We start from the raw sequence: 57,671 nt of genomic DNA on the forward strand, positions 1-57,671 counted from the left end.
CAAAATTACCGCTCCACCAGCCGCATCCTGCGCGTGGCCAACCATCTGATCGCCAACAACCCGCATGAATTCGACAAGGCGCTGTGGAGCGAGATGGGCTTGGGCGATCCGATCCGGGTAATCCGCTGCAAAAACGAAGAGGCTGAGGCCGAGCGCGTAGCTACCGAGATCATCACCCAACGCTTGCAGAAGCAATACAAATTCCGTGACTTTGCGGTGCTCTATCGCGGCAACCACCAAGCGCGCCTGCTGGAGATGAAACTGCAACATCACCAGATTCCCTACAAGATGAGCGGCGGCTCCTCATTTTTTGCTAAAACCGAAATCAAGGATGTAATGGCCTACTTGCGCTTGATCGTCAACCCAGACGACGACAACGCTTTTTTGCGCATCATCAACACCCCACGCCGCCAGATTGGCACCAGCACGCTGGAAGCTTTGGGCGGCTATGCGAGCGAACGCGAAATCAGTTTATTTGCCGCACTGGATGAGCTGGGCTTACAGAGTCGCATTCCCGAAAAAAACCTTGAACGTTTGCAACGTTTTGCGCACTGGGTCAAACAAGTTACCCAAAATTCTCGCGGCGAAAAACCGGTTGATGCGATCCGCGAGATGTTAAGCGACATAGATTACGAAGGTTGGCTACATCAGAACTCCGCCAGCAGTAAAGCGGCGGAAAAACGGCTGGAAAACGTGTTTTACCTGATCGAGTCGCTGCAAAAGAGCCTCGACAAAACCGCCAATGACGATGAAGACGAAGAGTCGCGTATTGAAGACGCTATCGCCAAATTGGTATTGCGCGATTTAATGGAGCGGCAGGAAGAGGAAGATTTGAGTGATCAGGTGCAGTTGATGACACTGCACGCCTCCAAAGGTCTGGAATTCCCCCACGTATTTATGGTGGGCATGGAAGAGGACCTGCTACCCCATCGCAACAGTATTGAAGACAATAATATTGAAGAAGAAAGGCGCCTGACTTACGTGGGCATCACCCGTGCGCAACGGACGCTATCGATGACACTCGCGGGCAAGCGCAAGCAATTTGGCGAGATGAGTGAGACCACCCCCAGCCGCTTTTTGGATGAGCTGCCGAAAGAAGATGTGGAATGGGAAGGCTTTGGCGAGCAGAGTGCGGAGAAAAATCTGGCCAAGGGTGAGGAGACCTTATCCAGTTTGCTCAACTTGTTCGATTGAGATTGGCTTCAACTGCACTGGCATCCAAAAACAACAAAGGCGACCCAAGGTCGCCTTTGTCACATCGAAGAAGCTAATTACTTGCTGCCATCCAACATGTAATCCACTGCACCTTTGATTTCATCATCGCTGCAAGCCGCACACATACCCTTGGGTGGCATGGCATTGAAGCCGCCAATTGCATGGGTATAAAGCGTGTCTTTGCCTTTGGCAACGCGCGGAGCCCAATCGGCGGCAGTACCGAACTTAGGCGCGCCCATCACGCCGGCACCGTGGCAGGTGGTACAAAAACCGGTGTACACATCCTTACCAGATTTTGGACCCGCTGCAGCGGCAGGTGCCGGAGCGGCAGCACATTCTTCACCCTGCATGCAGGTGCTGCCCACGGGAGCGATGCGCGCCTGGACTTCATCGTCATTGGCAATGGCAGTACCGCTCACCATGGCAGTCATTAACAGGATTCCGAACAATTTTTTCATGTGGCTCACGGCTTTTTCCTCGTTGGTATAAGGCCGCTGAAACTCTGTTCCAGCTTGCCCGTTGTAAATTCAGGGAGATATGGCGATCTTTGGGCGCGCATTATAGCGGCAAATACCCACACAGGCGATGGCAGTATTTAATAGTCGTTACAAGAATCTTATGGCGATTTGATCTGCCACAACCAACTGTTATGCTTATTGCCACGACTTATACCTCCGCATAGGATTCTGGCCGGTATGGAATATAACAGCGTCACCTTTGTTGCCTACTTTAGCGCTGCAGTCGTTTCTGCCCTGCTGACAGCTACCTATTTGTTCCAACTGGTGCGCAAACAAAAAACCTGGTTGTTCGCCGGGGCTGCCGCTGTGCATACGCTGCATCTCGGCGCTATCGCCCTGTCCTTTTCCGAACAATCTATCCCACTTTATCTACTGATTATTTTTGAATATTTGCATTTTAATGCCTGGGTTTTCTGCATTGGGCTGAGCCTCAAACACAATACCCAACGCAGACAACTACCCGCCAGCCTGCAATTGCTGTTTAGCGGTGGCTGGCCGATTACCGCGCTGGCGATTGCAATGCTATTCATTCCCAATATGAACCAGGCGGGATTATCCGTGTGGTTCGCGCTGGGATTGGCGGTTATCGCACTGGTCAGCGTTGAGCAACTCTATCGCTACGCTGCCGAGAATGATCGCCAGATCAAATTGCTGTGTATGAACCTGGCGGCGATTTTCCTCTACGACATCTATCTATTTACCCACGCACTCATCTTCAAAGGGCTCGACCCCATGCTCTGGCAGTCGCGCGCTGCGGTCTCCATCGCCACCTGCCTGTTTATGGCGCTGGGCGGCATGCTGTTATTGCAGCGCAATGACCGCCCAGCGAACTTCAACCTCTCGCGCCCGATCGCCTTTTACACTACCTCACTGGTCGGCGTGGGCGTATTAATTACCGTACTTTCGCTCGGCGGTTACTACGTGCGCCTTTACGGCGGCAACTGGGGCACCGTCTTTTATAGCCTGTTATTGGTCGGCGCTGTATTGCTGATTGCGACTGTGTTCATTTCCAGCCGTATACGTATGAAGTTATCGGTCCTGATCAATAAACACCTGTTCCGCTATAAATACGATTATCGCAACGAATGGTTGCGCCTGATCAACTATCTTGCCCAACCGGCTGAGACTAGTGAGGTCAACCAACGTGCCTTTTTTGCCGTTGCCTCTACTACCAAGGCTCCTAGTGGAGCCATCTGGCTGCGCAAACAGGGATTTTATGAGCCGGTCTATCGTGCCAATCTACCCAATTTTGTCGATCTGCAGGAAGAGCCGGTTGATAGCCCCTTCTGCCGCGCTTTTATTGAATCCGAGTGGGTGTTCATCCCCGATAGCGGCGACAACGAAGCGCTCAGCCAGCACAATGAATTGCTACCCCACTGGGCGCACAATATTCCCGACCTCTGGCTGATGTTCCCCTTGATTGTCGGCGAGGAGCTGGTAGGTTTTATGGCACTGACCAAACCCGGCGGCGATGAAACGCTCACCTGGGAAGATCTGGACTTGCTCAAAACCATGGGGCGCCAGATCGCGAGCTACCTCAAGCGCCATCAACAGGCGGAGCAATTGGTGGAAGGCCGCCAGTTTGATACTTACAACAAGCTGGTCGCGTTTATTATCCACGACCTAAACAATTTGATTGCGCAGCAGGCACTGGTCGTGCGCAACGCCGAAAAACACAAAGGTAATCCAGCCTTCTTTGAAGATGCGATAAAAACCATCAGCAACTCAGTGGATCGCATGAACAACCTGCTCAGAAAGCTGCGCCGCGATGACTCGGATCTGGTGAAACGCCTGTCGATTACCGAGGTAGTGCAGCAGGCCATCAACGAATGCCAGCGCAGCAGCCCAACACTCACGGCGGATATACAACCCAACTATCGCACCATTAATGCCGATCAAGTGCGATTAGTGATGACCATCACCAACTTCATCAAAAATGCGCAGGAAGCCACGCCTGACAGCGGAAAAGTTCATGTTACACTGCAAATCAATAACAACTCGGCCGTCATCATCATTGCAGATACCGGCTCGGGTATGGATTGGGATTTCATCCACAACCGCTTATTCAAACCCTTTGAGACCACCAAATCCGGCAAAGGCATGGGCATTGGCGTCTACCTGTCGCGCGAATATATTAGCGAGCTGAGCGGCACATTGAATGTCGCCAGCGAGCCGGGCGAAGGCACCACTATTACCATTACCCTCCCGCTGAACAAGGATTAGCGCAAACGCATGAGTAAATCGACCGTTTCCAAACCTATCTTATTAATTGTCGAAGATGACACTGGCTTGCAAAGCCAATTGCGCTGGCATTTTGACCAATACGAAACCGTCGTCGCCGACAACCGCCAGGACGCCATTGCCGCCCTGCGCCTACATGAAGCCGCTGTAATTATCCAGGATTTGGGGCTGCCGCCCGATGAGGACGGCGTCGATGAAGGCTTTAAATGCATCCAGGATATTTTGCGCATCTCACCTAACAGCAAAGTTATCGTGATGACCGGCAAAACCGACCGCGACAACGCCCTGCGCGCAGTGGCTATGGGCGCCTACGATTTCTACCAAAAACCGGTTGATCCCAATACGCTCGATTTAATTGTGCAGCGCGCCTTTCATATCCACGAACTGGAAGACTACAACCGCCGCATCAGTTTGTCGCAGCAGGAGCCGCTGGAAGGCCTAATTACCAATGATCCGCAACTGCTGAAAATTTGCCGTCAGCTCGAAAAAATCTCGCCTACTACCGTCACCTGCACCCTGCTCGGGGAAAGTGGCACCGGCAAAGAAGTGATGGCACGCGCCATCCATCAACTAAGCCCACGCAAGGCCAAACGCTTTGTCGCCATTAACTGCGCGGCGGTGCCCGAGAACCTGATCGAGAGCGAACTTTTCGGTTACGAAAAAGGCGCATTTACTGGTGCCAACAAAACCACCATCGGCAAAGTAGAAACAGCCAATGAGGGAACCCTGTTTCTCGATGAAATTGGTGACATGCCTCTCAATTTGCAAGCAAAGCTTTTGCGCTTTTTGCAAGAACGGGTTATTGAACGCGTGGGCGGACGCTCCGAAATTCCTGTCGATGTGCGCGTGATCTGCGCCACCAACAAAAACCTTGAAGAGATGGTCAAAGTCGGCAGCTTTCGCGAAGACTTGTTCTATCGTATTTGTGAAATGACAGTAATGATTCCGCCGCTGCGCAATCGCCTCGGTGACAAGGTTTTACTCGCGCGCCATTTCAAACTTAAATTTGCCAAGGAACACGGCCAGAATGTCACCGGCTTTACCCCCGACGCCATAGCCGCAATAGAAAATTATTCCTGGCCAGGCAACATTCGCGAGATGGAAAACAAAATAAAACGCGCTGTGATTATGGCCGATGGCAAGCACATCACGCGTGAAGATTTGGGCTTGGCCGAAGCCGGAGAGTTGTCGCTTAACTTACGTCATGTACGTCAGGAAGCAGAACGAGGTGCCATTTTACGCGCACTCAGCATGACCGATAACAATATTTCAGCCGCAGCCAAATTGCTCGGTGTAACGCGGCCAACGTTTTATGACTTGATCAAAAAATACGATATGAATCAGGAATATCTGGTTAACAACGGCGACTCGGGCAATGCAGATAAAGAAGATTAACCAACGCTAGCCTGGCAAGGTCTCCATCAGTCTCCGGACAGAGAGTTGCATTGTTGGTATCGCGCTCAGAAACAATCGATATATACAATTACCTTTAATCGCGCATTGTTTGTCACAAAAACTGGATACTTAATCGCGAAATCTAAAAAAAAAGATGGAACTGGCAACCGACCAATTCATAAGTGCTAATACTGGTTTGTTGCAAATTTGAATCATTGAAGAGCTAATTTAAACATCGCAGGTGTAAATAGATGTGCAAGTGCGCTAATAAATTGTTATGTATCCTTCCTTTAGTGTGGCTTGCCGCTACCCTTACCGCCTGTGGTGGCGCTGCATCCGGTGATGGAGACAGCACTACCAGCACAATAAATAAACCAACGATCAGTTCAATTGCTGCCAGCAGCATCATGGAACAGAGTTCATCTTCAAGCCAGTCTTCCAATGCTGAACCCACTTCTACTTCAAGCATCAGTCAATCGTCCAGCTCTGTTTACTCACGTATACCGCGGTCAAGTAGCGCATCTGTCTCATCGCAAAGCAATGGATACGATACCACTCCACCGACTGTAACAGAGTTGCACCTCTACCGACTGTCAGAGCGAAGCATTACCCTGATATGGGATGACGCAATGGATAATGTGGGAATCAGCCACTACACCATTAAACGCGATAATAAACTCATCGCGATTGTTGATTATCCTGCACAAATGTTCGCCGACCAAAACCTGCTACCCGCCACCGATTACACCTACGCTATTGCCGCTTTTGACACAGCGGGTAATGATTCAGGTGATTCTATGGCATTCAGCATACGCACACTCGCTTTGGCAAATAGCAGCACCGCCAGCACTAATTCAAGCGCAAGTGCAAAATCCAGCAGCTCCCTGCACTCGAGCTTAAAATCCAGTAGCAGCTCCCTGCGTTCAAGCTCAAGCTCAAAGTCCAGCACGAGCATGTCTAGCAGCAGTAGGCCAAACTCAAGTGCAAGCTCACAATCCAGCAGCGCATTCTCCAGTGCGAGTTCCAAATCAAGCAGCGCTTCCTCAACAGCCAGCAGTGCTGCAATAGAAACTATCACCATCACCTGGGGACATCCAAACCAACGGGAGGATGGCTCTTATCTGGAGCTCGAAGACATAGGCGGTTACGAAATTCGCTATCGTAAACCTACAGGCGCACGCTACACCTACATTAACTTGAACGGTAATCGCACAACGGAGTATATATTTACTGGCCCGGTGCGGGATCTGGAGTTTGAAATTGCAGTGTTTGATACAACGGGTTTGTACAGCCGTTACATTAAAATCACTCGTTAGTACACCAATATAGAGCTAGGCTTTTTTTGTTTGGTCGCGTTATTATGAACTGCCTCACACTTTATCGGACTCAATAGCGCGCCTTACTATGGATTTAAGCAATAAACTCCTCCGGCTTCGCACGGCCATGCCTATTTTTGTAGCGATTCTGTCGGTGGCCTTATGCTATTTGCCAAGTTTGACTACCCTTTGGAAAAAATGGGTGTTGTGGGACCAGGATTTAGCACACGCACTGCCAACCCTTGTAGTGATGTTTACACTCCTCATCTATCGCAATTATCAGCAAACCGGCATCCACATTGCAAAAACCCCATGGTACTGGTTGCAACTAATCGCCATCGGCAGCTGTTCGTTGCTCTGGTATCTATTTGAAAGCCTCAGCATAAGTTTACCTGCTTACGCCCTTATCATTGCACTGATAGCATTGACCATCAGTGCAAGCCTTTCATTTCAGGTATTGCGCGCAGTACTTCCCTATTTAGGATTGCTAATTTTTACTATCCCCATTTGGGGAGAACTCAATCGCACATTAGTAGAACTCAGTAGTCTTATGGTTGGCGAGGCAGTTAAGCTCAGTCGCATGACTGCACTTATCGACGGCAGCAATATTTTCCTCCCAAGCGGAACTATTTTTATTGCAGATGGCTGCTCTGGATTGCGCTATCTGACAGTTGCCCTGTTAATTGGCTACATTCTCGCGTTAGTCAATAATTACCGGGTGCCGCAAGCGCTAACCACCATATTGTTAGCGCTATTACTTGGGCTGTTTGCCAATTGGTTGCGCATTTATTTACTGGTATTGATCGGTTACGTTACTGAAATGCAAAGCAGCTTGATGCGCGACCACGAAACATTTGGTTGGGTTGTATTTGCGATGATTTTGATTCCCAGCATCTACTTTGCCCCTATCGCGAAACAGCAGTCAGTCACTATCGCAATTCCTCGATCATCATTGTTGCCTCTGTTGCCGTTATTGATCGGGCCTCTATTGCTCCATTTTAGCCCCGAACCAAAAACAGGTACCCAGCCACTCAGCCTACAGCACCTCGCCCACTATCAAATACCCGCAACTAGCGTTATAGGGGCGCGACTGAGCACAGATTTCCCTGGCACCAAAGTACAACAACAATTTGGCATTGATGGCACCTCACTGCAGGTCGATTTATTTACCCATATCACCAGTAGCAAAAAAGAAGAAATAGTGCCCTACATCGGCAGGCTGATTAACAGTTCCCAGTGGAATAATGAGCAGCAACTGAACCTGACAACTGCAGGAGGACAATCGTTTGATACGAGAGTTTTCCGGAGAGTGGGGAGCCAAATACGCATATTGGTTGCCAGACAATATGTAGTTGGCCGCTACCAGACGGCTAACTATTTCTATGCCAAATTAATCCAAATTTTTGCCAAGGCAGCGGGCGATAATTATTTTGGATTACTGGTAGTACAGGTGAATTGTGCTGCCGATTGCAACGAGGAAATTGTCAGGATTCAACCTGCGCTAGATAAAATTGCCGCAATACAATAGCTCATCCACTGCGTAGGATGAACTATTTTCCAGATGCAGTTGACGTGCGGTCTCAGGCCGTGCGCAATAGCGCCACTATTTTCTCACGGTGATATTCAGTTACCCCATCATGAGTGGGCAGACTAATGAAGCGCTGCGCAAAATCGCACGCATTATCCAGTGCCGCAGGCACAGTCACACGACCATCCACACCACTGATTGCATCGATTGCCGTTTGATACATCGCTGTTGCACCTAGCCCTTCCCGCTGCAGACGCACAAGCAATTTATCCCTGCGTGCAACACTGGCACACAATAAAGGGTAACGCAGCAAACGCCGCGCGCGCGCGCTTTCCAGCGGCATCATTTGCTGCAGCCCACCAACCGCAGCTGCCGAGCTGTAATGCTCACCTATATTCGTAAATCGCTCACTGTAGCGATGAAAATTTTCTTTTAATAACGAAGCACGAAAATGATCCAAAGCCAGGATTTCTTCCAAAGCGATATACACTGTCCGACCCAAATGCAGTAAAGGATTACGGTTCAACAGCAAATACAATTGTGGTGTTAACAACCAATTATAAGCGCGCATTTTTAACGGCAGGAGCGCAGACACAGAATGCGATGGCTCAATCTGCTTACTCACACGCGATGCCAAAGGTGTAGATGCTAACAACAAACCACCACCTAACAAACTGAGCGGTTTACCGCGCCCAAATGAAAATACGACATAATCCGATTCAAAAATGGCTTCGCTTTTTTGTGCTGGGAACCATTGTGCATTATCTTCGATCAGACGGGCACGCAAGCCCAAACCTTCAATTAACTGTCGCAGATCTGCAAGCCGCTCAGCAATACCCAAAAAATTGACCGCAATAATCGCCACAACTCGATCATCCAGATGCGCGCGCAATTGCTCGCAATCATAAGTGGGATCATTAACGCTAATATCAATTGCAACCGGCTCAATACCCGCATACACACAAGCAGCCACCAAATCCGGGCAACAATAACCGGGAATAATGGCGCGCGGCTGTTGCACACCAGGAAATTGCTCTCTTGCATCCATTAGTGCCAACGCCAGTGCCGAGGTACCCGAATCAACCCAATAAGAATGCATAGTAAAAAAATCTTGCACAGGATTTTCCTGATACTTGCGCAAACTAATTTTATTTCCTGCTGGAGGAAGGTCGCCGTGGATAATCATCGCGCGGAGGGTTTCCAGGTTGTCATGCGCTGGCCAGCAACAAATTTAATGGCTGCATCGAGCAGGGCAACATTGACTTGCACAAAGAAGTACACCAGCTTGACGATAGCAATAGTGCGCAGGTTTGGTAAAAAATGAGCCACTACAGCGAGGCCGTAGAATGCTAGTTGCGCGGAAAATAATAAAAAGTAGAACACACTGTTATCAGCGATAAATGCATTTAATAAAAAGGCCGCCAATAAAAACCAAGGGGTTAGCCAGCGCATCAATTTATGTGAAATCACCTGAAAGGCAAACAAACCAAACTTACCAATATTCAGCACTTCTGCGTGGCGCGCAAGCCCGGTCATACCGCGAATTACCGTGCGAATTTTGCGTTGATACTCTTTAGAGGGATCTTTTAGATCCTGATAAAAACCCAACACATCAGGCGCGGTTACGGCCCGCAATCCTGCTTTCGCGGTGTTGAGTGCGGTATTAAAATCGCTCGGTGAATGAATATCCCACTCATTGCACAGGGATTTACGCACCGCAAAAAAAGAACCGCTCAAACCCACCAGCCCAGCCAATTTTGATTCCTGCTGACGCAACCACATTTCATATTTTACATAGGCACCCTCACCGGCAACCGAACCATCCTGACTAATGAAACGGTCCTCGCTCGACACAGCGCCCACATGTGGATCGGTAAAATAGGCCACTAATTTTTGAATGGCATCGGAAGGTATTTCAGTGGCGACATCACTAAAAACCACAATATCTCCATTAGCAAGATTAATTGCACACTGTTGCGCATGCTCTTTACCCAGCCGCTCAGGAGCGCGCACCAAACGCACTTTGCGCTCAGCATATTCGCGCACTATGTCATCGGTTTTATCTTCCGAACAATCGGACGCGATAATAATTTCAAACGCAAAATCACCAGCGAGTAATTGCAGACTGTTTTCGATTTTTGCGCGAATTCGATGCTCTTCGTTATAGGCAGTCACGATCAATGACACGCTGTTTACCGCTGCCATTTGTTGCGTTGAGGTGCCGCCTCTTTTTATACTCTTTTTGGCAAGCAAAACTCGCAGCACCAAGGGATAAATAAAATAACTATAAACAGCAGCAATACCAAATAACCAAAATAAAAATGTTAACATTCCAACCCCTTGACCTGTCCTTAACTTTTCCAGTGAATATTCGACATCATGCACCTGCCTATGACGAACCCTGACACAAACCTTGAGACTCAATTGCCGATTTTAACCTCTCACCCGAGGGTTTTGCACATCATTTCTGGCGATCTCTGGGCGGGCGCAGAGGTGCAAGCCTATACCTTGCTCACATCAATGAAGGATCAATGCGAATTATTGGCAGTATTGATGAATCACGGTGAACTGGCCGATCGATTGATACAAGCAGGGATAAGCGTAGAAATTATCGATGAGCGCCAGATCAGCAGCCTGAAAATTTTTACCCGCCTTTGCGCAATCATCCGCCGTTTTGACCCAGACCTCATTCACACCCATCGCCAAAAAGAAAATATCCTCGGATCGCTTGCCAATACACTTGCCAGCCGATGCTTACGCCCGCATTTTTGGCAGCGCAGCGCCTCCGTGCGAACAACTCATGGAGCCCCCGAGCACAGCGCATCCGGCATCAAGAAAATACAAGTATGGCTAGACCATTTCTGTGGCAACTATTTGCAAGATGCCATCATTTCAGTCTCTGCCGATCTGGCAACAAAATTGTGCAATATATTTCCCAAGCGCAAAATCCATATTATTAAAAACGGAATAGATGTAGACAGATTACAACAAGCGGTTCCCGCTACCGATATACGCACAGCACAGCCCAATGCTATCCATATAGGCATTGTTGGACGCCTGGAACCCGTCAAACGGGTCGATATTTTTCTTCGAGCCGCACAACTCCTACTCAAACAAACATCTACAGCAATACACTTCCATGTTATTGGCGATGGCAAACTCGCCGCAGAACTTCAGTTGCTTGGCCACGAGCTCGCACTGGGGCATTCAGTGAGCTTTCACGGCCACCGCACTGACCCCGCGCAAGTTATAGCTGCGCTCGATATGGTAGTCATCTGCTCTGACCACGAGGGCACACCCATGACCGCATTGGAAACACTCGCACTCGGCAAACCCTTGATTGCGCACAGTGTTGGCGGCCTGGTTGAAATACTGGCGGATTATCCGGATCTGCTCGTAACAGACCACAGCCCTGCAGGTTATAGCAATAAAATATTGCAGGTTATGCACACCAAGCCCCGTGTGCAGCTGAAAAAGGCTTACACCAGCCATACCAATGCCGCTGCGACTCTCGCGCTCTACCAAAAATTGATACGGCATTAATGTCGGATAGTTTTACACTACTGAAAAGTATCTGGATGTATGGCGCCCACGCGTCGCCAGCAACAATTTCTTAGCATGGTGTGTGATAGAATTCCGCACCGGTAAACCGCTGCACCCAGCAATTTACCACCAGCCAGGGAAATGATAGAGACAACATCGCCGTAGATGCGCTTGTTATCTATCGCCACGTTGAGATAAAAGGTTTTTGATACATGTATATCCTGAATATTATCCGCAGCATTTACGCCGTGCTCAGCAGAGAGCAAAAACTGCGGATGCTATTGATGCAATTTTTCTTTCTTTTCTCTGCAGCCGTGCAGGTGGTTGGCATCGCCAGTATCGCCCCCTTTATTGGCATCATATCCAATCCGGAATCCATTCAAACCAATCGCGCCCTTGCCGCGCTCTATGAGTATGGCGGCTTCCAATCTAACCAGGAATTCATTACCGGTTTTGCCTTACTGTCAATTGCGATGATTTTTATTTCCAATTTTGTCAGCGCATTGACCATCTGGCTGCAATTTAAATTTTCGATTTATCTCGGCAGCAATTTGCAATGCCAGTTGTTTGAAAAATCCATTCGACGGGATTATTTATTTCACAAAACCACGAACTACAACAAGCTGATATCCACAATTTCCGCCGATGCACCGCGCTTTATCTACATGGTGCTACAACCTTATTTGTTAATGTGCAGTCAATTATTTATTGCACTCATTATTCTGGTGGGCCTGTTATTTCTCGATCCTGTAGTCGCGGTTGGTTCGGCTCTGGTGGTAGGTGGCGCTTACTTGTGTACTTACTGGCTGATAAAAACATCCCTGCGTGCCCACGGTGACATTATTACCAAACGCAACAAAGTGGTTCAATCAATCATGTCGGAATCCTTTATCGGAATCAAAGACATCAAATTAAATGCACTTGAAGCAAAATACACCCAACAATATCTCGCCGCCAATAAACAAGGGCTGGATTCCAGCGCTTACATTGCACTCTCGGGTGACTTACCACGCTTTGCTATTGAAACAGTTTCATTCAGCGCCATACTCTTATTTGCCGTATGGCTTCTCAGTGGGAGCAATGAAAGTACCAACGTCGTATCGCTCTTGAGTGTTTATGCGCTTGCAGGATACAAACTCTTGCCCACTATGCAGCAAATTTACAAATCGGTTTCCAGCATGAGTGCAAATGGTGGCGTTGCCATTTTTTTGCGTAAGCAACTGGATTTTGATACACCAAACGACGAAAAAACTGATGTTCCGGCCATCGCCGATGTGACTGAGATTGAACTGAAAAACATCAGTTATCACTATCCCAAAGCCAATAAACCTGCACTGGATGATGTCACCGTCAAATTTACCAAAGGCCAGCTCAACACTATTGCCGGGCCTTCGGGCTCAGGAAAGTCCACACTAGCCGACATTATCCTCGGCCTCTTGCCACCAGCTAGCGGCCAACTTTTTACTAACCACAAGCCAACTGCTGGCAAAGATTTAATCGCTTACCAACGCACGATCGGCTACGTACCCCAACATATTTTTATTCTCGATGGTGACGTGATTACCAATGTCGCTTTTGGTGTAAATCGTGAAGACGTCGATATTGCGCGAGTTAAAACTGCCTTGCAGCAAGCCAATGCCATGGAGTTTGTCGAAAAACTTCCCAAGGGTTTGGAAAATGATCTGGGGCAAGATGGAAAGTTACTCAGTGGCGGCCAGCGCCAGCGCATAGGCATCGCGCGCGCACTCTACCGGAATAATAAAATTCTGGTTCTGGATGAGCCTACTAGTGCATTGGATATAGATTCAGAACACGAATTGATGCAGCTGCTAAACGAATTAAAACATGACCGGTTGATTATTGTTATTTCCCATCGCCCTGCCGCGATAAAATTATCGGATAAGATCACTGTTATTGCCGATGGAAAATTGATTGCCAATGATAGCTACTCTGCCCTCTATGAAAGCGATAGTTACTTTCGCAATATGATTGAAAAAGGTTCGATCAATACAGGCTCGCAAAATGAGTGAGCCATCATTAATGCCACTGGTTAGCGTAATAATACCTACGTTTAATCGTGCGCATATGATTGGAGATGCATTGGAGTCTGTATTCCAGCAAACTTACAAAAATATCGAAGTACTAGTTATTGATGACGGCTCGACCGACAGCACACAAGATGTCATAGCAAATCTTAATGCTTCTTGCGTACGCTATATCAAACAGAAAAATGCCGGGGCATCGGCAGCAAGGAATCACGGCATAACACTCAGCAAAGGCGATTATGTTGCTTTTTTGGATTCAGATGATATTTATGAAAGCAAATGTATAGAGGCGAAAGTGGCCATCGCCCTGGCAGATGACGACTGTGTGTTGGTAGGTGGTGGCTGCAGCTACTTCGATGAACATTCAAAAAACTGTATTGCAGATACTCCAGCACGAACCTTAGTAACTTATGAGGATCTTTGCATTTTTACTGCATTCCCTGGCGCCACATCCAATATATTTGCAAAGCGTACAGCGATAATTGCGGCGGGCCCATTTGTTACATCGCTATCGAATTCTGAGGATCGTGACTTTCTACGCAGGCTAGTAAAACAGGGAAATACAAAAAGTTGTAACTTTAATACCATATCAATGCGCATTCATTCAGGGCTGCGCCCCAACAGACACAAACAAAAACAGTATGCTGACCGAGAGTGGATCAGTGCGCAAATACCTGAAAAAAACTTGCGCCAAAGATCAAGAGCTTGGAACGCCATGGTGATGGCGAACTTGTACTGGAGTGAAAATCAAAAATTGTCGGCAATCGCATGGTGGATAAAGTCGTTTCTGATATATCCAGGCAGCGTACATCCCGAACGCCCGAGATTAAAAGCGATATTAAGGAACTATTCACCAAATAGTTATTACCCGGAAACTGTCACAAGCTTAAACACTAAATGAATCAAAAATGCACGCACTGATTATAGCCACCAAATTTCCCAACACCATCCAACCCTGGCTGGCCAATAGTACTGCCCAGGTTGTAAAGCATGGTGGTAGTGTCACCATCTTCTCGATGACGCAGGGAGATCAAAACTATTCTTCCGTTGTTGATGAATTCCACTTAACTCAAGCAACAGAATATTTAAACTTTGATGGCAAGAACAAATTATTCGCCATCGCCAATAATTTTTTAAATCCATTTAATATAGTAAAAAGCCTGCGCGGATTATTTTCTGCGCCGCATTATTTTTCAAAACATAAATCCCTGGCCAGCAATTTTATTGGCGCACTGGTATTAGCCCCGCATTTCATCAAACGCGATATAGACATCATTCATTCGCATTTTGAAATCACCGGACACCTACTACTGCCAGTTATCAGAGCACAAAAAGCACCCTTTGTAATTACTTTTCACGGCCTGCCCCCACCCGGGGTCTCGACGATTCCAGCGGTGATGCGCAGTGAGTATGTCGAAGCCGCTGATATTATTTTGGTCAACACTGAATTTGCCAAGAAGCAGTATATGAGCTTGGGAGCACCGGCCGAAAAGATTGCGATTATTCCACAGGGAATAGTAACCAGTGAGTTTGTTTTTAGTGCTAAACCAAAACCCGCTAATGCTCCGGTAGAACTCCTTACAGTCGGCAGGTTTCATACGGACAAGGGGCAGCAATATGTTCTACAAGCACTGCCAAAGCTTATTGAGCTTGGCTACAATCTTCATTACACCATGGTGGGTGCAGGCCCAGAGCGTGACAATCTGGAGAAAATGATTGTTACGTTAAACTTACAAAAACATGTGACGCTTTACACCAGCATCAGCGAACAAAAGCTCAAAGAGATTTATTCCCGCGCGCATATTTTTGTCTTCCCAAGCCTCACCGACAAAACGGGATTTCATGAAGAAACCCAAGGCGTCGCGATTCAAGAAGCACAAGCCTCCGGATTGATTGTCATTGCCACTAAAACCGGAGGCATACCTGAGTGTGTTGAGGACGGTCAATCTGCATTTTTAGTAGAAGACCGCAATCCCACAGTAATGGCTGACAAGATCCAATGGATAATTGACAATCCACAACAGTGGAATGAATGGCAACACAATGCCCGCCAGTATGTCGAAACCCATTTTGATATTGATGTGATTGGCAAACGGTTAATGAAAATATATGCCGACACCATCACCCGACATCAACAACATCAAGGATAATTGCTATGAACAACGATGAAAAAAGTCCTTACGAAATAAAATCCACTGAACTGGCTTCTGCAGCAGTGTGGCACAACATGAAAATTACACCGGCTCAACGTGCAGCACTCTTGCAACAAAAGCCCTGCTGTATTTGGTTGACAGGATTGTCCGGTGCAGGCAAATCAACAATCGCCAATGCGCTGGATGCACTTCTACACAATCAAGGCAAAAAATCCTTTTTGCTGGATGGCGACAATTTACGTCATGGACTGAATAAAGATTTGGGTATGAGTGAAAGCGATCGCGCCGAAAATATTCGCCGCGTCGGTGAAGTCGCCAAATTATTGGTCGATGCAGGTCTGATTGTGGTTTGCGCATTTATCAGCCCATACCGCCGCGACCGTCAAATGGTTCGCTCTATTTTCGGCCATGGCAACTTTATTGAAGTGTTTGTTGATACACCGCTCGATGTCTGCGAATCGCGCGACCCTAAAGGGTTGTACAAAAAGGCGCGCCAGGGGATTTTGAAAAACTTCACTGGCGTTAGCGATCCTTACGAAGCGCCTCAATCGCCTGAGCTCACTATCGATACCTCCCGTTATAGTGTCGAGGAATGCACCACCCAAATTTTTAAAATTCTCAGCCTCTAATCTCACTGGGCACAGGAAATAGCAATGCTTAATGCAATTAATTTTGATGATGTTATCAAGCTCGCCAAACAGGCCGGCGCCGCCATAATGGAAATTTATAACAGGGATTTTTCAGTGGATATGAAAGCCGATGAGTCGCCGCTGACGGAAGCAGATCTGGCATCACATCATTGCATTGTCGATGGCCTGAAAAAAATAACACCGCACATTCCTGTGCTCTCTGAAGAGAGCACAACCATTGCATGGCAGGAACGCAGCCAATGGCAAAGCTACTGGCTAATTGATCCGCTGGACGGCACCAAGGAGTTTATTAAACGTAATGGTGAATTCACGGTAAATATTGCACTGATTGTTGAACAGCAACCCGTTTGGGGCGTAGTTTATGCACCGGCCAAAGCATTGCTCTACTACGGTGGTCAACTGCACGCAGGCAGCGTAAAAGAAAGCGCAGAAGATAAAACAGCAATCCATGTAAAATTACTGCCAGAATCGGCGCGGGGATGGAAAATTGTTGGCAGCAAATCACACCAAAGCGATGAGTTTGCACAGTTGGTAAAACGTTTTGACCAACCCGATATTGTCAATCTTGGCAGCTCACTTAAAATCTGCATGGTGGCCGAAGGCAGTGCTGATTTATATCCACGCCTTGGCCTAACTTCAGAGTGGGACACAGCAGCAGCACACGCGGTCCTGCAGGGTGCTGGTGGTGAAATTTACCAAGCCGATAATCTCACTCCGCTGCGCTACAACACTAAAGAAAATTTACTCAACCCATTTTTTCATGCACTGGGTAAAACGAATGATTTTAATCGTTTGGTAAAAGAGTATTTGGCTTAGAAGGCACCCCGCTCACAACTTATCGAAGCCCAAGACAGAGAATCACAATGCAATTGCTGCGCAATTTATATGGAAAATTAATTCCCAAGGAAACACGCTTCTGGTTTTACAAGTTGCGTAACCTAAGGGACTTTGAATCATTAAAAACAGCGATATTCCCTTCGGATAAGGGCGATTTTTCCCTGCGCCATTACTATCAAAATAAATGTGTTTTTGTGCACATCACCAAAGCCGCCGGTACCTCTCTGGCGCTCAGCCTGTTCGGCGAATTACCCTATCATTACACGGCGCAGGAATACCGGGTGATTTATGGCCGCCGCGACTATAACCAGTTTTTTAAATTCACCTTCGTGCGCAATCCCTGGGACAGACTTTATTCCGCTTACTCTTATTTAAAAGGTGGCGGCTGGAATGCCAAGGACGCCGAATGGGCGAAGCAAAATTTGGCAGACATTCATTCGTTCGATGATTTTGTGCTGAATTGGCTCACCCCCGAGCGTCTGCATGCGCACATACATTTGTGGCCACAATGCGATTTTATTTGCGATAGGCATGGCAATCCGATCATTGACCATCTGGGCTATTTTGAAACCATTCAGCAGGATTTTGACGCGATTTGTGCGCGTTTGAAGTTGCCACAAACGGATTTGAAACACACCAACGCGTCTAAACGCGCTGGCTACAAAGAGGTTTACTCTCCCGCCGCAATCCAAAAAGTGGCCGAGCTATACAAACAAGACATTGCCAATTTTGGCTATAGCTTTGATGATGTGAACAGAATGAAAGTCGCGGGTGGTCAATTTGTCAGAGCCCAATAGCAAACCCACCTTACTGTGCGTCGCAAATTGGGACTCCAATGTTGGCTATGCCTGGTGGTTGATGGAAAGTTTCTGGGTAAAAATTCACGCTGAATTCTCTACTGATTATGAAGTGGTGATTACCTACCCCAGTATTTCAATACTGCCCGCCGCAATTCACGATGCACAAATTCGCACAACTGCTTTTGATTTCGGCGTAAACAAATTAGCGAATCTCGCGCAACATTTACGTTTTATAAAACAGCACAATGTTACTGCTATTTATTTCAGTGACCGCCCCACCAGCCATTGGAGCTATTTGTTTTTCAAGCTCGCAGGGGTAAAAAAAATTATCGTCCACGACCATACACCAGGAATTCGCACGCGTCCTACTGGACTGCGTAAATTTCTTAAATCCTGTCGCGCGCGAATTCCTTTGTTAGCAGTCGATGCCGCAATCGGCGCAACAGAATACGTCAAAGACCGGTTGATCAATATCAGCTGCCTGCCCGCCAAAAAATGCTTCGCAGCACCTAATGGCATTCCGATAACAGAAGCAACGCAAAACCCGCCACTGGATTTGCGCGCGCAATTAGGTGTAGCTGCTGAGACTTTGTTAATTGTCAGTACCGGCAGAGCAAATCTTTATAAAGGTGTAGATTTTGCGTTAGATGTTTTTGCCCAATTGGTTCACCAACAAAAATGCCATGGATTTCATTTTATTTATTGTGGTGATGGCCCCGATCTGGAATTTTTAAAAACCATGGCACACTCACTCGCCATCGGCAATCACGTCACTTTTCTTGGGCGCGTTAATAATATCGATCAGATCCTCAATAGCTGCGATATTGCGTTTCACCCAAGCAGGGGCGAAGTGGGTTACTCCCTCGCCATTCTCGAATATATGCGCGCAGGGCTTCCAGTACTTGTCTCCAGCAACCCTTCCGTCTGTGAAGCTACACAGCATCTAAAGGATGGTTTGATATATCAGGAAGGGAATCTACAAGATGCCTGCCAAAAAATGACCCAGCTCTTGAGCGATGGCCAATTGCGACAGTCACTTGGCAACCAGGGTAAACGCGCGATCGTTGAAAAATATTCTCTTGCAGCAACCCACAAAGCACTGATAGCCGCCTTACAGAAAACCTTGGCCGAATAAGCAGAGGCAACAGGCAAGTTATGCAAACAACCCAAAGCACAACTATCGCCCTGATGCATTTTGGTGGCAAGATCTTGCGCGGTACCGAAGTCTGCGCTATCCACACAATTGACGCGTTACAGGAAGCCGGCTACCGGGTGCTATTGATTGCCAATAATCCCGATGTCATTGCGTCCCGCACAAGGCGACCGCCTGATAAAATATTGCAATCCGCATTTCCCGAAATTATGTTCGATGAAAATTTTTCGTTTCCACTGTGGCAATGGTTGAAAAAAATTATCGAACTCAAAACGTTTTTAATTACCGAGCACGCAGCATTGCTGTTCAGTAGCGGTGGGCTTCCATGCCAAATGGGCAAGCCTATTAGCAAATGGTTAAATATTCCCATCCTGGTTCATTTGCATCATCCAGCACCCAAACGCTATTTTTATTTTTGGATGCTACCCTGGGCTGACTTGATTATTGCGCCCAGCCGACACACGCAGGCAGTAATTCAAAAAAAATGCAATGCTACCGCCCAGGTTGTCTACAATGGTATAGATGTTGAAAAAACGTTTTTCCCGGCGCAACGCACACCTGAATTACGCAATTCGCTCGGCATCAGCGACAATGCTGTTGTTATTGCAAGTATTGCGGCACTGGTACCACATAAGCGTATCGATTTATTTTTGCGTGCACTGGCCATAGCCAGCACCAAATCTTCACTACCGCTCCACGCCGTCATTATCGGCACTGGGGCAGATGCGCAGCGACTGGAACAACTTAGCTACGAGCTGGGAATTAACACATCGGTGACCTTTATCGCGCAAGTGCCGGACATTTCGCTTTATTTGCAACAGGTGGCTGATATCCATCTATTAGCGTCCAGTGAGGAAGGTTTTGGCTTGTCAGTAGTAGAAGCAGCAGCTTGTGGCCTACCCAATATAGTCGCTGCGGCAGGTGCACTGACTGAAGTTGTACAAAATGGGATTGATGGCATTCATGTGCAAGGTGCACAACCTGAAGCATTTGCAGAGGCACTCCTACGCCTGAGTGAAAACGCCGACTTGCGTTTACAAATGGGGCAGGCAGGCAGGCAGCATGCCGTGACAACATTTTCAGTCGCTGCGTATAAAAATAATATAGTGCAACAAATTCAGCGCTTGTTGACAAGCAATTAGTGACGCCAGCCGGTAACCGGTGAAGAGATACGGTGAGAGATATATAACAACACCATGAGCCAACAACAAAAGCCATCAATTCTTATTATTGAGCAAGGTCAAAGTTTTGGCGGGGCTATTATCAGCCTATCGCAAACCATTGCTTGCTTTAAAAAAATTGATCCGTTGTTAATTACATTTATGCCACTAGAAGCGTCCGCACCCTGGGTAAAAAATTTTAGCCATGTCAGATTAACGGATCACTTCAATTACAAAGCAAGAAATAGTTTTACCGATGTATGTAAAAGCAGAATACCGACACGGCTGTTAAAAAAATTGTTTTTCAAAGGCTATGCATTAGCCAGTGTAATTGGCGAGATTTTACTAGCACATAAAATTGCGCGCATCGGCCGCAAGCATCAGGTTCGTTTGGTACATTGTAATAATGGTGTCACCAATCTCTCCTGGCGCGTAGCAAAAATAATGCAGCTGCCTCTGGTCTATCATTTTCGCGGCGCTGACTCTGCCAATACTTACACCGATGAAATATGTCATGCTGCTGCAAAATATATCGCCATAACCCATTTTTTAGCTGAGGAATTTTCCCGGAAGCTTTCTGTCCCCTTGGAAAAAATTTCACTTATCTATGATCCTGTAGATCATCATATTTTTGATCAGATATCTGCGACAGCAGTGGTGTGTGCCCGCCAAGCGATGAACGCTGACCCTGGCGACGTTGTGTACTTAATCGCTGCGCGCGTTATCGCATTCAAGGGGCAACTTGAGTTTCTTCAATGTGCGCTACCGTTGTTGCGCGCCAATGAAAAATTTAAAATTGCCATCATGGGCGATAATGCCGATGAGAGCCCTGATTATTTTCAGCAGATCAAACAATTTATTCTGGATCATCAACTTCAGCAGCAAGTTGTCATGCTCGGCTTTCAGGCTGACCCTATGCCATTTATCAAAGCTGCAGATGTAATTATGCATTTCAGTTTAGGCCCTGAAGGGTTTGGCAGAAGTATTATTGAAGCCTGGGCGGCCAAAAAACCCATTATTGCTACAGCAATTGGTGGGCCTATTGAGTTGATTGATGATGGCAAAGATGGCTATCTGGTAGACCCGAATAACATTGACCAATGCCGGGATCGGATTAAAAACCTACTGAATAATGCCCTCCTGCGGGAGAGCATGGGCAATGCGGGATTTGCGCGTGTACTGGACAGTTTTACACAAGAAGCCATTGCGGCGCAGCTGGAAAATGCACTGCTGGAATTAATACCCTGACCACTTATTGAAATGCTGGCTACTAGAGTGCCGGCGGTTCATAACCGTAGCGTGAAATAATAAAAGCCTCTTTGTTTTTTACCAGCTCTATCGATTCGGCGTCATAATAAAAATCCATACTTTTGCGCGACGACGTATTGGTCTTTTCATTTTTCCCCTGCAGAATAAATAGTCGCTGCTCATCGGTTAACGCAATATTGGCACAGGTCAATGCATCAATTAGATCTGCTTCAAGATGTTCGTTACGCACGACAAAATTGGTGATCGCGCGCTGCTCCCACACCTCATTCAAGCGTGACGAGTCGGTCAAATCTGGCAGCGAATACAAATCCGATCCCAGGTTGGTAAACAATTTAAAGTAACGGTAAGTCAGCACACCGCTATGCGCAGAGAGTGGAGAAAAGCCATAGCCCTCACCAATATCGAAGCGGCGATCAGCATCCAGCATAAGCCGAAGCCATTTGCGAAATAATTCAGGGTTGCTGCTATCGGCATAGACTTCATTCCAGAGCGCAACGGGTTTGGCGGTATCGGCAAGCAATTGACGCAGATACTGCGCCGGGCTCAGCCAATTTTTACCCATTTCTTTATTCAGCTGGCGCCAATAATAATTAACGCTGTAGCGACGTGTCGTTTGACTAAAGGCACTGCCTTTCCGGTCACAACCATAACCCCATAAAGACACATACCAATCCCAGGGGTTGCGAATAGAGCCAAGAATAAAACGGTTTTGCAGTTCAGGCGGAACTACATTGTGTTTACCCACCTGCTCGCCCGTTAAAATTTTATTGAGGCAACGGCCTATATGGGAGCCAGCCGTTTTATGCAGTTCAACAAAGATTAGCGAATCAGAAACAAACATAATGTAAATTCATCCTTATAGATTTTGGCGTTGCGAGCTACTATACGCAGCTGATCAAATTGGCTGGGATAATACCAAATCTTGCACCTGATTATCATCCGCAGTAGCAGAGTAATCGCCAATTACCTGATGTGCCGCTCGGAATTTGCCGGCTGTTGCAGCGAAAATAGATTTCCCTGTAACAGTCCATGACTGCTTTTGCCTGTTTACCAAGTGATTATGTATGCCGACTCATAGAATACCCAAAACCATCCACTCATCCCGCACCGCCCGCGCTCGCCCAATATCCAGAATCGTGTGGCAAACCTTTATCACCGATCAGGTTCCCGCCATGATGCATAAAGCAGCTACATCATGGTCCAGCAAAAATCCGGATTGCGATTATCGTTTTTTAGTTGATGCCGATTGCGCAAAAATGATTGCCGATTTTGATCCGGAATTATTTAAATGCTATGAGCGAACCCCGCCAGGGGCGTTCAGAGCCGATATTTGGCGCTACTGCGCACTCTATCGCTTTGGAGGGATTTATGCCGACATGGATACCGTATGCAAACTTCCGATGAGGCAGCTGATAAAAGATAAAGATCAATTTATCGTGGCTTATGACGCAAATAAGACAAAATTATTTAATGCATTTATGTGCTCAGCACCCGCGCATCCGGTTTTGAAAAAAGTGCTCAGCAATATCAAATCAATATTACTCGATGACGAACAATACCAGCTCATTCAAAACAATCCCGCATTACTGTATGACATTACCGGCCCAGGCGGACTTGCCCGCGCCGTAGCTGAAGTCACTGGTTTGCCTGAGGGCATCACCTATTCTGCCAAAACCTACAGCACCAATGAGGTTAAGGTCAGAATACTGCGCAAACTCCACAAGAAGCCGCTTTGGTCAAGGCGAGTAATGGTTGGATTAAGGACAATACTGTTATGCAAATACGAGGGCTATTTTGAGGATATTAAAGCTGCAGGAGGAACCCATTGGTCAAGCTCAAAGGCTGAAACAGCCTGATTAACCATGAGGTGAGATTTGCGAAACAATTGAGGATATAACGAATCCAATACCCTTCATATGAAGGGTATTGGCGCGAGCGGGATTATTGATATTTCGGATTTAAGGGTGCAACAGGCGCGGGGGAGGTAGCAACATCGGCGCCTACCTTACCAAACTCAGCTCCAACATAACGGCCTTCCAACTGTTGAACAATACCGGCTGTTGGTCCAGCCACCACGTTTGGTATTGTTGTTTTCATTTCTGCTGTATTCCAAAGATTTGGTTTGGTAGTAACAATTACGTTTGCATCTGTCTCAAATGGCGTTTTTCCCATGAAGCGTATTGTGCTGTAGCCATTAACAACAGTATTTCTGTAAATAAAAGTGTTATAACTCTGCCCTTTATAGAAATCACTAATAACAGCTAAAATCGCCGGACCATCCTGATCTGAAGGAACGACTATTCTATTCCAGCATATCTCATGATCATGAGGAACCTCACCAACTGCACTACCGTAGCCAATAGACGTTTGCGTTCCTCTTACATTATCAAAAGCTTCATTCGCACGGACAGAAACAAAACTAATGCTGGACTTGACCCAAAAGCCGTAACTAGTAGCACTATTTCTTGCAATATTTTGCTCCACCAAAACATAACTGGCTCGGTAGATATCAAAGTAGTGCCCATTTCCAGTTGCATTATTCACATTGGTGATGAGGTTTTCTTTGTACAAAATATTGGTTTTTGCCTTGACTGTGTTGGAAATAAACACCGGTCCGGTATTGTCAGTACCCGCCTTGCCAAATTGCATGTCAGTAAAATGGTTGCGCCAAAAAGTAGTGCGGCTTACTTCTCCGGTTAACCAAAAAAAGTGAGCGTCCGCTACATCGTTACGCGCATTTTTCCACGTAATACCCGCCACAAAAATATCCGTTAAATCACCCACCAGTATTTTTGCAGTGGAGGCGTCGATAACAGGTTCTTCGCCGGGAAAACCAATCAGGCTTGGTGTTTTTTGGTTAGCCGTCAAACGCACATTATTGTTATTGGCGATATCACCAACCAAATTATAGTTGCCGCCACGGAACACAATTATTTTATTGGCATAGGTAGAATCAGTCGCTGACTTATGCCACTCGGCAGCAGTGGCAAGTGGATTGTCGATTGCTCCAGTTTTAGTGCCTGTTGCACCACTCTTAACAAACACAAACATGCTCGGGTCTATGGTCACCTTCCAGGTCGCCTCAACAGTTTTTAATTCCTGGTCGGTAATGCGCACTTTGAACTCTTGTGTACCCGAGGTTGCGGTAGGTGTCCAAGTGATAGAGCCATAATTGGTTTCGCCATACAGAGAGCCAATTTTTGCCCCACTTGGCCCACTAACCAGCTCATACTTGAACGGCCAGGAACCACCTTGAACCCCAATCGGGATTGCATACTCCATCTGTGGGTGCGCCCATCTATGGCGGGCATGAGCCGCAGTTTCAGTATCCGGGCGCGGGTAGACCAAATGCATTGGCATTTTGGCCGGCACAAAATACCCTGCCGGGAATGGGAAGGGCGTGGCTGCATTTACAATACCTGACACAGCCATCAAGAGAGAAATAAGAAAAATATTTATGGCATTTTTCATAACGATTACCACTAACAAATGATGGGGTTATTAAGAGAAATACGGGCAATAACTGCGGAAATCACCTTCACGCAACTAGCAGTGAAAGGGGTCATATTTCATTTAAATTTAACTACTCAAGTCTAGCACAAGTGTGCAAAGCGCCATGAGACAAGATGCCAATAGCAAGGAGATTCAAGCAACCAATTCCCATCTTTGTAAAAAAACCCTGCGGCAGGCCACTAAAGCTATCAAATACCGTCATGAAAAGTGATAATAATTTCTAAATTGCTTCTATATATAACGCATTATTCTGTTTGGAAGTTCCAATTTTTAATCAAAATGCCTGCCCAGCTCATAACACGAACATCAATATATCTAAGGAAATGACAATGTCTAACGCCATTTATTTAGCAATGCCACGACAATTGCAAAATTTGGCGCTTACCGCCTATGGAAAAAATTTATACCGTCAACGTTTTGTAGGTGGTATTCCTGCCAACTATCAAACCGACCTAATACCATTTAGAACCATCAGACCAATAGATCTGCAACACCAACAACAGCGTTTGCAACAGCTGATACAACATTGTAAAGATTACGTTCCTTATTACAGAAACCTATTAAGAAATGTATCAACAGACAAGATCACCACAGGTGATCTCAGCAATATGCTGCCAATATTGACCAAAGCAGAGCTTAAGAAAGATCCCGAACTGTTTATATCTACCAGCCCCGAGTTCAAAGATAAGTTGCGCAGCGCCAACACCAGTGGTAGCAGCGGCACCCCACTATCGGTGAAATACACAGATGAAGCGCGGAGAATAAACTACCGTTTTTATGAACAAGCACTCGCCCTGTTTGAATGTAATTACCGCTCAAAGAGCACTACCTTCGCTGGTCGCATTCTTTATAAAAGCCCAGGCAAACATCCTGACCGCTACGACTCTTACAACAACACTCAATATCTATCATCGTATTTTATTAGTGATGACACTGTTGCATCCTATGTAGATGCACTCAATCGCTGGGCGCCCGATTTTATTGATTCCTACCCCTCAGCAATAGTGGAACTATTAAAATTAGCCAAGCAAAAACAACTTAAATTTACCTTTTCCCCCAAGTGTGTTCTGACATCTTCTGAAACACTAACAACTGACGCTCGACAGCTAATAGAGAGCACATTGAATACTACCGTGATTGATCATTACGGCTGTACGGAAATGGCTATTAATGCGGTGTCTGTTGGAAAGTATTACTTTTCCGACCCCTTGTTTTCAATACTTGAATTTGAGCATCAGTTTGATAACTCCTACGAATTGATTACAACTGGCTTATTGAATTTCGGCATGCCTCTATTGCGCTATAAAATAGGCGATTTAGTAGAAAGATCGTCAGATTTTGCACATGGCTTTGATGCAATTGATGGGCGCACTGACGACGTGATAATTACACCAGAGGGAAAACGTGTTGGGAGAATGGACCCCGCATTCAAGGGTATTGATGGCATTGAATTTGCGCAAATCATTCAGGAGAAAATCGATCTAATCAACGTAAAAATAATACTATCGCCTAATACACAGCATTTATTTAAACCGGAACTACTTATTGAAAATATAAAAGAACGAACCAGCAGAAAAATCAATGTTAGCATTGACTATGTAAATGAAATAAAAAAAGGAGCAAATGGGAAATTTAAAAGCGTCATATCAAAAATGCAATCGACTCAATGAATTTAATGGCAGTAGCACACCCTGCTGCCCAATCAAAAAACGGAACATAACCTTGCCCAAAAATAAACGTAAAACACCATAGTGTTCAACATGAAGACACTAAACTTTATATTTTTGAATTTATACCTCGCAGCCAAAAATGGAATCAAGAACAAACACATAAATGTAAATATTTTTACCGTAGAACTATCACTGAAAAATAGCGCAAGCAAAAAAAACACATGAAAAACAGCATGGGATAATGCCGATACAGAAACTTTAGACGAAAAAAAGGCATTTAAATTTTGAGCATCACCTCGTCCATGCCATCTTTCTCGCTTAAAAAAATCCACGATATTTTGGGGGTAATCTCTATGAAACACTAATAACCGAGGATTGTTTTCAAGAGTTGCACCTATGGATTTTGCTCTTTGGCAAATATCATAATCCTCTCCGGTTCTAAGCTCTTCGCTAAATCCTCCAACCTCTTCAAATAATTTGCTCGACATAATCATATGTCCAGTTCCCAAGTGCGTGGTTGTAACGTCCTGGCTAAAACTTGAGAACCAATATTTTTCCAGCCAAGAACCATTACTAGGAGGAACACAGTGAGAGCCAGTCATATATAAATAGTTATTTCCAATCTTATCCAGTACAGCTCTAATTTCTTGTTGCCATTCATAGCTTACCGAAACATCTGCATCGACAAATATGAGAACATTGTAAATTGATTTTTCAGCCCCGAAATTTCTCGCAGCACCAATAGTCCCACCCACCTTATCGAATACTCTTGCCCCCAGCGATTCAGCAATAGCTCCTGTGCGATCAGATGAGTTATGATTTATGACAATAATTTCATAAGTAAGACCAGAAGCAAACTGCTGAATGGCTTGAATAGTAACTGGAATTTCGGCTTCTTCATCCTTTGCTGGAATAATGAAAGAAATGCCATTTTTAGAATTTTTCACGTAAACCCCTATAAAAGTGCCAACCAAAAATTTAACTTTCTATGTCTTATTTTTTTTATTTTCACACAAAGAATTTAAACATACGATAAACGACAAATGCATCCAAATAAATGGATAATAAGAAACTGTCACGAACTGCCCCGCGATCAAAAACCCCAAGACGCCATATCCTAACGAAACAGCAACCGCCCTCTCATATGTTTCAGCTCCTTGCCGCCTATAAATTTTAATAGGTACATAAATGCTATATAAAATAATAAATATGAAAAGCGTCAATGCGGGAAAGCCAGCATCGGTCCCCACCTGAATAAATATATTGTGAGGCAGCTCCGCTCTGTCATATAACATATCGCCGGAGTAATGCCTTTCGTAATATGGAATAAAATTAAAGAAGCCCACACCGTCCAAAGGATGATTTCTCATCATCTCCCATCCATTTTCCCAATATAACAATCGCTGTTGCGACGTCTTATCATTCCCAGTGCTTCTAAAACGTTCTTTTTGCTCCTCTGGCAACAAATAAACTAAACCTATAACTAAAACAGTTACTCCAATCAGCGACTTAATCCTAAATATACTTTTGCGAAACATAATTGCCATAACAATAGCGAGTGCCAACTGCGATCCCCTACTACTCGCGCCAAGCACAGTTAAAATCGGGCAAACCCAAAATGCAATTAGAATTAGTCGCTCCCAAAGAGCCGCTTTCGCTTTAAAATGCTGGTATAAATAAAATGCCATAGGAAATAGCATCACCATCAAAATAGTGAGCTCTCCTGAGTTTTGAAAAAAGCCCTTTGGCCCCATAAGCCCCCAACTAGTAAAACTGAAGCCTCTAAATGCCCATGACTTTGCGGTACCTATAGCAATTTTTCCTGCCGCAAAAAGAAATATCAGTAAAAAAATATAAAACCGTTCTTTGGTATTTACAATCCTAGTAACTAGGAAATAAATAATTACCCAGCTAAAGAAATCCATGAAGTATTTTTTAGATACTACTGTGTTATATGCAGTAAAAACGGAGACGCTAATTAGAATAGAAAAAAGAACTATGTATATGTTTGCAGCTGATTTTACATTCCTCACAGATGGATCACTGAAAGAGCCTGCTAACGCACCTATTAAAAATAACTGCGCCCAAGGAAGAAAATCTATAACCGGAAAAAGAGCTTGTGGTCGAACAAATTCAAAGAAGAGATAAAAGCATATCATCCAAAATGAAAAATGCTGGCCTTTAAAATAAGACCACATATTCTTCACATTGAAAACATAGAAATTTTCTACCACCTTAGGCGCTTCCACAAAATACTCCACTTAGGATATCAATTTACTTTATGTCTAACGGCCCGAAACAAGGGTTTTTCGATTGCGTAATGCACGAAAAAGGAAGTGGCTAATACCAGAATTATCGTAACAAAAAGGGATTCAAGCGCACCCAATACACCACTTAAAAAGCCAAGAACACTGGTGCCAGCCTTACCATGCAAGAGGTATAGCGGATAACTCATACCCCCGAATACTGCCATCAGTTTTGTGTATTTAAAATATCTGTTGATATTGTGCAAAAAAAAGAAAAAAAGAAAAAACAAGAAGGTGAGCACACCTACAACTACGCGATCCCAAAGCTCTACTGCTCTTACAAACCCATCAATCTGTCCACAGGATTTTATAATTGCAAAAACCATCGCGGTTATAAATATACTGATGGCATACCAGCTCTTTGGATTATTAAATATTAAATAGGCAGAAATTCCGCCAATAAAACAAAAAGAATAAGACGGACTAATAAACCAGCCCATAAAAAATGGCTGTTTTGTAAAATGATGTGCAACCGCCATTAATAACCACGCACTCAACCACAACTTATAATGATGAATTTGTCCAAAGAGTATCAATAAGAATATACATGCATAAAACTTTAACTCCGCCTGTAACGTCCAATAAACACCATCAATATTTGGCACCCCAAAATAATCATTAATAATTAATCCATTTAGAAAAATGGCAGTGGTTGACGCCAAGGGAAAATCAAGGACATGCAATATAAACAGCGTTATTAATAGGCAGACGATAAATGCAGGATACAACCTTAGCGCTCGCAGTAAAGCAAATTTTATTGCTGAACGATTTTGTGCAGACGCCATAATCACAAAACCACTCAGCAAGAAAAAAAAATTAACACCTAGATATCCATATTCAAAAAAATTTACATTGTTGGTGCCTATTTTTTTTTGAATAAAAGGAAGATAGTGATAGAACATCACCAACAAGGCCGCAACAAATCTCAGTGGATCTAGAATGCCAATTCTTGCTTCTACTATTCCAATTTTGTTCATTATGCGACCATCAATCCTTTAAACGCTCATTTAATTGAAGAACCGCCATCACAACTGACCGCTCACACCGATCAAAATATTGCTCATTTGCATTGTAAGGATCATGCAAATAGGCGATTGGCAGTGGCAACCACAAACCCGCTAGAGTTATTTGTACTGGCGCCTGCGCAAAACGATGCTCTAAAGCCCAAATATGTTTTGGTTCCATACCGATGAGCAAGTCGCCCACTTGCGGTTGATATTGATCTACTCGCATAGTTTTGTGTTGGGTTAGCTCATAACCGTGTGACGATGCCCAAGCGACTGCGCGTGGATCTGCCGGATCATTGCCGCGCGTATCCAACCCGAAGGAGATACTCGGCAGATTGTGTTTGCGTGCTACCGCCTCAGCCAAAGGGCTGCGACAGATGTTGCCGTGACAGACAAATACCAATCGTGTCACTTTTGTAAAATCAATTTTTTTCAAAGCGCGATAGGCGCCCAGCATTCGCATAAATTCAAAGCGAATGTACCGCAACAAGCCACGCTTGGAGCCGTAATGATTTTTAATTTTTTCTGATAGTGTCACGGGCCAACCTGTTCTTTAATGCGTGTTTTGGTATAACACCTTAAGTGCTAATACCCAGTAATTTGCTGTAATGTTTTTTGTAGGCGCTGAGCATTACGCTGAGTGAAAACGTATTACACATATGCTCGTAACCTGCCCTTGCAAGACGCGCTGCCTCTCCAGGATTACTTAATAAATACTTGATCGCGGCTGCCAGTTCCACCGGTGAGTTCACCGGAACCAGATAACCGGTACTGTTGTGCGTAAGAATTTCTTCCGGCCCACCACAGCGGGTTGCTATAACAGGCAAATGACTTGCCATTGCTTCAATAGTGGCGATGGAAAACCCTTCGGAACTTGAAGAGAGGACAAATAAATCCATCTGCGCAAGAAATTCAGGGGTGTTGTCGTAAAAGCCGATGAAGTGCATTTGCGCTGTGACACCAAGCCTGTGCATTTGCTCATTGAGTTGTTCCATTAAATCCTTTTTTTGGTGCCCGGCGATGACAAAATGTAGCTTTGGATTTTTTAACTCTGCAACGGCGTCAATCAAGGCTTGGTAATTTTTGGCGGGGCGAATATTGCCAAGGCTGCCAATCAATATCGCGTCAGCAGGAATGTTTAGCTCGCTGCGCAATCTTCCTGTCATCTTGGTGTGGTAGCGCTGTTGCTCTACACCGTTGTAGATAACCGCAATTGCATTGGCAGAAAACAGACCACGAGCTTGAATATATTGCGCAAGGTCGCGGCTGACGGCGATTAACTGGCTCACGCCCATGCGCATAATTTTTTGTTTAATCGCCACAAAACGTTCATTGGGGTTGATATCTACACGCCCATGCAGTGTCGCAATCAAGGGGATGCGCATGAATAAGCAGAGAATGGAGTAGGTCAGTGTTGAGCCTAATAAATGAGCGTGAACCAGCGCCGCGTTTTCGCGTTTTAGCAGCTTGTATAACTGCCAGTAATAGGGAATGGCAAAAAAACCGTAGGGCTTGAGAATATGGTAGCGGATGCTGCGCTGTTTTAATTGCGCTTCAACCCAACCCGGCCCTTTGATAATGGCAAGATTGTCATAATTTTCCAGTTGCAATTGCTGGGCAATATCGAGAAAAACAGTTTCGGCACCACCGGGGCCGGTAGTGTCAATCGCGTGAATAATTGTGTGTTTTTTATCGGTCATAGCCATGATCTTTCAGTGACAAGTTCCTTCCGACGATAACAAAAGTTTAAGAGGACGCATTCTATCACCATCTGGTTGCGCGCTTGTGGATTTGTTAGCCAATCCGTATCATTCGCGCTGCGCGCTGTTTTTATCTGATGCCGTTTGCACAATGATTTTATGCTGGTTAACTAAGGCTGGTTGCAGTGACATGACACACTTAATTCTTGTTCTTGATGCAGCGCAGCGCAGCGCTTTGGCGGTAACCCGCTCACTGGGAAAGCTCGACAACATCCAGATAGTCACGTCGGATTCATCTACCTTTGCCTTGGCCGCCGCATCGAAATATTCGCAGGAATATTTGCAGTCGCCCTGCCCTTCAGCGGAACCCGAGTCCTATATCCAGTGGCTGGAAAATATTTGTACCATCCGCCAGTTTGCACTGGTGATTCCAGTAACCGAAATCACCAGCCAATTGCTCCTGATGCACTCCAGCCGCCTGCCCCATGTGCGTTTAGCGTTTGCCGATTACAATACAGTGATGTCGCTTGCTGATAAATATCGTTTGCTTGAGCAAGCAAAAGCCTGCGGCGTGCCTGTTCCTGAATTTACCCTGTTCGAAAATGCAGCTGGCGCTGATGCGAGCCGGTGGTCTTATCCGTGCGTCATCAAACCTTGTCTATCAAAAATCTTTACACCCGCAGGATGGATAGCCACGAGCGTCAAGGTACTGCAATCAGAACAGGATTGGCAGCGCGCACGTACTGCTGCACCTTATCTGGAGCAGTATCCTTTTATGCTGCAAGAATTTATTCCCGGTAGCGGCGCGGGTGTTTTTTGTTTGTATAACAAAGGCAAGGCAACCCATTTTTTTGCTCACCGACGCCTGCGCGAAAAGCCACCGCAAGGCGGTGTGAGTGTGCTGAGTGAGAGTGTAGCTATTGACCCCGCGCTGAAACAATACGCACAGCAGCTGCTGGACCATGTGCATTGGCACGGGGTGGCGATGGTTGAATTCCGCATAACGCCAGATGGGCAACCTTATTTAATGGAAGTGAACACCCGCTTTTGGGGCTCGCTGCAATTGGCGATAGATGCGGGGGTCAATTTTCCTGCCCTGCTGGTACAGCATGAGTTGGGCATAGCAGGCGGGCCAGCGATAACGGAGTACCGCCAGGGACAACGTTTGCGCTGGCTGTTAGGTGATCTGGATAGTCTTTATTTGTATTTAAAAAGCGCTTATCCGCTAGCGCAAAAAATGCAGCGGGTGCTGGCCTTTTTTGCACCCACTGCATTTTTTAAAACCCGTCATGAAACCAATCGCTGGGGTGACTTAGGGCCTGGGTGGTACGAAATCAAAACCTATGTGCGCCAGCTTTTGGGGCGTCAGTAATATTTACCTGGAAAGAATTACCACACAAAAATGAATGGCGACTAAACTTTAATCACTATGAAACAGTTACTCAAACAGATCGCCACGCGCGGCGCCAACTATTTCGGCCCCCACCGGATGAATTGGTTGCAGCAAGATCCACAGCTTTGGGTGCTGATGTATCACCGCATATTGCCGCACACGGATATCCGCTACCAGCTTGAAGAACCGGGCATGATTATCACCCCCGAAACCTTCAGCATGCACCTGCGCGAATTAAAACGGCATTTTGATCTGATGGATTTTTCCGAGTGGCTGCGTTTGCGTGAAGCGGGTGAGCGTTTGCCGCGCCGCGCGTGCGTGGTGACATTTGACGATGGCTGGTACGATAACTACGAATACGCGTTGCCGATTATTAATGCCGAAGCAACCCCCGTAACCCTATTTGCGGTGGTGGAAAAAATTGGCACTGAGTTTCAGTTTTGGCCCAACATTGTGAGCGCCCTGCTGCACAGCAATGCACTCAGCGCACTGCAGCAACAACCGGTATTTGCGCGCGCACTGGCACAAACAGGCACCGGCGGCGATACTAAAAATCGCGAATTTATTGCCACCGTTATTAAAGCGCTCAAACAATCCAGCGATGCCGATATTTTTGCTGCGCTTACCGCTCTCAATTGGCAAACACTACTGACGTTTAGTATGCCGCGCGGCTTGATGACCTGGGATGAACTGCGCAGCATGACGCAATCCGGCCTCGTCAAAATTGGTTCGCACACTTGCAATCACAAACGGTTGAATGCCCAGCTCAGCAGCGATGAAATTGCACACGAAATTGTCGCCAGTAAAGCGCTATTGCAAGCACAGTTACCAGATGCAGTAGATATTTTTTGCTTTCCCAACGGCGATTACAATCAAGCTGCATTGGATGCTGTCACGGCCACGTATCGAGCTGCCGTTACTACACAACGCGGCATTGTGAATGCTAGACGCACGCCCGTACATCAACTGTGCCGTATTGGTGTACACGAACAAGTGAGCAATACACCGCGCCTGTTAGGTGCCCGCTTGTCAGGCTGGGTGTAATTGATTCACTGAATTTTTTATTACATGGAATTAATGGTTGATGAGTAGATTGCTGCAATCGACATTAACATCGCCAAGGTTGACACGGCTGATGAATTTTTTGGTGGGGCATTATGTCACCATCTACATGATTCATCGCCCGCAACCTGACAACGGCGCCTATGAAGGACTCGCTCCAAGACTGCTTAATGACTGCCTTAATTATGCGCGAAAAAGCGGTTTTGAGTTTGCCTCTATTGATGAGTTAGTTGCCGATGCCTTGGCTGGTAATAATCGTGAGCGGCCGACCATTTGTTTTACTCTTGATGACGGCTATCAGGATCAAGTAGATCAATTGGTACCAGTGTTATTACAACATGATGCCAAACCAACGCTCTACACGATTGTTGATATGGTTGATCGCCACGATTGGCCATGGGATGCAAAATTAAATTACGCTGTATGGAGTTCTGCACTCAGCCAAGTGGAATTTCACTATCAGCAAAAGCCTTTCAAGCTCGATTTAACCCATCCGGTAGCACGTACGCACAGCCGCCGCCAACTTACTCGCTTTGGCAAAACACTTAGCTCTGATGATTTGATGCAATTTGTACAGAATGCAGTGGCGGCACTTGCGGTTGAGCTCCCAACAAATGCACCCTTAACGTATACGCCTGCCTCTTGGGATAGTTTACGTGCAGCAGAATTGCAAGGGTTGCGCATAGGCTCACACGCTTGCAGCCATCAGGTTTTTGCAGCGCTGTCGGATGCGCAAATTAGTGCGGAATTAGCGCGCGCAAACCATCGACTTGGACAGGAAATAAATAACCCCTCCCAGGTTTTTTGTTATCCATCCGGCACAGCACAAGATTACTTACCTCATCAAGCTGAATTGGTAAAAGCGGCAGGATTTGTGGCTGCACTCACTGCGATGCCAGGCAATATGCGCTTGCAGCACATAAAGGAAAAGCCACTGCATATTAAACGCCACAGCTTCCCAAACAGTTTTGATAAATTTGTCAGGTATTCTTCCTGGCTTGAATATATTCGCAGCTCAATTTAACAGGTTTACCCGCGTTATGAATTTGCCATCGGCACTGCACAGCGAGCTTAAATCGCTGAAAGTTGAAAAAGGAATTATTTCCGGAAAATTTAAACACTTGCTCAAGGATAGTGTCGAATACGCACAGCAATTAGAGTTGATGAAAGACATATCCCTGCGCATCAAACAGCTTGAAAGCGCGTTAAAGGATGCAGAGGCACTCACTACCACCAGCCAAGCGCCAGCCGCGTCAACCACACCAGTATTTCCTACGCTTAATCAGCACCGCTGCTGGGACAATCCATTTACGCTATCCGTTGATAACTTTGCAGCTGTAACAGATTGGCCGGTATTTGTGGCGCAACATGCTTATGCACTACCGAGCCACAATCCCGCTTGGGCAGAGGTAATCGAGCAAAGTTTTGGGCACCATTCACTGCTGGTCTGCGCGCGCGATAACCAAGGTAAATTATTGGGCGGCATTCCTGTTACGGTGTTTTCATCGCCACTATTCGGCAAATTCGCGGTTTCAATGCCCTACCTGAATTACGGCGGCATAGTGTGCGAGTATTTTGATATCTGTCTGGCACTCATCGATAAACTACGCGCACTGCGCACAGAGCTGGAATTACGCCATATTGAGATACGCAGTATTTATCCCAACCTCGGGGATAATCCTTCCACCAAAAAAGCATCCATGATTTTGGTATTACCGGCAAACGACACAGAGCTGGATAAAATGCTGGGCAGCAAAGTGCGCGCCCAATATAAAAAAGCGGATGAATTTTTGCCGGAATATAAAATTGGAAAAATGGAATTGCTGGAAGATTTTTATCGCGTATTCGCTCGCAACATGCGCGACCTGGGAACACCCGTGTACGCCATACAATGGTTCGCAAATATTCTGCAACACCCGGGCTTAAATGCAGCCCTACTCATTGTGTATGTCAAACAAAAACCCGTTTCGTGCGCTTTTTTGGTCAATCATGGCAAGCTGATGGAAATTCCCTGGGCATCAACCATTCAATCAGCGAACAAGTACAACGCCAATATGTGGATGTATCGCAAGGTGCTTTCGTTCGCAATAAACCAGGGCTGCCACTATTTTGATTTTGGCCGCTCAACATTGGATGCCGGCACATTCAAATTCAAAAAACAATGGGGAGCAGAGCCTTGCCAGAATTATTGGTACACCCTGTTGCCAGAAAACGCGCAAAAACCTGAGCTTAACCCCGACAACCCGAAACTTAAAATTTTTATTATGCTTTGGAAATGGCTGCCGGTATGGCTGACAAAAATTATCGGCCCGACAATTATTAAAGGGATTCCCTAGGCGCTTTCATTCGTTGCAAAAAGTCATTCATGTAATACAAACTTTTTAGCAGTGGGTTTCTCACTAACATCAAGCTGGAAAAATGGGCATGGTGAGTGGCGAGCGATTGTTTGTAATTGGAGTTCTTGCCGTTACCTGCCATGAAATCATAATAAATGGCATCGGTTGTAAATGCCTTTTCTATTTGCATTCCCAGATGCAATGTGCCTAGTGATATTCCATCCTGAAATTTTTCAACATAGCCCGACTGGATATTATATATCCGCTGCCGATAGTAGAGATCCAGTACCACCGAAATAGGCTTGCCGTTGCAATAAATAACTGAGAGATCCGGCTTTCCACCCACATCGGCAATGCGCTGTAAAAATGTGATGATTTGTTTTAAGTTGCGTCCTTGATAGCATGGTTTATCCCAGCGCTGCAGATGAAACTCATTGAGGATACGAATAAACCCATCCAAATCTGGCCACAGATTTTGCTGGCTAATATCACCGATCGCATACAGCTTTTTACGCTTGTTAAATAACTTCAAGCGCGTGTTACTGCCGATATGTTTTAGATAGTTATCGAAACTATTTTCCTGTAAACGCACCGCGTAACTTTTCGCGACGTCCCGCACCAATACTTGCAAACCTTTGGCTTTTGCGGCGTTGACCAACGCGGCATATTCTGGTGTGGCGGACATAATGTCGGGAAGAAATAACTGACTCCACGGATGATCAAGGGCAGCGGCAATAAATGTCTCCGCTTGCTGATTGACCAGCATGAAATACTCGCTGCGCAAACTTGGGCTGACACTGGTGGACATACCCGCAGGAAAAAGTGTTTGAAATGAAAGGAACGACGGCTTTTTTTGTTGGTAGCAATAAAATGTCTGCTGGTCATTGATCCCTGGATGCTGATCTCCAACCGCTATAATAGCGTTGTGATCTGCCCATGCATTTTCCCAGGCCTCCCTCCATTCCCGAGTAGAAAAAATCCCTGGACAATTTGCTGCGGGAAAGTAATCGCTCATGACATGGATTCGCTATAGACAAAAAAAATAGCGAGCAGTCGTAAAACTGCTCGCTAGTTTTTATTAATTACTGACGGCTTTGTGCTTCTTTGAGATGGTATTGCATCTCTTGATTGTCCGGCTCGAGAGCTACTGCTTTAGTGAGCAGCTCAATACCCTTTTGTAAATCGCCACGCTCTACCAGGATCCAGCCGTAGGTATCAACAATAGCTGCAACATTAGGAGCAAGTTCATAAGCCCGTTTAGCATACTCTAATGCCCGTGGATCTTTACTTTCATAATACATCCACGCGAGGTTGTTCAATGCCGCAGGCATTTGCGGATTTAACTCAACGGATTTCTCATACCAGGCAATAGCTTGCTTGGGATCATTCTTACCTTGAGCACTCACAGCCAGCAACAACGACGCCCTGTTGCTCTTAGGTAATTTCTCATACCAATCCGCAAGGAAAGCTTCAGCTTTTTCTTGATTGCCGCCTTTGTGATGAAAACCGTAAATTTGCTCAGCAACAATTTCCATCGGCTTGGCTGCCCAGGATTGCATGTACAGCTGAAAACCTTCGTCTTTTTTATCTTCTGCAAAACGAATCAAACCTTGCAAAAATAGACGCTCAGCTTCGTTCTCTGGAGTTTTAACAAATTGGTCGAGTAGTTTTTGCGCCTCTTGAATATTCTTGGCACCAATTTCTGTCTCAATCAATACTGCAAGATAATCGGCATTTTCTGGAAATAATTTGATTGCCTGCATTAAACTTTCGCGTGCTTCAGGCAGTTTATTTTGCCCCCGGAGCTGTACGCCCTGTAAACGGTAGAGATTTGCCGCAATTTGTTTGATGTTGGTTGCGTTATTACTACGCTCCAATGCGATATCAATATGTTTTATTGCTTCAGAAAATTGGTTTTTTCCGACATACAATTGTGCCAGTACAACAGACGGCTCCCATTTACTGGTTTTCCCTTCCAGATCACGCACAAACGAAAACGCTGAGTCCTCACGTTTTAGTTTGCGCATTTGCGCAAACCAGCGGGCATATCCGATAACCATACCCGGATCTTCTTCTAGAGCCAATTGCCAAGCAGTAATTGCTTTTTGTGCCAGCTCTTGCGTTTCATACACCTGCGCTAGCCCGGCATAAGCAAATTGTTTTTCTTTGCTATCTTTTACTGCGATGGCTTTTTCAAACTCTTGCTCAGCAGCCGAAAAGTTTTTTTGTTGTAACTGATACCAGCCTGCAAAAAAGTAACCGCGTGAGTTTTGCGGGTCTTTATTTTTAAACGCCGTTATTTCTTCTTCCAGCTTTTCGGTTTGGTTATCGTTGAGCAATGTTTTGAAATACGCTTGTTGGATATAGAAGTCGTCTGGCTGCTCCTGATAAGCTTTTTGCAACTGCGCCACTGCCTGCTCAGTTTGTTTTAAAAGCAAATGGCGCTTCGCCAACGCAATGCGGATACGCTGTTGTTTGGGCTCAAGTGCCAAACTTTTTTCCAGTGCTGTCGCGCCCTCTGCACTTTGTGGATCTTTATCGAGCAAAGCCAGACCATATGTGGCCAACACAATATGATTGTTCGGTTGGCTATCTGCCGCTTTCTTCAACAACTCAATCGCTTCATCCATTTGGTTATTGCGAAACTTAACCAATGCAGCAGCTTGCAGAACCGACGGCGTGGCAGTTTCCGGGTCAATAAATTCATCAAACAGGTCCGCTGCTTGTTGATTGGACCCTTGTTGATATTCGACCATACCTAGCAGGGTTGCAGTGTTTTTATCGTTTGGATATTGCTCACGCAATTCACGCAAAATAGCTTCTGCTTCAGCAAATTTCCCCTGCTGGTAATACTCCATCGCTTCACTAAAACGTTGTTGCGCAGCATTACCTTCCGGGTTGGACTCTGCCAATAATTTTTGGTAAGTGTATGCTTCGCTGGTGCGCCCTTGCTGGATCAAGGTATCCGTTAACAAGCTGATAATTTGCCCTTTTCGACGGCTCAATATGTCGGTGTTTTTCAACAAGCCCAACGCTTTGGTGAGGTGCTTTTCAGCCCCATCCAAATTGCGCAGAAAAATATTTACACCAGCCATCATGGTCAAGGCATCGATATTATCCGGAGTGGCCGCCAACACTTCAGTCAAGGTAGACTGAGCATTCTCAAGCTCGCCTTTTGAAAGCAAATAACTCGCCTCGATGTATTTTGCTTCTGCATCACTACCACCCAGGGCTTTAAACTCTTTCAGAGCCAACTCATATCCATCTTTATTGCCCAAGCTAATGTTTGACATAGCACTTATCCACGCCTGACGCTGTTTGGCTTCAGGATTGCTGGCATCAGCCGGATAAGTATTTACGGTATTGATTGCCGTCAGGGATTTTTTATTAAGAAAATAGGCATAGGCCAATTCAGTCGCCACTGCAGGGTTTTTCTTTACCACTTGCTCCAGTAAACTTTGCGCAGAGGCATAAGAGCCAATTTCATTATATATATGCGCCAAAGCAATATAACCATCGGCCGATTCTGGTGTCAGTTGAATAATATTTTTGGCTTCAATAATCGCCGCGCGATATTGACCTTGCTCCATATATACTTTGGCCGAATTTATATGCCGCTGCGCCTGCTCCTGGCTTTCTGCTTGTTTATCACTGCACGCGATCAAACCGGCGCAAAGTGAAATCAATATTATTTTAAAAAAACTCTTCATTTTCCCCACCCGTATTTCCATTTTGTTTTCACCAGTAACACAGTCTGACCACCAATTACGACGCTTTGTATTGCACCCATCAAAATTCATATTCCAATATGGCACCATATATATTCTCTTGGTAATTATTCACTTCCCCTTCCCCATCTCGCTCTTCCTTGCGGGAAAATAATCGGATATCAAATCCATTATTAAACCGGTAGGCATATTCCAGGGATAAATAATCCGTTGTGTATTCTCTATTAACCTGATTAACATCTTGATCGTATTTTGATTGATCCACTCGCAGCGTTAATTTAGCAGCGCTCGACAATGAATAGACAAATGCCGAACGAAGGTAGTTATTGCGCGCTTGCTCATCGCGCTCGAGATATTCATCGTCAACTAAAGATGCTCCAACCGAAAATGTACAGCGATCACAGATTGCATCTGTACTAAAATCCAGCGCCATATTGCGCCTGTCTATTTTCCCCAAATTTTGGGACAAGCCATCGCTACCCGGTATAGGATTTTCATTACCCAAATTACCATTACCAAACGACGAATCTGTTATCTGCCGATCCGCGGACGCGGTAAAAAGATGGTATCCACTGGCGTAGCCCAAGCTAAAGTTATAACTGGGAGCACTCTGTTTTTCTCCGGTCTCGGGAGAAATTTCGTTGTAACCTACTTGTACACTGTAATCCAGTTTGCGCAGCTGCACTTGGTAAGAAAGTGCTGTATTCACCATACGATAATCAGCATCAGGTTGCTGATCGAAACTCACATCCATTTGTTGTGAACTTAACATCATCGCACTGGTTTTGGAGGTGACATGAGCCCACCCAAACGTAGCGCCATTGCGTTTTGAATCCTGACTGCCATCGGCTTCTATGAAGCGCACTTTTGACGCTTGCCCCTGCAGAAAAATTCGATCAGCGCCGGATAGCCTTTTGCGGATGATTGGCCGCGCTGAAATCATTTCACGCTCTTGCTGGTTTTCCAACAAGGTCACCTCTTCAGGTGACCGGAGCAACATGCGCCGGGAATGCTCAAGCTCCAATGCCAGAGGATCAGCCTCTTTACCAAAAACCAAAACTGAGCTGCCATCGGCATACTCTTCATCGGCCTGTGATTGCTCGGAGAATTTTTGTGCATGAAGCTGATAATCAACATCAGCATCCACCAGCCAATTGCTGTAATCAGCCACCAGCCCCAATCCATAAATATCCTGACGTTCCTCTATGGGCTCCAGCAACGTTTTTTCGGCGTTGTCTGTCATCAAACTGCCAGCCGAAATAGAGGCACTAAATTGGTTTTCTTTTACAGGTGTTTCGTACAACTGGTTGGCGTGTACTTGGTTAAACACCAATAGCATTAACGAAAGCCTGGTGGCGGGAAGTAATTTTATTATGTTCATAACCCGCCTCACTAATCAGTTATTGAAGACGACACCCGCAAACTTTTCTTTGCCTACTGCGTCCACAGCAGAAAGCACCTCATCAGTAACGACTTTGCCAAACGGCACAACAAGTAATGCATGATCACAATAACGCGCCAGGATTCGCGCTTCAGTTGACTGCTGAATTGAGGGCGCATCCAATACAATAAAACGGTCGGGATAACGCGATTTTATTTCAGCTACCAACACTTCCATCCGTTTGGAGTTGAAAAATTCGGCAGCAGAGTCGCTTGATCCGCCAGAAGGAATAACGCGCAAACGCTCGACGCCCGTTGGATAAATAATATTTTTAAGCGGGACTGTGTAGTCAGTTAAATAATTTGAAAGGCCTGACTCAATATTAGAGGTAACATATTTCCCTACGTCCGAGTTATAGGGGTTGCAATCTACGTAGAGTGCAGTCTTGTGCTGATCAAGAGCGAAAGTGGCGGCCAGATTAAAACTGAAATAACTGGAAGCTACATCAGCTGCAACTGATGAGACCAGCACAACCATATTGTCTGAGTGATGACGCTGCAAAAGCCGAATACGCACCTCACGAAATGCGTTCAGTACTTCACGCTGGCGCATACCCGTAAAGACGATTTTTTTCTCATACAACTCTTCTTGCATCCAGAGCAGAGGCATATCCATATTTTTAATCTTTTCGCGCTTGCGATGCTCCAGCACTGCATTTTTTACGAGCTGATCGCTATCCTCCACCAATGCATCAACATCTTCCATCAATTGGCTTAGGTTTTTTTCTTTGCGTTTATCCATCATCATGCCCTGAGTATTCACCAGATTAACCCTTGACCAATTGCCAATAAATTGCGATCGCCAGATAACAAATCATGCCAACACTCGCAATTGAGAAAATCAACAGCACATCTTTTTTCAATAACCGCTCCCCTATTGGCGATTTGTAATGGGGGATAACACCAATCACTTCGATATCAGCCGGCAACTGTTTTTGCAAAACCCGTGCAGAGCGCAGATGAGGATCAACCATCACAAACAGCAGCAGCAAACCGATTGGGGCCAAGAGCCCAATAATGGGGCCAGCAAATGCAAAATGGATAAAGTGCAAACCAGACGGCTTTAGCGGAAAACTGGCGGGCTCTTGAATGCGATAGGAGACACCTTGGCCTTCAATATCCAACGTCATGGAAACCCGTGCCGACTCTTTACGTTGCAACATTTCATCGTAAACTTTTTTGGTTACATCATAGTCGCGTGTCAACTCTGACAGCTCGGCCTGGCTGGCGGCGATGCGCTGCTGACGGGCAAACTCCTCTTCCTGAAGCACCAATAAGGACTGCATGCGTCGCTTCTGTGCGCGCAGCTCAACTTCAGCATCCGCTGCCTGTTTACGCAATTCTTCGTAGAGCGGGTTTTGGACTTTATCGCTATTACCAAAAACATCGCCAGACGATTGAAGTTTGCTAATAGCGGTATCCAACTCCGCAATTTGCGCCCGCAGGGAGACTACATCGGGGTAGTTTTCCTGATAACTCAGCAACATTTGCTCCAACTGCGCATTCAAGGTTTGACGACGCTGATTCATCTCGTCAACTTGGCCTTTTGCTTTTAAATATTGACCTTCATTGTTGAGCTGTTGCTCGATCGAGTTAATACGGGACTGGGTCTCTTCGATTGCTATCTTCAAGCTTTCCAGTTCCTGACGCAGCTCTCCTATGCGCGCACTGACGGACTCTTCGCTGCCATCGGTATTTTTTGATTTAAATTCCTTCAGCTTTTCTTCAGCAGCTTCCAGTTGGCGCTTGTAAGTTTGCACCTGCGCATCAATAAAGTTATAGGCACCCACACTTTCATCGCGCTTACGCTTGGCAATATCTTCGATAAATACGTTAACGACCGCATTGAGGATTTCAAAGGAGCGATCTGGATTACCTGCGGTATAGCTGATCTGCACATAGTTCTCATTGCGTTCACGTGCAATGACTATCCCTTCGCGCAATCGTTTGACCAACGCATCCTGTTCATCAACAGAGGAGGAGTTTTTCAACAACCCGGCTTGTTTAGCCGTTTCCAACAAAATCCGCCGCGTATAAATCACCTCACTCGCCTGCTCGGAGCGGTCGATCTTAGTGATCTCTGCGCGCCCTTTAAGCAGCGGCTCAATAATGTTGGTTACATCCGCAAACAAGACTACCTTGGTGGTGAAGCTCTTTGGCCACACTAGCCCGACAGCAAGAAAAATGTAGGCGACCACCAAAAACAACAGCACGCACCAAAACCGCAAGCGGATCAGCTCAGCACGCAACGCCGCCAATAAATCTTTCAGGTATGCTTTATCCATGTGCTATCTCAATTCGTTAACCAACAATTTCAACCATCACTTAAAAATTGCGCTCTGGAACAGTAACTATGTCCGATGGCTGCAAGGTGTAGTTAGTTGCAACATCGCCATCATTGATAAGATCATCCAGTTTGATTGGATATACTTTCAATTCGTTATTTACCTTGCGGTACAGCTTGGCTTTATTCGCAGATGCAAACTGATTAGGTCCACCAGCCAGCAACACCAGATCGAGCACAGTCATACCTTCGCGGTAGGGAATAGATTGCGGGCTTGCAACAGCACCAGTGATGCGCACACGGCGTTGGAAATCGGAACTGCTGGGATTGGTGACTATCACTGTTACCTGCGGACTGCGGATATAGGTAGTGAGACTCTTGGTGATATTTTGTGAAAGCTGTTCAGTAGTCAGGTCAGCCGCCATGATATCGCCGATCAACGGCATTGAAATTTTGCCATCGGGACGAACCGGTACATTGAGTGACATTTCCGGATTGCGCCATACATTCACTGATAACGCGTCGCCTACACCTATACGGTATTCGGCCAAAACAGCGGCATCTGCCGCTTCTGGATTGCTCACGGCTTTGTTGTTACTACACGCGGACAGAATAAATACCGCCAGCATTACGCCTATAGCTGCCATACATTTTTTCATAGAGCCTCCCTCTATAAGTAACCAAGAGACCAGCCAATCAACACTGCACCAGTCTTAGTGAACACCCTTACCTAATAAAATAATTTCTACCGTTTGGATCATGATCAACATGTCCATAAAAAAGCTGTGATTTTTGGTGTAGTACAAATCGTACTGCAATTTGTTTTTAGCATCTTCCACTGAAGCGCCGTAGGGATATTTCAACTGCGCCCACCCCATCAACCCAGGCTTTACTTTATGGCGCATCTCATAAAAAGGAATTTGCTGCGCAAGATCGGTTACAAACTCAGGGCGTTCAGGGCGAGGCCCAACAAAACTCATATGACCAGCAAAAACATTATACAGCTGTGGCAATTCATCCAGTCGGGTATTGCGGATAAATGCACCCACACGGGTAACCCGCGCATCATTTTTTTGCGCCCATACGGCACCATTTTTTTCAGCATCCTGACGCATACTGCGAAATTTGTAGATGCGAAAACTGCGCCCATTGAGGCCAACCCGCACCTGGTGATACAGCACCGCCCCCGGGCTTTCCAGTTTCACCGCCAGTGCAGTAAGCAGCATGAAGGGCCAGAGTACAACCAGAAAGAGCGAGGCCAGAATCAGGTCGAACAGGCGCTTGGCAAGCATACGCCGTTTGGAATATTTGAAACCATCTGAAAATAACATCCAACCTGGTTGCAGTAGCGATATATCAATCTTGCCCAGTTCGCGCTCGCAAAAACTCAATGCATCGCAAGAGGGGATGCCTGCAAGTTTGCAATCAAGGAATTGGCTGAGCGGGAAAACATCACCACCCGAACGACGGCGCTCGTCGGGCGAAATAACAATTTCGGAAATCTGGAATTGTTTGGTGAAGGCCAACCAATCTGAAGGTTCAGGAATTAACAGGGCGGAATCGACTTTGGTTGGCTCGCTACCGCTTGGAATACAGCCGACAATCTTGACCCCTAGGACATCCACATCCGGCGTAAGGTCGGACAACAGTTTTTCTGCACGGGAACCAGCACCGTAAATCACAACACGACGCTTGAGTTGGCCGACATCGACAATTTTGACAAAAATCCAGCGCGATATGCATACCAGCAAAGTGGACAACAATACACACCAAAAAATCATCGACTGATTAATAAAATTGCCGTCGAAGAACAGGTTTATCAGATAAAGAGCCAAACTACCCAACAGGAAAAAACTGACCATGGTGCGCAGCACCATACTGGAGTAGCCCTCGCGAATCAGTGCAGTGTAAACCCCCATCGACAAGGTGCAGCAACTCAAGACCAGAGACAATATGATGATCGGCATCCAGCGAATTGTTTTATCGAATTCATCAGCGCTGGCCTGCACACCCAAATACTGTATGCCCCAGGCAACACCCGCAACGATAAGCGCATCCACAACCCCGAGATAGAGGTATGGAAGATGGATATAATGCTTGTTAAGGCGAATATAAGACAAACCCGGTTCCTTGACGTTGCTGTAGTAAAGATAGAAAAACAGAGAGCGGCGGATTATATCAAGGTTTATGACAATATTTCGATTTATTCCCTGCCTGCGCGCATGGCTACCCAGACCTCTCGCTTGCATCTTTGGTAAACCGCTATTTCACAACCTCATTGTCTTTAATCTTAAGGCGAATATGGTATTTTAGTCGCCCACCTGTGGATCATCCCCCCGCTAAGGAATAAACATGTTTGCAAGCAACCCAACACTCTGTGTCATAGGTTTAGGTTATGTTGGCCTACCACTCGCTGTCGAATTCGGTAAAAAAATTACCACCCTCGGTTTCGACATCAACCAGGCGCGCGTCGATGCATTGCGCGCTGGCATAGATCACACATTGGAATTGACCGCCGAGGAGTTGCAAGCAACAGAGCTGCTGAGCTTTACCACTCAGGAAGCGGACATCAAAGGCGCCGACATTTATATAGTCACCGTGCCCACCCCGATCAATAACAGTTACCAACCGGATCTGACGCCTCTGGAAAAAGCCTCGGCGCTGCTCGGCCGCGTTATCAAGAAGAACTCCATTGTTATTTTTGAATCGACCGTATACCCCGGCTGCACCGAAGAAGTGTGCATTCCGATTATCGAGCAGATCTCCGGCATGCGCTTCAATGAAGACTTTTTTGCCGGCTATAGCCCCGAGCGGATTAACCCCGGCGATAAACAGCGCCGCGTTCACAATATTATCAAAATCACCTCAGGCTCCACGCCTGAAGTCGCGGATTATGTCGATGAGCTCTACCGCAAAATTGTGGTAGTTGGCACCCATAAGGCCGGCAGCATCAAAGTTGCTGAAGCGGCCAAGGTGATCGAAAACACCCAGCGCGATCTCAATATCGCCTTGGTAAATGAGCTGGCATTGATTTTCCATCGCCTCGGGATAGATACGCTGGAAGTGCTTGAGGCTGCGGGCACCAAATGGAACTTCCTTCCATTCCGCCCGGGCTTGGTTGGCGGCCACTGCATCAGTGTTGACCCCTATTACCTGACCCACAAAGCGCAACAAGTGGGCTACTACCCGGAAGTGATTTTATCCGGGCGCCGCATCAATAACCGCATGGGTGCCTTCGTGGCCGACTCGGTGGTAAAAATGATGACCAAACGCAAGGCCCATGTGGTCGATTCCAATGTTCTGATTATGGGTTTGACCTTTAAGGAAAATTGCCCCGACCTGCGCAATACCGGTGTCATCGACATTATTGAAGAGATGCGCAACTACAACACTAATGTGCAGATTTACGACCCCTGGGCCGATGCCGCCGAAGCCAAACACGAGTACGGTTTGGATCTGATCGACAAGCCCATTCCCGGCAGCTATCAGGCAATTATCATTTGCGTAGCCCACGATGTGTTTCGCGAAATGGGCGCCGAGGGTATTCGAGCACTGGGTGCCCCCAACCATGTGCTCTTCGATGTAAAACACATACTGCCCAAAAACGCCGTAGACGCGCGCCTCTGATATGAAAATTCTCGTTACCGGCACAGCAGGATTTATCGGCGCCGCACTCGCCCAACAACTATTGGCGCGCGGCGATGAGGTTATTGGAATCGATAATCTCAACGATTATTACGATGTGCGACTCAAGCAGGCGCGGCTGGATTTATTAACCTCACAGCCAAACTTTACCGAGCTACGCATCGGCTTGGAAGATAAAAATGCGATCGATCAGGCGTTCAAAACCTATCAACCACAACGTGTAGTCAATCTCGCCGCACAAGCAGGTGTGCGCTATTCGTTAAGCAACCCGCAGGCCTACGTCGATTCCAACATCACCGGCTTTTTAAATATTTTGGAGGCTTGCCGCCATTTCGGCACCGAGCATCTGGTCTACGCCTCTAGCAGCTCGGTTTATGGTGCAAATACGCGCATGCCCTTTGCCGAATGCGACAACGTGGATCACCCAGTGAGCCTTTATGCGGCGACCAAAAAATCCAATGAATTGATGGCACACACTTACAGCCATCTATTCCAGATTCCCACTACCGGCCTGCGTTTTTTTACTGTCTACGGTCCCTGGGGTCGCCCGGATATGGCGCCGATCCTGTTTGCTAATAAAATCGCGCGCGGTGAGGCCATCGAAGTTTTTAACTACGGCAAACATCGCCGCGACTTCACCTATATAGATGACATAGTCGCGGGCATTATTCACAGCCTGGACAATCCCGCCCAACCCAACAGCAACTGGACTGGCGAACACCCCGACCCCGCCAGCTCCTCAGCGCCCTATCGCATCTACAATATCGGCTCCAATAATCCCGTAGAACTGCTGCACTTTATTGAGTTGATGGAACAGGGTTTGGGCAAAACTGCAGTGAAAAATTTGCTCCCCATGCAACCGGGTGATGTACCTGATACCTACGCCAATGTCGATTCACTGGTCAGCGCTGTCGGCTACAAACCGCAAACCTCCATTGAGGAAGGTGTAGCGCGTTTCATCGAATGGTATCGCGCTTACTACGCAATACGTTGATCCCACACATCCTGAGCAAACAGCACATGTCGCACATCCAATCCCTCCACACTACCGCTGCGCAGGCCAAAGTCACTCACGCCATGACAGTGGATGTGGAAGATTATTATCACGTTGCTGCCTTCGCCAATGTGATCAAACCGAGCGAGTGGAAAAATTGGCCATCGCGCGTCGAGGCAAACACCCATCGCCTGCTGCAATTGTTTGACGATGCCAATATCAAAATTACCTTTTTTGTTTTGGGCTGGGTCGCTGACCATTATCCGGAATTGGTAAAAACCATCCGCGCGCAAGGCCATGAAATCGCCTCGCACGGTTACAGCCATCAACTGATTTACAGACAGAATCAGGATATCTTCCGCGCAGAAACCGCAAAATCCAAAACAATCCTGGAAGACTTGGCGCAAACACCCATCACCGGCTATCGCGCAGCCAGCTATTCAATAACGCGCAAATCGCTCTGGGCGTTGGACATATTGGCTGAGCTGGGCTTCACCTGGGACTCAAGCATCTTCCCTACACGCCACGACAATTACGGCATCCCCGGCAGCCCCGAAGAACCCTATCGCATCATTACCAACAGCGGTGCAAGCCTGCTGGAATTCCCATTGACCACCGCCAAAATACTCGGCCAGTCGATTCCCGCAGCAGGCGGCGGTTACTTTCGCCAATATCCCTATGTATTATCAAAATGGTTATTTGAACGCGCGAGCCTCAACCAAACCAAACCGCAAATTTTTTATCTCCACCCTTGGGAAATAGACCCGGAACAACCGCGCATCCCCAATGCCAGTTGGTTCAGCAACTTCCGCCACTACACAAACCTGCAACGCTGCCTGCCGCGCCTGGAGCGCATGATTGCCGATTTCCAATTTGGCACCATGAGCCAAAGCATCGGTTCAACGCAGGTCACCAAAGAGCTGAGCATTCACGATTTGGCAATCGATTTAAATCATAAATAAGAGGGCAAGTTTGCCGTAGACGGGCGCGATCAAGGACAGTAGAATCGCCGCCCTTGATCATCGTGTTAAGTCCTATTACGCACCTGTAGCTCAGTTGGATAGAGTAGCGGTTTCCGAAGCCGTTGGTCGCTGGTTCGAATCCAGTCAGGTGCGCCACCAGCCATTCCAAAGTTGCCTCATGTAAACCAAGATCGTCTCAGTCTAATGTGTATGCCGGGGCAAAAAAAACATGCCTGTAGAAAAAGATCCCAGATTAAGCGTAGACCGCTGTCAGAAGAGTTAATCACCATCCTTTCAAGAAATGGCTTTCATACATCCAATAATTATTTATGGGATGTTACTCGCATCAATGCAGATCTAAAGTTCTCATTGAGATTGCCGGGATCTAACTCAACTGCTTTATTTAAATAAGTTTTTGCTTCCTCAAGTTTGTTTTGTTTTTCCAATTCTATCCCGATCATATACCACGGATATGGGTTATCAGGGATCAATCTCGCACTTTGTTTGTACGCATTAATTGCCAGGTCAGTTTGTTGATAGATCAAGTACGTGTTACCTGCATTCAATAGCTTGTAACCGTCCGCGAAGCTGGTAAGGCTATCATCACTGGTAAACGATAAAAAATTAACCCCTAAAACATCTCCAACCTCAGGGAAAAGAATGTATTTTTTAAGTGGAAAAAGATCATTTATTTTTTCATTTTTAAATAAATAGATAAACCGACCATCATTTCCAAAAAGCCATATTCGTGAATATTTTGACAAGTCAAGTTCGTTCGAAACAGGTATTTTAGATATGTATTTACCTCTTTGTGTTGCAGTTGATTCCTGTGAATAGGACAGCACATCAATTTTCACATCGTAATTAGAAAGATAATTGTTTAACGAGTTTCCATAGTGAAATGGTTCATAAGGAAACGATATACCGGTTATCAGAATATGCTCGCTTTCTTTTTCATCTAGATCTTCAACTAACATCTTAAGGGAATTTAGCAGATTTCTTTGTATATCTTCTTGTATCAAAACCCACTGATTAGCCGAACTTGAATATTTCTTTATGTTTACTACATGGCTGATGAAACCAACCATGAGCAAAAGACCAATAAAGAGACCAATCTGTGGTCGTTTCCAGCCATGTATAATATGAGGCGATGCTACTAAAAAAATGATTGCAAATGATAGATATGCACCAGTCCATGAGTAACCTGGATGCACATGACTTGCTAAAAGCGAATTAGGAAGTAACGCTGCGATGAATCCGAGCAGGCACGCGGCATAGAAAAATACAGATGATTTATTCTTAACTTGAAACTTGTACCAAACCAAAGCACCGATCAACAGTAATCCAACAAGACTTGCAACATTATAGCCGAGAGAAACATATTCAAACCAATTTGACATAATTGACAACGGGTTAAACTCTACCCTGTAGGCATCGTTGCTGTTTGTAATAAAAGCGGATTTTATGGTGAAACTATAGATAAAAACTATGCATAGGGCTAAGAAAACTGATGCGGTGGGCGCTATGGCTTCTTTCACTGATTTCTTTTGATGATACAAAAGCCATACGAGAGAAACGGCAATTGCAGCTAAGCCAAAGGTCTCTTTAGCCAGAAAGGCTAGCAGTGAAAATATAAAAAGTAACAATACAGATATTTTAAATGACTTTTTGAAAAAAAATGAATAAAACAAAACGCCAATTAACAAGAAAAAATATGATAACTGCGAAAACGCGTCATGCGCATAAAAAGAATAGAAGTAGGGATGAGAAAACAATAAAAAAATATAGATTATATAAGTCGCCAGAAACTGAAAATTGAAACTAATATTCAATAGATTTTTTGCAATAGTAGCGGTCATTGCTACATTCATAAGTGTGACAAAGATTATGGCTGCAATTGAACCATGAACGCCAAAGCGTCCAATTAAGAAAAAGAATGCCATTCCTGAAGGACGAGGTTTACTTAAATAATTTAGAACACCTAACCCAGAGTTACTAATATTTGTGGGAAGATAAAAGTCAGAATGAAGCGGCCACAAGGGGTCATAATACCCAGGAAATATAAACTGCAACACAACGGCATGAGCGATTAAAGCAAGTGCAAACAGAGCGACGAACTCTAAAGCTTTATTCGTGACGGGCAATATCGAGCTCTTATCTTCAACATGAGGCATAGCCATTTCTCGGTAATTTTTATCTCGGAAATTCGGCATAAATCAAATTAATTTTCTAAATTCAACATCTAACGAGGTAATTATCTAAACATTCTCAGCTATCCATACGATCCAAGACATCAGTCCCTCCTGCGTATCATTTGCATATTATTTGTTGACCTCCATTCGAAAATGCGCAACATACTTCGCCTGACTTGAACTATTGGCTTTTGCTATTTCTATAACTGAATACAAAATCGCTCAAAAAAGTCCACACTACGCTGATATACGCGCAGGAACTCTCAGCTATGCGGTACCGCATCTCGATCTTTCTACATGTATCAATAAAATGAAGCAGCTATTTGCAGAACAGTCTTTTATAATGAAAATTCTACATGCACGACTGCTACTATTAATACGCATGCAATGATAATTTGTTAACCCTAATTGGCTGCTCAGCGCGTAGCGACAAAGCAACAGCAGATTCTCTCGTTCCAACTGGGATTAATCCTGTCTCTGTGTAGGAGACAACACCGTCATGACAGTTGAGTAGTTTGTAATACACATGATCATTTCCAAAATCGATATGTGCGACAAATGAATCAGCTACTGCCTCGCAACTGAACTCCACTGAATATTTAAAAGCGGTGAATGCACTGAGACTAATCGATTTGCTGAGCACATCCTGCTTACCGATCTTGATTGACTGATCCTCGATCTGCGGCGCTCCTGCTACTCTGAAATCAACCAAAGAGGTGAATTTGCTGTAGGAAAAAATTTCTTTGTAGTTAATTGGTGAGTCTGCAACCGTAAACGCAAGCATCTGACCGGCTTGGGCAACCGGCTTACCATACTTATTAAGCACTTCTCGCACTAAATTTCTTTGTGTATGAACAACGCTATAGGACTGCTTTTGATCCCAATAGACAAAATCGACGCTCCATCCCTTTAATGCATTGTAAACATCATCTGCATTTGTCCAACTATTGATAGCCTTTTTGTAGTCATTAGCATAAAAGGTGTTGTAAATGGGCTTACCAGTCAAATTCGCACCGAAAGACCGGTCAAGCGCAAACAACACTGTTGCATTCGATTTTATTGCATTAATTTCCCTATTGAGCTGTTGCTCTGGCAAATATTCTAGAATCGCTTGCTGTTGATTTTTCGCGCTTAAATACTGGAACGGCGAATTGAAAAAAACCCAACACACTCCAGGCATAAATACAAGATTGATTAGTGCAGTACCATAAAAACTAACTGTCAGCCATTTCCTATAAGCGCTATCTTTTTCCCCAAGCAGATATAGGACGCCCATAACCGCAACCAACAAGGGCATAGCAGCAAAAAAATACCGCAAATATTGGAGAGACAAAAAAATCGGTAAAAGATAGCAGAGAGCCATTACCACAATGGCACCCAAGTGCTTGATACGCAAAAAAATGATCGCCGCAAAGGCAATCGGTGCCAGTAAAAAATATTGGAATCCGCCAACAAAGTTATTTCCCGCCTCAAAAAACAACTTTGATTCAAAAAATAACCCATAAAATGATGAAAAATTAGCACCTTTAGCCCACCGAGGATCTTTGAAGTCATAAAGGTCAAAGAACGGTGATTCGAATATTGTATTGTATAGCGGAAAGACAGGATTTCCGGTAAAGATATAAGCGCGAATATAGGGAAGAAATGCGAGCGCAGCTGCGATTAATAAGCAAAAGAATATCTTTAGCCAATCTTTAGTATTCCATTTTTGATAACTTTTATGCAGCAAACACGCATAAATAACACCAATAAGTATCGCCCCTGCAATAGTAACTGCTGGCAACTTGGCCGAAAGCGCCAATGAACCAACAAAAAGAGCCGCTACCGCAGTATTGAGGCGAAAATTATCAAGCAGATCAATTAATAATGCGCAGGAAGTGCACAGTAATAGCGCCAAAAAAAGGTCCGTTTGCAAACCAACTAAAGTAAATGCAACTAATGGAGTAGTTAAAAAAAGTACCGTTAGTGCCAATTTTTCGTTGCGGGCAATATCAATCCAGTGCAGTAGTTTAAAAATAGAACCCAGCAGCAACAAAAGCAACAATACATTTAATGCACCCTTAGCATCACCACCTGATAGCAGAGATAATACTCCATGAATAGCTGCAAAGGTGTTGGGTGCAGCGGACCACACTTGAGTAGCAGGATCAACGGAGAAAAATGCTTTGGCACTTAGCTGTGTCCATAATGCAAGATGCACTGAATTTTCATCAGCATTTACGTTAGGAAAGAGAACATAGGCGGCAAGATAGGTAAAAATAAGCACAAAAGCGAAGAAGCTTTTACGACCTACCAACTGCAACTCCGTGTTTATACATACAAGCTGCGCTTGTACAGCAATGAATATAGAGCTCCTTAATCGCCACGAATACAGCACAAATATAATTGGCAAAGAAAAAATGGCAATATACGCAAACTGATAATGCACTGGTTCCAACAACAGAGAAGTAACCAAGAGAGTGTAGATAGTTGCACCAAAAATAATGGCGAGGACAAACTGCGGTCGCTCACTGTCAATACCCAACCAATGGCTAAATAGGAGCCCAAGACAAACACAGGATAACAGCACGAAAATTGCCGCCAACACCTGCATTAAACCCGCAACAACAAGTAAGAAAAGAAACGAGCAGGCCAATAGAGCCAAATTTTGTTTACTGGGCAAAAACCAGCGAATAAAACCGAATACTGCAAAACTGATACATAAATATCCCAGCAAATATCTGGACGCACTACCGCTCCAGGTTCCACTCAAATCGTGTGGACTCAATGCCAAACAGGCGGCTACTACTAAAAATGCCCCAAAGGGCGCAGCCTTAATTAAGACTTCCCAATAATGCTTTAACACTCCAATCACCGCCCTATTCTTTCTTTGAATTTATAGCTACCAAATTACCCTGGTCGTCAAATTGCCACTCCTGATCGTAGGCAACAGTAGCCTTATCAGATTCTTTAATATAATTTACCAGATCAATTTTTATCCCAACCTTATCAGGAAAGTCTTTTGGCACCACAAAATAATATTCCGCTTTATTGCCACCGGCAAAGGATCGCAGAGATTCAGGGAATGCAAAGGGGTGGAAAGGAGCGCTGATTCCAGTAACAAGAACAGTAATATTTTTATCCAGCGGAACTAACTGCGCGGTCGCTTTGGTAAAACCAGCGAGCAAATTCATCTGCACCTTTTCCATCGCAAGTACCCAAGTATTTCGTGTGCCTTGATATTTTTTTATGCTGGTAAGTGGGCTCAACAATGTAAAAATAACTATGACCCAGAAGATTTTTTTTGAATGGCCGTATTCTTGAGCTATTTTTACCGCAAAAAATAGCACAGCAAAACACACATACAATCCGTTAAACGAGTAACCCTCGTAGTGGTGGAACGGTAATAACGCATTGGGTAGCCAAGCTAGAAGCGCGAACACGAGACAGATTAAAAAGCTGCGTACCCATAATTTATCTTTATAGGTTTTATAAATTTGGAACAGGATTAAACCAAAAACAATAACAAGAAGAGGCGTGACTCCTTCGCGGGCATAGCGCGCCATTTCTTTTGCCAAGCTCAAAATACTAATATCGATGTGATACGCCGAACCCTGTTCTGCACTGAGGTTAACAAATACCGAATTGGTTTTAAAATTCACTAGTGCCGAAACTATACCGCCACAAAATACTGCGACTCCGGGAAGAATAGCCTTCAGCCAATTTTGCTTAACGTAATAAATAAACCAGCAAAATGTTACAAAACCAATTGATAAGGCATAAGTCTCCTTCATCAACATGGCGCCGGTAGTCAACACAAATAGCACTGAAAACGCAGCAAACTTACTGCGATCAATAAACTCTAGCAGTGCGATAAAACCTATAAGCAGAAGGAGATATGAGAGCTGCGAACCTATATCTTGCGAATAGAAGGTATAAAAATACGGCTGGGTGAATAACAAATAACAATAGAGGGCAAAGAATAAATAAAACCGCCAATCTATAACTAAAGCTAACAAACGTTTAAACAGTAACGCAGTCAGCGCACAGTTGAGGAACACCATAGCCACCAACCAAGCGACGCTGCCCGCATGGCCAAAATATCCGCCAAATTTTAACGCCCACATCAGCAATGGCCGTGGCCAGTTTAGAAGACTGGTAAAACTGTAATACTCACCAGGGGCATTGGCGAACGCAGCGGGTATATAAAAATCTGAGTGATGAAATGAAAGCGGATCAAAATAGCCCGGGAAAATAAAATACAAGGAAACAAAATACACCAGCCAGGCAATAGCTATTAAGCCGACCAACCTGAGCGCGCCCTTACCTGTTATCGATTCGATGCATCGCGCTAACCAATTTTCGGTTTTCAACTTCAATATGCCGGACTCTTTTTCCTGTGCGAGAAAATTTTTGACCAATAGCATCGAAGGCTTTTCAATGTAGTACCAGGAAAGTATGCCTGCGATAAGTGCGATAATGGCGGCAACTATTTGATTGAATAACACCCCTTGTTGGGGAAAAAGATGACCCAGACATTGCTGGATCAAAAAACCATATATATAAACACCGTAGGACGGATCAGCTGGAATTTTTAATTTTTCAACTACCGCTTTGCGTGAACCTAAATAGAGGCAACAATAGAAAAAGCATAAATAAAAGAGTACCAGCTTCAAGCTGGTGGCCCAGAGCAACGCGGTTAATAGAACAAGTGCCAGAGCACCCTGTTTATGAATCACAATCAGGTTTTGATTGGTCGCAAACAGTGCCCCCAATGCAAAGCATCCTGGTAATAAATGCGCTTCTTTATTACCAGCAAAAACCGGAGTCAAGAACTCTGGCATAAAGAAAGAGAGAAATACCACACCCAACAAGACCAAATTCGCCAGCCACTGAATCCGCCAAATCCCCAACCCATAGACTGCGGCCAAAAATAAATAGCAAACCACTTCTAAAGGCAGAGTCCAGAGCGATCCATTGAGACCATATTTGCTGTCCGCAAAAACACCAGGCAAACGCCATTCCAATTGGTATAAGAGCGTATTATTAATTAAATAATTCCAGGTCTGACTGTTAGCAAAATATTCAGGCAAAGACAGGGTGGTAAACCAGAGGCCGATAATAAATACCGAAATACACAAACAAACAAACAACCCCGGCAGAATCCGCGCCGCACGTTTTATAATAAATTCCCCCACATGTGGCCGGGAGAGAAAACTCGCGGTTACCAATAAACCACTGAGCATGAAAAAAAACTTTACCGCGAGGGAACCGGAATAATCAAAGCGCAACAGACTCGCTACAAAATCGCTATTGACCACGTTAGGTACATGCACAAGCCCCGACGCGTGACCATAGATCACCAACAGGGCGGCGATCAGACGAAACAAATCGAAATTATTATTTCTCGGATTGAGTACCTGGTTTAACAACATGTATGCGCTGCTCGACAGTGTTCAGAATTTATGGTGGCCCGGCTCATCCATTTGGCGTGCTACGCCTGTTCACATCGGCAGCAAGCGCAGGTGTATGATGCTGCACCGCAAGCCAACAGGGTTACTGCTTTATAAAAGAGGGGATTAAGGTTTGTGCACTTAAGAAATCGTCTTTAATGCCTATATCAATAAAAAAATCACC

At 45.5% G+C, this 57,671-nt stretch carries 45 protein-coding genes and 1 tRNA gene (2 of these 46 running past the window's edge); 25 read left to right on the forward strand and 21 right to left on the reverse strand.

Features of this window, described 5'->3' with window-relative positions; genetic code table 11:
- A protein-coding gene (gene rep / locus J2X05_RS03170; RefSeq protein WP_310069439.1) for a DNA helicase Rep crosses the window boundary here: on the forward strand, positions 1-1,194 show its 3' portion. It extends 825 nt beyond the left edge of the window; only the last 1,194 of its 2,019 coding nucleotides appear in the window; its start codon lies off the left edge, out of view; it ends in the stop codon at positions 1,192-1,194.
- 77 nt (positions 1,195-1,271) lie between these two features.
- Here rep and J2X05_RS03175 read toward each other — a convergent pair whose 3' ends face one another.
- The gene (locus J2X05_RS03175) at positions 1,272-1,673 is read right to left on the reverse strand and encodes a c-type cytochrome (protein ID WP_310069442.1); all 402 of its coding nucleotides are present in this window, start codon (positions 1,671-1,673) and stop codon (positions 1,272-1,274) included.
- A 237-nt stretch (positions 1,674-1,910) separates the two neighbouring features.
- Here J2X05_RS03175 and prsK point away from each other — a divergent pair, with 237 nt between their 5' ends.
- The 4 genes from prsK (at position 1,911) to J2X05_RS03195 (ending at position 8,213) form a co-directional block, all read left to right on the forward strand.
- Positions 1,911-3,956, forward strand: coding sequence for an XrtA/PEP-CTERM system histidine kinase PrsK (gene prsK, locus J2X05_RS03180; protein ID WP_310068534.1), 2,046 nt, complete (start codon positions 1,911-1,913; stop codon positions 3,954-3,956).
- A 9-nt stretch (positions 3,957-3,965) separates the two neighbouring features.
- Positions 3,966-5,369, forward strand: a complete 1,404-nt coding sequence (gene prsR / locus J2X05_RS03185) for a PEP-CTERM-box response regulator transcription factor (RefSeq protein ID WP_310068539.1) — start codon at positions 3,966-3,968, stop codon at positions 5,367-5,369.
- Between the two features lie 251 nt (positions 5,370-5,620).
- On the forward strand, positions 5,621-6,685 hold the full coding sequence (locus tag J2X05_RS03190; protein WP_310068541.1) for a fibronectin type III domain-containing protein: 1,065 nt from the start codon (positions 5,621-5,623) through the stop codon (positions 6,683-6,685).
- Positions 6,686-6,812: 127 nt separating this feature from the next.
- Positions 6,813-8,213, forward strand: a complete 1,401-nt coding sequence (locus tag J2X05_RS03195; RefSeq protein WP_310068543.1) for an exosortase/archaeosortase family protein — start codon at positions 6,813-6,815, stop codon at positions 8,211-8,213.
- Between the two features lie 52 nt (positions 8,214-8,265).
- Here the strand turns inward: J2X05_RS03195 and J2X05_RS03200 are convergent, their stop codons facing one another.
- Together J2X05_RS03200 and J2X05_RS03205 are read right to left on the reverse strand one after the other, a co-directional pair.
- On the reverse strand, positions 8,266-9,330 hold the full coding sequence (locus J2X05_RS03200; RefSeq protein WP_310068546.1) for a DegT/DnrJ/EryC1/StrS family aminotransferase: 1,065 nt from the start codon (positions 9,328-9,330) through the stop codon (positions 8,266-8,268).
- 65 nt (positions 9,331-9,395) lie between these two features.
- Positions 9,396-10,544, reverse strand: a complete 1,149-nt coding sequence (locus J2X05_RS03205; protein WP_310068547.1) for a glycosyltransferase family 2 protein — start codon at positions 10,542-10,544, stop codon at positions 9,396-9,398.
- Positions 10,545-10,667: 123 nt separating this feature from the next.
- On the opposite strand from J2X05_RS03205, the gene J2X05_RS03210 reads away from it, so the two are divergent.
- The 10 genes from J2X05_RS03210 to J2X05_RS03255 all read left to right on the forward strand — a co-directional run bounded on the left by J2X05_RS03210 (position 10,668) and on the right by J2X05_RS03255 (position 21,802).
- A complete protein-coding gene (locus tag J2X05_RS03210) occupies positions 10,668-11,756 on the forward strand; it encodes a glycosyltransferase (protein WP_310068549.1) in 1,089 nt (362 codons plus the stop codon).
- 212 nt (positions 11,757-11,968) lie between these two features.
- Positions 11,969-13,786: an ABC transporter ATP-binding protein gene (locus tag J2X05_RS03215; protein WP_310068552.1), complete on the forward strand. Its 1,818-nt coding sequence runs from the start codon at positions 11,969-11,971 to the stop codon at positions 13,784-13,786.
- A complete protein-coding gene (locus J2X05_RS03220; protein ID WP_310068554.1) occupies positions 13,779-14,702 on the forward strand; it encodes a glycosyltransferase family 2 protein in 924 nt (307 codons plus the stop codon). The genes J2X05_RS03215 and J2X05_RS03220 overlap by 8 nt, the downstream gene beginning before the upstream one ends.
- A 7-nt stretch (positions 14,703-14,709) precedes the next feature.
- Positions 14,710-15,951, forward strand: a complete 1,242-nt coding sequence (locus tag J2X05_RS03225) for a glycosyltransferase family 4 protein (protein ID WP_310068556.1) — start codon at positions 14,710-14,712, stop codon at positions 15,949-15,951.
- A 5-nt stretch (positions 15,952-15,956) separates the two neighbouring features.
- The gene (cysC, locus tag J2X05_RS03230; protein WP_310068557.1) at positions 15,957-16,583 is read left to right on the forward strand and encodes an adenylyl-sulfate kinase; all 627 of its coding nucleotides are present in this window, start codon (positions 15,957-15,959) and stop codon (positions 16,581-16,583) included.
- 24 nt (positions 16,584-16,607) lie between these two features.
- Positions 16,608-17,420, forward strand: coding sequence for a 3'(2'),5'-bisphosphate nucleotidase CysQ (gene cysQ, locus J2X05_RS03235; protein WP_310068560.1), 813 nt, complete (start codon positions 16,608-16,610; stop codon positions 17,418-17,420).
- A 47-nt stretch (positions 17,421-17,467) separates the two neighbouring features.
- Positions 17,468-18,238: a sulfotransferase family 2 domain-containing protein gene (locus J2X05_RS03240; RefSeq protein ID WP_310068563.1), complete on the forward strand. Its 771-nt coding sequence runs from the start codon at positions 17,468-17,470 to the stop codon at positions 18,236-18,238.
- Positions 18,222-19,376, forward strand: coding sequence for a glycosyltransferase family 4 protein (locus J2X05_RS03245; protein ID WP_310068565.1), 1,155 nt, complete (start codon positions 18,222-18,224; stop codon positions 19,374-19,376). The genes J2X05_RS03240 and J2X05_RS03245 overlap by 17 nt, the downstream gene beginning before the upstream one ends.
- 20 nt (positions 19,377-19,396) lie before the next feature.
- Complete coding sequence (locus tag J2X05_RS03250; RefSeq protein WP_310068568.1) at positions 19,397-20,536, forward strand: glycosyltransferase family 4 protein; 1,140 nt, start codon at positions 19,397-19,399, stop codon at positions 20,534-20,536.
- Positions 20,537-20,590: 54 nt separating this feature from the next.
- On the forward strand, positions 20,591-21,802 hold the full coding sequence (locus J2X05_RS03255) for a glycosyltransferase family 4 protein (protein ID WP_310068570.1): 1,212 nt from the start codon (positions 20,591-20,593) through the stop codon (positions 21,800-21,802).
- A gap of 22 nt (positions 21,803-21,824) precedes the next feature.
- Here J2X05_RS03255 and J2X05_RS03260 read toward each other — a convergent pair whose 3' ends face one another.
- A complete protein-coding gene (locus J2X05_RS03260) occupies positions 21,825-22,664 on the reverse strand; it encodes a hypothetical protein (protein ID WP_310068573.1) in 840 nt (279 codons plus the stop codon).
- A 334-nt stretch (positions 22,665-22,998) separates the two neighbouring features.
- Here J2X05_RS03260 and J2X05_RS03265 point away from each other — a divergent pair, with 334 nt between their 5' ends.
- The gene (locus tag J2X05_RS03265) at positions 22,999-23,679 is read left to right on the forward strand and encodes a glycosyltransferase family 32 protein (RefSeq protein WP_310069445.1); all 681 of its coding nucleotides are present in this window, start codon (positions 22,999-23,001) and stop codon (positions 23,677-23,679) included.
- An 85-nt stretch (positions 23,680-23,764) separates the two neighbouring features.
- Here the strand turns inward: J2X05_RS03265 and J2X05_RS03270 are convergent, their stop codons facing one another.
- A complete protein-coding gene (locus tag J2X05_RS03270; protein WP_310068576.1) occupies positions 23,765-25,294 on the reverse strand; it encodes a hypothetical protein in 1,530 nt (509 codons plus the stop codon).
- 371 nt (positions 25,295-25,665) lie between these two features.
- Between J2X05_RS03270 and J2X05_RS03275 the strand changes: the two genes are divergently transcribed.
- The gene (locus tag J2X05_RS03275; RefSeq protein WP_310068579.1) at positions 25,666-27,006 is read left to right on the forward strand and encodes a phenylacetate--CoA ligase family protein; all 1,341 of its coding nucleotides are present in this window, start codon (positions 25,666-25,668) and stop codon (positions 27,004-27,006) included.
- A 32-nt stretch (positions 27,007-27,038) separates the two neighbouring features.
- Here J2X05_RS03275 and J2X05_RS03280 read toward each other — a convergent pair whose 3' ends face one another.
- The 5 genes from J2X05_RS03280 to J2X05_RS03300 are packed head-to-tail and all read right to left on the reverse strand — an operon-like array spanning position 27,039 to position 32,019.
- Positions 27,039-27,953 (reverse strand): glycosyltransferase family 2 protein, encoded by a 915-nt coding sequence (locus J2X05_RS03280; protein ID WP_310068582.1) that lies wholly within the window; start codon positions 27,951-27,953, stop codon positions 27,039-27,041.
- Positions 27,954-27,992: 39 nt separating this feature from the next.
- Positions 27,993-29,255: an O-antigen ligase family protein gene (locus J2X05_RS03285; protein WP_310068585.1), complete on the reverse strand. Its 1,263-nt coding sequence runs from the start codon at positions 29,253-29,255 to the stop codon at positions 27,993-27,995.
- Between the two features lie 20 nt (positions 29,256-29,275).
- Positions 29,276-30,289 carry an acyltransferase family protein gene (locus J2X05_RS03290; RefSeq protein ID WP_310068587.1) on the reverse strand — a complete coding sequence of 338 codons (1,014 nt, stop codon included), beginning with the start codon at positions 30,287-30,289 and terminating at the stop codon, positions 29,276-29,278.
- 10 nt (positions 30,290-30,299) lie between these two features.
- Positions 30,300-30,857 carry an arsenate-mycothiol transferase ArsC gene (locus J2X05_RS03295; RefSeq protein WP_310068590.1) on the reverse strand — a complete coding sequence of 186 codons (558 nt, stop codon included), beginning with the start codon at positions 30,855-30,857 and terminating at the stop codon, positions 30,300-30,302.
- Positions 30,858-30,897: 40 nt separating this feature from the next.
- Complete coding sequence (locus tag J2X05_RS03300) at positions 30,898-32,019, reverse strand: glycosyltransferase family 4 protein (protein ID WP_310068593.1); 1,122 nt, start codon at positions 32,017-32,019, stop codon at positions 30,898-30,900.
- A 190-nt stretch (positions 32,020-32,209) separates the two neighbouring features.
- On the opposite strand from J2X05_RS03300, the gene J2X05_RS03305 reads away from it, so the two are divergent.
- From J2X05_RS03305 to J2X05_RS03320, 4 genes are all read left to right on the forward strand, one after another.
- Positions 32,210-33,391, forward strand: coding sequence for a carboxylate--amine ligase (locus J2X05_RS03305; RefSeq protein WP_310068594.1), 1,182 nt, complete (start codon positions 32,210-32,212; stop codon positions 33,389-33,391).
- A gap of 57 nt (positions 33,392-33,448) precedes the next feature.
- Positions 33,449-34,456 (forward strand): polysaccharide deacetylase family protein, encoded by a 1,008-nt coding sequence (locus J2X05_RS03310; RefSeq protein WP_310068595.1) that lies wholly within the window; start codon positions 33,449-33,451, stop codon positions 34,454-34,456.
- A gap of 91 nt (positions 34,457-34,547) precedes the next feature.
- Complete coding sequence (locus tag J2X05_RS03315) at positions 34,548-35,498, forward strand: polysaccharide deacetylase family protein (RefSeq protein WP_310068597.1); 951 nt, start codon at positions 34,548-34,550, stop codon at positions 35,496-35,498.
- 16 nt (positions 35,499-35,514) lie between these two features.
- Entirely contained in the window at positions 35,515-36,810 is a 1,296-nt protein-coding gene (locus J2X05_RS03320; RefSeq protein ID WP_310068601.1) for a FemAB family XrtA/PEP-CTERM system-associated protein, read from the forward strand.
- Here the strand turns inward: J2X05_RS03320 and J2X05_RS03325 are convergent.
- From J2X05_RS03325 to J2X05_RS03355, 7 genes are all read right to left on the reverse strand, one after another.
- On the reverse strand, positions 36,794-37,618 hold the full coding sequence (locus J2X05_RS03325; protein WP_310068603.1) for a GNAT family N-acetyltransferase: 825 nt from the start codon (positions 37,616-37,618) through the stop codon (positions 36,794-36,796). The two genes, J2X05_RS03320 and J2X05_RS03325, sit on opposite strands and share 17 nt — an antisense overlap.
- A 274-nt stretch (positions 37,619-37,892) precedes the next feature.
- Entirely contained in the window at positions 37,893-40,520 is a 2,628-nt protein-coding gene (locus J2X05_RS03330) for a tetratricopeptide repeat protein (protein ID WP_310068605.1), read from the reverse strand.
- Between the two features lie 79 nt (positions 40,521-40,599).
- The gene (locus tag J2X05_RS03335) at positions 40,600-41,919 is read right to left on the reverse strand and encodes a hypothetical protein (RefSeq protein WP_310068607.1); all 1,320 of its coding nucleotides are present in this window, start codon (positions 41,917-41,919) and stop codon (positions 40,600-40,602) included.
- A 15-nt stretch (positions 41,920-41,934) separates the two neighbouring features.
- Positions 41,935-42,741 carry a CpsD/CapB family tyrosine-protein kinase gene (locus J2X05_RS03340; RefSeq protein ID WP_310068611.1) on the reverse strand — a complete coding sequence of 269 codons (807 nt, stop codon included), beginning with the start codon at positions 42,739-42,741 and terminating at the stop codon, positions 41,935-41,937.
- A 4-nt stretch (positions 42,742-42,745) separates the two neighbouring features.
- Positions 42,746-44,263: an XrtA system polysaccharide chain length determinant gene (locus J2X05_RS03345; RefSeq protein WP_310068613.1), complete on the reverse strand. Its 1,518-nt coding sequence runs from the start codon at positions 44,261-44,263 to the stop codon at positions 42,746-42,748.
- A 40-nt stretch (positions 44,264-44,303) separates the two neighbouring features.
- Entirely contained in the window at positions 44,304-44,921 is a 618-nt protein-coding gene (locus J2X05_RS03350) for an XrtA/PEP-CTERM system exopolysaccharide export protein (protein ID WP_310068614.1), read from the reverse strand.
- Positions 44,922-44,975: 54 nt separating this feature from the next.
- Positions 44,976-46,382 (reverse strand): TIGR03013 family XrtA/PEP-CTERM system glycosyltransferase, encoded by a 1,407-nt coding sequence (locus tag J2X05_RS03355; RefSeq protein ID WP_310068616.1) that lies wholly within the window; start codon positions 46,380-46,382, stop codon positions 44,976-44,978.
- Positions 46,383-46,614: 232 nt separating this feature from the next.
- Between J2X05_RS03355 and tviB the strand changes: the two genes are divergently transcribed.
- From tviB to J2X05_RS03375, 4 genes are all read left to right on the forward strand, one after another.
- On the forward strand, positions 46,615-47,889 hold the full coding sequence (tviB, locus tag J2X05_RS03360; RefSeq protein ID WP_310068618.1) for a Vi polysaccharide biosynthesis UDP-N-acetylglucosamine C-6 dehydrogenase TviB: 1,275 nt from the start codon (positions 46,615-46,617) through the stop codon (positions 47,887-47,889).
- Position 47,890: 1 nt separating this feature from the next.
- Positions 47,891-48,901: an NAD-dependent epimerase gene (locus J2X05_RS03365; protein ID WP_310068619.1), complete on the forward strand. Its 1,011-nt coding sequence runs from the start codon at positions 47,891-47,893 to the stop codon at positions 48,899-48,901.
- A gap of 26 nt (positions 48,902-48,927) precedes the next feature.
- A complete protein-coding gene (locus J2X05_RS03370; RefSeq protein ID WP_310068620.1) occupies positions 48,928-49,863 on the forward strand; it encodes an XrtA system polysaccharide deacetylase in 936 nt (311 codons plus the stop codon).
- Positions 49,864-49,942: 79 nt separating this feature from the next.
- Positions 49,943-50,019 (forward strand) — tRNA-Arg (locus tag J2X05_RS03375).
- A gap of 167 nt (positions 50,020-50,186) precedes the next feature.
- On the opposite strand, the gene J2X05_RS03380 is transcribed toward J2X05_RS03375, so the two are convergent.
- The 4 genes from J2X05_RS03380 to J2X05_RS03395 form a co-directional block, all read right to left on the reverse strand.
- Positions 50,187-52,037, reverse strand: a complete 1,851-nt coding sequence (locus J2X05_RS03380; protein WP_310068622.1) for a tetratricopeptide repeat protein — start codon at positions 52,035-52,037, stop codon at positions 50,187-50,189.
- 391 nt (positions 52,038-52,428) lie between these two features.
- Positions 52,429-54,900, reverse strand: a complete 2,472-nt coding sequence (locus J2X05_RS03385; protein WP_310068624.1) for a hypothetical protein — start codon at positions 54,898-54,900, stop codon at positions 52,429-52,431.
- Between the two features lie 13 nt (positions 54,901-54,913).
- Positions 54,914-57,469 (reverse strand): acyltransferase family protein, encoded by a 2,556-nt coding sequence (locus J2X05_RS03390; RefSeq protein ID WP_310068626.1) that lies wholly within the window; start codon positions 57,467-57,469, stop codon positions 54,914-54,916.
- Between the two features lie 121 nt (positions 57,470-57,590).
- A protein-coding gene (locus J2X05_RS03395; protein WP_310068629.1) for a nucleotidyltransferase family protein crosses the window boundary here: on the reverse strand, positions 57,591-57,671 show its final stretch. It continues 624 nt past the right edge of the window; the window shows 81 of its 705 coding nt (coding positions 625-705); the start codon falls outside the window, past its right edge; its stop codon occupies positions 57,591-57,593.

This window comes from Cellvibrio fibrivorans (assembly GCF_031457055.1).
Lineage (GTDB): Bacteria > Pseudomonadota > Gammaproteobacteria > Pseudomonadales > Cellvibrionaceae > Cellvibrio > Cellvibrio fibrivorans.

Bases quoted from the DNA above. Each gene is read 5' to 3' on its own strand.
- J2X05_RS03175 (WP_310069442.1), bottom strand. From the start codon at position 1,673: ATGAAAAAATTGTTCGGAATCCTGTTAATGACTGCCATGGTGAGCGGT.
- prsK (WP_310068534.1), top strand. From the start codon at position 1,911: ATGGAATATAACAGCGTCACCTTTGTTGCCTACTTTAGCGCTGCAGTC.
- prsR (WP_310068539.1), top strand. From the start codon at position 3,966: ATGAGTAAATCGACCGTTTCCAAACCTATCTTATTAATTGTCGAAGAT.
- J2X05_RS03190 (WP_310068541.1), top strand. From the start codon at position 5,621: ATGTGCAAGTGCGCTAATAAATTGTTATGTATCCTTCCTTTAGTGTGG.
- J2X05_RS03195 (WP_310068543.1), top strand. From the start codon at position 6,813: ATGCCTATTTTTGTAGCGATTCTGTCGGTGGCCTTATGCTATTTGCCA.
- J2X05_RS03205 (WP_310068547.1), bottom strand. From the start codon at position 10,544: ATGTTAACATTTTTATTTTGGTTATTTGGTATTGCTGCTGTTTATAGT.
- J2X05_RS03215 (WP_310068552.1), top strand. From the start codon at position 11,969: ATGTATATCCTGAATATTATCCGCAGCATTTACGCCGTGCTCAGCAGA.
- J2X05_RS03220 (WP_310068554.1), top strand. From the start codon at position 13,779: ATGAGTGAGCCATCATTAATGCCACTGGTTAGCGTAATAATACCTACG.
- J2X05_RS03225 (WP_310068556.1), top strand. From the start codon at position 14,710: ATGCACGCACTGATTATAGCCACCAAATTTCCCAACACCATCCAACCC.
- cysC (WP_310068557.1), top strand. From the start codon at position 15,957: ATGAACAACGATGAAAAAAGTCCTTACGAAATAAAATCCACTGAACTG.
- cysQ (WP_310068560.1), top strand. From the start codon at position 16,608: ATGCTTAATGCAATTAATTTTGATGATGTTATCAAGCTCGCCAAACAG.
- J2X05_RS03240 (WP_310068563.1), top strand. From the start codon at position 17,468: ATGCAATTGCTGCGCAATTTATATGGAAAATTAATTCCCAAGGAAACA.
- J2X05_RS03250 (WP_310068568.1), top strand. From the start codon at position 19,397: ATGCAAACAACCCAAAGCACAACTATCGCCCTGATGCATTTTGGTGGC.
- J2X05_RS03255 (WP_310068570.1), top strand. From the start codon at position 20,591: ATGAGCCAACAACAAAAGCCATCAATTCTTATTATTGAGCAAGGTCAA.
- J2X05_RS03260 (WP_310068573.1), bottom strand. From the start codon at position 22,664: ATGTTTGTTTCTGATTCGCTAATCTTTGTTGAACTGCATAAAACGGCT.
- J2X05_RS03265 (WP_310069445.1), top strand. From the start codon at position 22,999: ATGCATAAAGCAGCTACATCATGGTCCAGCAAAAATCCGGATTGCGAT.
- J2X05_RS03270 (WP_310068576.1), bottom strand. From the start codon at position 25,294: ATGAAAAATGCCATAAATATTTTTCTTATTTCTCTCTTGATGGCTGTG.
- J2X05_RS03275 (WP_310068579.1), top strand. From the start codon at position 25,666: ATGTCTAACGCCATTTATTTAGCAATGCCACGACAATTGCAAAATTTG.
- J2X05_RS03290 (WP_310068587.1), bottom strand. From the start codon at position 30,289: ATGAACAAAATTGGAATAGTAGAAGCAAGAATTGGCATTCTAGATCCA.
- J2X05_RS03300 (WP_310068593.1), bottom strand. From the start codon at position 32,019: ATGACCGATAAAAAACACACAATTATTCACGCGATTGACACTACCGGC.
- J2X05_RS03305 (WP_310068594.1), top strand. From the start codon at position 32,210: ATGACACACTTAATTCTTGTTCTTGATGCAGCGCAGCGCAGCGCTTTG.
- J2X05_RS03310 (WP_310068595.1), top strand. From the start codon at position 33,449: ATGAAACAGTTACTCAAACAGATCGCCACGCGCGGCGCCAACTATTTC.
- J2X05_RS03315 (WP_310068597.1), top strand. From the start codon at position 34,548: ATGAATTTTTTGGTGGGGCATTATGTCACCATCTACATGATTCATCGC.
- J2X05_RS03320 (WP_310068601.1), top strand. From the start codon at position 35,515: ATGAATTTGCCATCGGCACTGCACAGCGAGCTTAAATCGCTGAAAGTT.
- J2X05_RS03325 (WP_310068603.1), bottom strand. From the start codon at position 37,618: ATGTCCACCAGTGTCAGCCCAAGTTTGCGCAGCGAGTATTTCATGCTG.
- J2X05_RS03330 (WP_310068605.1), bottom strand. From the start codon at position 40,520: ATGAAGAGTTTTTTTAAAATAATATTGATTTCACTTTGCGCCGGTTTG.
- J2X05_RS03335 (WP_310068607.1), bottom strand. From the start codon at position 41,919: ATGAACATAATAAAATTACTTCCCGCCACCAGGCTTTCGTTAATGCTA.
- J2X05_RS03345 (WP_310068613.1), bottom strand. From the start codon at position 44,263: ATGGATAAAGCATACCTGAAAGATTTATTGGCGGCGTTGCGTGCTGAG.
- J2X05_RS03350 (WP_310068614.1), bottom strand. From the start codon at position 44,921: ATGAAAAAATGTATGGCAGCTATAGGCGTAATGCTGGCGGTATTTATT.
- tviB (WP_310068618.1), top strand. From the start codon at position 46,615: ATGTTTGCAAGCAACCCAACACTCTGTGTCATAGGTTTAGGTTATGTT.
- J2X05_RS03365 (WP_310068619.1), top strand. From the start codon at position 47,891: ATGAAAATTCTCGTTACCGGCACAGCAGGATTTATCGGCGCCGCACTC.
- J2X05_RS03370 (WP_310068620.1), top strand. From the start codon at position 48,928: ATGTCGCACATCCAATCCCTCCACACTACCGCTGCGCAGGCCAAAGTC.
- J2X05_RS03380 (WP_310068622.1), bottom strand. From the start codon at position 52,037: ATGCCTCATGTTGAAGATAAGAGCTCGATATTGCCCGTCACGAATAAA.
- J2X05_RS03390 (WP_310068626.1), bottom strand. From the start codon at position 57,469: ATGTTGTTAAACCAGGTACTCAATCCGAGAAATAATAATTTCGATTTG.